At 73.0% G+C, this 56,055-nt stretch carries 52 protein-coding genes and 1 riboswitch (1 of these 53 only partly in view); of the genes, 21 read left to right on the top strand and 31 right to left on the bottom strand.

Annotated features, from left to right (window positions below; translation table 11 throughout):
- The 3 genes from moaA to ADK55_RS14125 all read right to left on the bottom strand — a co-directional run.
- Nucleotides 1-461 carry the start of a GTP 3',8-cyclase MoaA gene (gene moaA, locus ADK55_RS14135; RefSeq protein ID WP_053678629.1) on the bottom strand. The gene continues 529 nt to the left of window position 1, outside the view, so the window shows 461 of its 990 coding nt (coding positions 1-461); its start codon is at nucleotides 459-461; the stop codon falls past the left edge of the window.
- 176 nt (nucleotides 462-637) lie between these two features.
- Nucleotides 638-2,275 (bottom strand): cation acetate symporter, encoded by a 1,638-nt coding sequence (locus tag ADK55_RS14130; protein ID WP_053678626.1) that lies wholly within the window; start codon nucleotides 2,273-2,275, stop codon nucleotides 638-640.
- Entirely contained in the window at nucleotides 2,272-2,649 is a 378-nt protein-coding gene (locus ADK55_RS14125) for a DUF485 domain-containing protein (protein ID WP_053678624.1), read from the bottom strand. Before ADK55_RS14125 ends, ADK55_RS14130 begins: the two co-directional genes overlap by 4 nt.
- Before the next feature lie 258 nt (nucleotides 2,650-2,907).
- Here ADK55_RS14125 and ADK55_RS14120 point away from each other — a divergent pair, with 258 nt between their 5' ends.
- On the top strand, nucleotides 2,908-4,455 hold the full coding sequence (locus tag ADK55_RS14120; RefSeq protein ID WP_053678623.1) for a S8 family peptidase: 1,548 nt from the start codon (nucleotides 2,908-2,910) through the stop codon (nucleotides 4,453-4,455).
- 121 nt (nucleotides 4,456-4,576) lie between these two features.
- Here the strand turns inward: ADK55_RS14120 and ADK55_RS14115 are convergent, their stop codons facing one another.
- The 3 genes from ADK55_RS14115 to ADK55_RS14105 are packed head-to-tail and all read right to left on the bottom strand — an operon-like array spanning nucleotide 4,577 to nucleotide 7,343.
- A complete protein-coding gene (locus ADK55_RS14115; RefSeq protein ID WP_053678621.1) occupies nucleotides 4,577-5,620 on the bottom strand; it encodes a zinc-dependent alcohol dehydrogenase family protein in 1,044 nt (347 codons plus the stop codon).
- Between the two features lie 59 nt (nucleotides 5,621-5,679).
- Nucleotides 5,680-6,363, bottom strand: a complete 684-nt coding sequence (locus tag ADK55_RS14110; RefSeq protein WP_053678619.1) for a lysoplasmalogenase — start codon at nucleotides 6,361-6,363, stop codon at nucleotides 5,680-5,682.
- The gene (locus tag ADK55_RS14105; RefSeq protein WP_053678617.1) at nucleotides 6,360-7,343 is read right to left on the bottom strand and encodes a sterol desaturase family protein; all 984 of its coding nucleotides are present in this window, start codon (nucleotides 7,341-7,343) and stop codon (nucleotides 6,360-6,362) included. Before ADK55_RS14105 ends, ADK55_RS14110 begins: the two co-directional genes overlap by 4 nt.
- A 115-nt stretch (nucleotides 7,344-7,458) precedes the next feature.
- Here ADK55_RS14105 and ADK55_RS14100 point away from each other — a divergent pair, with 115 nt between their 5' ends.
- Nucleotides 7,459-10,551, top strand: a complete 3,093-nt coding sequence (locus ADK55_RS14100) for an NACHT domain-containing protein (protein ID WP_053678615.1) — start codon at nucleotides 7,459-7,461, stop codon at nucleotides 10,549-10,551.
- 87 nt (nucleotides 10,552-10,638) lie between these two features.
- Here ADK55_RS14100 and ADK55_RS14095 read toward each other — a convergent pair whose 3' ends face one another.
- The 4 genes from ADK55_RS14095 to ADK55_RS14080 are packed head-to-tail and all read right to left on the bottom strand — an operon-like array spanning nucleotide 10,639 to nucleotide 14,850.
- The gene (locus ADK55_RS14095; RefSeq protein WP_053678613.1) at nucleotides 10,639-11,868 is read right to left on the bottom strand and encodes an amidohydrolase family protein; all 1,230 of its coding nucleotides are present in this window, start codon (nucleotides 11,866-11,868) and stop codon (nucleotides 10,639-10,641) included.
- On the bottom strand, nucleotides 11,865-13,154 hold the full coding sequence (locus tag ADK55_RS14090) for an amidohydrolase family protein (protein ID WP_053678611.1): 1,290 nt from the start codon (nucleotides 13,152-13,154) through the stop codon (nucleotides 11,865-11,867). Before ADK55_RS14090 ends, ADK55_RS14095 begins: the two co-directional genes overlap by 4 nt.
- 12 nt (nucleotides 13,155-13,166) lie before the next feature.
- The gene (locus tag ADK55_RS14085) at nucleotides 13,167-14,051 is read right to left on the bottom strand and encodes an SDR family NAD(P)-dependent oxidoreductase (protein ID WP_053678609.1); all 885 of its coding nucleotides are present in this window, start codon (nucleotides 14,049-14,051) and stop codon (nucleotides 13,167-13,169) included.
- Nucleotide 14,052: 1 nt separating this feature from the next.
- On the bottom strand, nucleotides 14,053-14,850 hold the full coding sequence (locus tag ADK55_RS14080; RefSeq protein ID WP_053678607.1) for an acetoacetate decarboxylase family protein: 798 nt from the start codon (nucleotides 14,848-14,850) through the stop codon (nucleotides 14,053-14,055).
- Between the two features lie 123 nt (nucleotides 14,851-14,973).
- On the opposite strand from ADK55_RS14080, the gene ADK55_RS14075 reads away from it, so the two are divergent.
- From ADK55_RS14075 to ADK55_RS14055, 5 genes are all read left to right on the top strand, one after another.
- Entirely contained in the window at nucleotides 14,974-15,654 is a 681-nt protein-coding gene (locus ADK55_RS14075) for a TetR/AcrR family transcriptional regulator (RefSeq protein ID WP_053678605.1), read from the top strand.
- Between the two features lie 97 nt (nucleotides 15,655-15,751).
- Complete coding sequence (locus ADK55_RS14070; RefSeq protein WP_053678603.1) at nucleotides 15,752-16,729, top strand: DEDDh family exonuclease; 978 nt, start codon at nucleotides 15,752-15,754, stop codon at nucleotides 16,727-16,729.
- Between the two features lie 64 nt (nucleotides 16,730-16,793).
- Nucleotides 16,794-17,027: a hypothetical protein gene (locus tag ADK55_RS14065; protein WP_078998905.1), complete on the top strand. Its 234-nt coding sequence runs from the start codon at nucleotides 16,794-16,796 to the stop codon at nucleotides 17,025-17,027.
- A 149-nt stretch (nucleotides 17,028-17,176) separates the two neighbouring features.
- The gene (locus ADK55_RS14060) at nucleotides 17,177-17,965 is read left to right on the top strand and encodes an SURF1 family protein (RefSeq protein ID WP_053678599.1); all 789 of its coding nucleotides are present in this window, start codon (nucleotides 17,177-17,179) and stop codon (nucleotides 17,963-17,965) included.
- A gap of 10 nt (nucleotides 17,966-17,975) precedes the next feature.
- Nucleotides 17,976-18,731: an SDR family oxidoreductase gene (locus tag ADK55_RS14055; RefSeq protein ID WP_053678682.1), complete on the top strand. Its 756-nt coding sequence runs from the start codon at nucleotides 17,976-17,978 to the stop codon at nucleotides 18,729-18,731.
- 75 nt (nucleotides 18,732-18,806) lie between these two features.
- Here ADK55_RS14055 and amaP read toward each other — a convergent pair whose 3' ends face one another.
- The 8 genes from amaP to ADK55_RS14015 all read right to left on the bottom strand — a co-directional run bounded on the left by amaP (nucleotide 18,807) and on the right by ADK55_RS14015 (nucleotide 24,335).
- A complete protein-coding gene (amaP, locus tag ADK55_RS14050) occupies nucleotides 18,807-19,361 on the bottom strand; it encodes an alkaline shock response membrane anchor protein AmaP (RefSeq protein WP_053678597.1) in 555 nt (184 codons plus the stop codon).
- A gap of 4 nt (nucleotides 19,362-19,365) precedes the next feature.
- Nucleotides 19,366-20,007 carry a DUF6286 domain-containing protein gene (locus ADK55_RS14045; protein WP_385257398.1) on the bottom strand — a complete coding sequence of 214 codons (642 nt, stop codon included), beginning with the start codon at nucleotides 20,005-20,007 and terminating at the stop codon, nucleotides 19,366-19,368.
- Nucleotides 19,905-20,282: an Asp23/Gls24 family envelope stress response protein gene (locus ADK55_RS14040; protein WP_053678593.1), complete on the bottom strand. Its 378-nt coding sequence runs from the start codon at nucleotides 20,280-20,282 to the stop codon at nucleotides 19,905-19,907. Before ADK55_RS14040 ends, ADK55_RS14045 begins: the two co-directional genes overlap by 103 nt.
- A gap of 7 nt (nucleotides 20,283-20,289) precedes the next feature.
- The gene (locus tag ADK55_RS14035) at nucleotides 20,290-20,475 is read right to left on the bottom strand and encodes a hypothetical protein (RefSeq protein WP_053678591.1); all 186 of its coding nucleotides are present in this window, start codon (nucleotides 20,473-20,475) and stop codon (nucleotides 20,290-20,292) included.
- Nucleotides 20,476-20,489: 14 nt separating this feature from the next.
- The gene (locus ADK55_RS14030) at nucleotides 20,490-20,921 is read right to left on the bottom strand and encodes an Asp23/Gls24 family envelope stress response protein (protein ID WP_053678589.1); all 432 of its coding nucleotides are present in this window, start codon (nucleotides 20,919-20,921) and stop codon (nucleotides 20,490-20,492) included.
- A 248-nt stretch (nucleotides 20,922-21,169) separates the two neighbouring features.
- Nucleotides 21,170-21,949, bottom strand: a complete 780-nt coding sequence (locus tag ADK55_RS14025; protein WP_053678587.1) for an enoyl-CoA hydratase/isomerase family protein — start codon at nucleotides 21,947-21,949, stop codon at nucleotides 21,170-21,172.
- 176 nt (nucleotides 21,950-22,125) lie between these two features.
- Complete coding sequence (locus ADK55_RS14020; RefSeq protein ID WP_005319113.1) at nucleotides 22,126-22,347, bottom strand: helix-turn-helix domain-containing protein; 222 nt, start codon at nucleotides 22,345-22,347, stop codon at nucleotides 22,126-22,128.
- Nucleotides 22,348-22,736: 389 nt separating this feature from the next.
- On the bottom strand, nucleotides 22,737-24,335 hold the full coding sequence (locus ADK55_RS14015) for an ABC-F family ATP-binding cassette domain-containing protein (RefSeq protein ID WP_053678585.1): 1,599 nt from the start codon (nucleotides 24,333-24,335) through the stop codon (nucleotides 22,737-22,739).
- 274 nt (nucleotides 24,336-24,609) lie between these two features.
- Between ADK55_RS14015 and ADK55_RS14010 the strand changes: the two genes are divergently transcribed.
- Nucleotides 24,610-25,500, top strand: a complete 891-nt coding sequence (locus tag ADK55_RS14010; protein WP_053678583.1) for a neutral zinc metallopeptidase — start codon at nucleotides 24,610-24,612, stop codon at nucleotides 25,498-25,500.
- A 113-nt stretch (nucleotides 25,501-25,613) separates the two neighbouring features.
- Nucleotides 25,614-26,009, top strand: coding sequence for a VOC family protein (locus ADK55_RS14005; RefSeq protein ID WP_053678680.1), 396 nt, complete (start codon nucleotides 25,614-25,616; stop codon nucleotides 26,007-26,009).
- Nucleotides 26,010-26,050: 41 nt separating this feature from the next.
- On the opposite strand, the gene ADK55_RS14000 is transcribed toward ADK55_RS14005, so the two are convergent.
- Together ADK55_RS14000 and ADK55_RS13995 are read right to left on the bottom strand one after the other, a co-directional pair.
- Nucleotides 26,051-27,511, bottom strand: coding sequence for a hypothetical protein (locus ADK55_RS14000; protein ID WP_078998903.1), 1,461 nt, complete (start codon nucleotides 27,509-27,511; stop codon nucleotides 26,051-26,053).
- Nucleotides 27,512-27,628: 117 nt separating this feature from the next.
- The gene (locus ADK55_RS13995; RefSeq protein ID WP_053678581.1) at nucleotides 27,629-28,759 is read right to left on the bottom strand and encodes an alpha/beta hydrolase family protein; all 1,131 of its coding nucleotides are present in this window, start codon (nucleotides 28,757-28,759) and stop codon (nucleotides 27,629-27,631) included.
- A gap of 354 nt (nucleotides 28,760-29,113) precedes the next feature.
- Here ADK55_RS13995 and ADK55_RS13990 point away from each other — a divergent pair, with 354 nt between their 5' ends.
- The 7 genes from ADK55_RS13990 (at nucleotide 29,114) to ADK55_RS13960 (ending at nucleotide 37,729) form a co-directional block, all read left to right on the top strand.
- Nucleotides 29,114-30,403, top strand: a complete 1,290-nt coding sequence (locus ADK55_RS13990; protein ID WP_053678579.1) for an inorganic phosphate transporter — start codon at nucleotides 29,114-29,116, stop codon at nucleotides 30,401-30,403.
- A 29-nt stretch (nucleotides 30,404-30,432) separates the two neighbouring features.
- Nucleotides 30,433-30,654, top strand: a complete 222-nt coding sequence (locus ADK55_RS13985; RefSeq protein ID WP_053678577.1) for a hypothetical protein — start codon at nucleotides 30,433-30,435, stop codon at nucleotides 30,652-30,654.
- A 143-nt stretch (nucleotides 30,655-30,797) separates the two neighbouring features.
- A riboswitch (cobalamin riboswitch) is annotated at nucleotides 30,798-30,884 on the top strand.
- Nucleotides 30,885-30,942: 58 nt separating this feature from the next.
- Nucleotides 30,943-31,902 carry a cobalamin biosynthesis protein gene (locus ADK55_RS13980; protein ID WP_053678575.1) on the top strand — a complete coding sequence of 320 codons (960 nt, stop codon included), beginning with the start codon at nucleotides 30,943-30,945 and terminating at the stop codon, nucleotides 31,900-31,902.
- Nucleotides 31,899-33,458 (top strand): cobyric acid synthase, encoded by a 1,560-nt coding sequence (locus ADK55_RS13975; protein ID WP_053678573.1) that lies wholly within the window; start codon nucleotides 31,899-31,901, stop codon nucleotides 33,456-33,458. The genes ADK55_RS13980 and ADK55_RS13975 overlap by 4 nt, the downstream gene beginning before the upstream one ends.
- A gap of 94 nt (nucleotides 33,459-33,552) precedes the next feature.
- A complete protein-coding gene (locus ADK55_RS13970; protein WP_053678571.1) occupies nucleotides 33,553-35,697 on the top strand; it encodes a putative cobaltochelatase in 2,145 nt (714 codons plus the stop codon).
- Nucleotides 35,697-36,296: a cob(I)yrinic acid a,c-diamide adenosyltransferase gene (cobO, locus tag ADK55_RS13965; RefSeq protein WP_053678569.1), complete on the top strand. Its 600-nt coding sequence runs from the start codon at nucleotides 35,697-35,699 to the stop codon at nucleotides 36,294-36,296. Before ADK55_RS13970 ends, cobO begins: the two co-directional genes overlap by 1 nt.
- Nucleotides 36,290-37,729, top strand: coding sequence for a cobyrinate a,c-diamide synthase (locus ADK55_RS13960; RefSeq protein ID WP_053678567.1), 1,440 nt, complete (start codon nucleotides 36,290-36,292; stop codon nucleotides 37,727-37,729). The genes cobO and ADK55_RS13960 overlap by 7 nt, the downstream gene beginning before the upstream one ends.
- A gap of 23 nt (nucleotides 37,730-37,752) precedes the next feature.
- Here the strand turns inward: ADK55_RS13960 and ADK55_RS13955 are convergent, their stop codons facing one another.
- Nucleotides 37,753-38,496 (bottom strand): ZIP family metal transporter, encoded by a 744-nt coding sequence (locus ADK55_RS13955; protein ID WP_053678565.1) that lies wholly within the window; start codon nucleotides 38,494-38,496, stop codon nucleotides 37,753-37,755.
- Between the two features lie 109 nt (nucleotides 38,497-38,605).
- Between ADK55_RS13955 and cobC the strand changes: the two genes are divergently transcribed.
- Complete coding sequence (cobC, locus tag ADK55_RS13950; RefSeq protein WP_234350036.1) at nucleotides 38,606-40,027, top strand: Rv2231c family pyridoxal phosphate-dependent protein CobC; 1,422 nt, start codon at nucleotides 38,606-38,608, stop codon at nucleotides 40,025-40,027.
- A 139-nt stretch (nucleotides 40,028-40,166) separates the two neighbouring features.
- The gene (locus tag ADK55_RS13945) at nucleotides 40,167-41,384 is read left to right on the top strand and encodes a CapA family protein (protein ID WP_078998902.1); all 1,218 of its coding nucleotides are present in this window, start codon (nucleotides 40,167-40,169) and stop codon (nucleotides 41,382-41,384) included.
- A gap of 33 nt (nucleotides 41,385-41,417) precedes the next feature.
- Here the strand turns inward: ADK55_RS13945 and ADK55_RS13940 are convergent, their stop codons facing one another.
- Nucleotides 41,418-42,371: an SCO1860 family LAETG-anchored protein gene (locus tag ADK55_RS13940; protein ID WP_053678560.1), complete on the bottom strand. Its 954-nt coding sequence runs from the start codon at nucleotides 42,369-42,371 to the stop codon at nucleotides 41,418-41,420.
- Nucleotides 42,372-42,663: 292 nt separating this feature from the next.
- Nucleotides 42,664-43,767, bottom strand: a complete 1,104-nt coding sequence (locus tag ADK55_RS13935; RefSeq protein WP_053678558.1) for an amidohydrolase family protein — start codon at nucleotides 43,765-43,767, stop codon at nucleotides 42,664-42,666.
- 64 nt (nucleotides 43,768-43,831) lie between these two features.
- On the opposite strand from ADK55_RS13935, the gene ADK55_RS13930 reads away from it, so the two are divergent.
- On the top strand, nucleotides 43,832-44,899 hold the full coding sequence (locus tag ADK55_RS13930; RefSeq protein ID WP_053678556.1) for a pyridoxal-phosphate-dependent aminotransferase family protein: 1,068 nt from the start codon (nucleotides 43,832-43,834) through the stop codon (nucleotides 44,897-44,899).
- A 394-nt stretch (nucleotides 44,900-45,293) separates the two neighbouring features.
- Here ADK55_RS13930 and ADK55_RS13925 read toward each other — a convergent pair whose 3' ends face one another.
- From ADK55_RS13925 to ADK55_RS13890, 8 genes are all read right to left on the bottom strand, one after another.
- A complete protein-coding gene (locus ADK55_RS13925; protein WP_053678554.1) occupies nucleotides 45,294-46,352 on the bottom strand; it encodes an aminotransferase class V-fold PLP-dependent enzyme in 1,059 nt (352 codons plus the stop codon).
- A gap of 83 nt (nucleotides 46,353-46,435) precedes the next feature.
- Nucleotides 46,436-47,152 (bottom strand): DsbA family oxidoreductase, encoded by a 717-nt coding sequence (locus ADK55_RS13920; RefSeq protein ID WP_053678552.1) that lies wholly within the window; start codon nucleotides 47,150-47,152, stop codon nucleotides 46,436-46,438.
- Nucleotides 47,153-47,268: 116 nt separating this feature from the next.
- The gene (locus tag ADK55_RS13915) at nucleotides 47,269-47,799 is read right to left on the bottom strand and encodes a GNAT family N-acetyltransferase (RefSeq protein WP_053678550.1); all 531 of its coding nucleotides are present in this window, start codon (nucleotides 47,797-47,799) and stop codon (nucleotides 47,269-47,271) included.
- Between the two features lie 63 nt (nucleotides 47,800-47,862).
- Nucleotides 47,863-49,311 (bottom strand): peptidoglycan D,D-transpeptidase FtsI family protein, encoded by a 1,449-nt coding sequence (locus ADK55_RS13910; RefSeq protein WP_053678549.1) that lies wholly within the window; start codon nucleotides 49,309-49,311, stop codon nucleotides 47,863-47,865.
- 62 nt (nucleotides 49,312-49,373) lie between these two features.
- Nucleotides 49,374-50,114 (bottom strand): response regulator transcription factor, encoded by a 741-nt coding sequence (locus tag ADK55_RS13905; protein ID WP_053678547.1) that lies wholly within the window; start codon nucleotides 50,112-50,114, stop codon nucleotides 49,374-49,376.
- On the bottom strand, nucleotides 50,111-51,802 hold the full coding sequence (locus ADK55_RS39785; protein ID WP_234350035.1) for a histidine kinase: 1,692 nt from the start codon (nucleotides 51,800-51,802) through the stop codon (nucleotides 50,111-50,113). The genes ADK55_RS13905 and ADK55_RS39785 overlap by 4 nt, the downstream gene beginning before the upstream one ends.
- A gap of 155 nt (nucleotides 51,803-51,957) precedes the next feature.
- The gene (locus ADK55_RS13895; protein WP_234350034.1) at nucleotides 51,958-52,857 is read right to left on the bottom strand and encodes a hypothetical protein; all 900 of its coding nucleotides are present in this window, start codon (nucleotides 52,855-52,857) and stop codon (nucleotides 51,958-51,960) included.
- A 296-nt stretch (nucleotides 52,858-53,153) separates the two neighbouring features.
- Nucleotides 53,154-53,960, bottom strand: a complete 807-nt coding sequence (locus ADK55_RS13890) for an IclR family transcriptional regulator (RefSeq protein ID WP_053678543.1) — start codon at nucleotides 53,958-53,960, stop codon at nucleotides 53,154-53,156.
- A gap of 147 nt (nucleotides 53,961-54,107) precedes the next feature.
- Between ADK55_RS13890 and ADK55_RS13885 the strand changes: the two genes are divergently transcribed.
- Both ADK55_RS13885 and ADK55_RS13880 read left to right on the top strand, forming a co-directional pair.
- The gene (locus tag ADK55_RS13885) at nucleotides 54,108-55,652 is read left to right on the top strand and encodes an aldehyde dehydrogenase (NADP(+)) (protein ID WP_053678542.1); all 1,545 of its coding nucleotides are present in this window, start codon (nucleotides 54,108-54,110) and stop codon (nucleotides 55,650-55,652) included.
- Nucleotides 55,653-55,734: 82 nt separating this feature from the next.
- Nucleotides 55,735-55,953, top strand: coding sequence for a hypothetical protein (locus ADK55_RS13880; protein ID WP_053678540.1), 219 nt, complete (start codon nucleotides 55,735-55,737; stop codon nucleotides 55,951-55,953).
- The last annotated feature ends 102 nt before the right edge of the window (nucleotides 55,954-56,055 follow it).

The following is a 56,055-nucleotide window of genomic DNA, read 5'->3' as shown; positions in this document are numbered from 1 at the left end:
GTCAGGCCGGCGGCGCGGGCGGCGGCCATGCCCTCGATGACGTCCTTGTGCCGGTCGCGGCGGGTGAGGGTCTTGAAGACCTCGGGCCGCAGGGTGTCCAGCGAAACGTTCACTCGGTCGAGGCCGGCGGCCTTGAGCGCCTGTGCGGTCCGCTTGAGGCCGATGCCGTTGGTGGTGAGGGACATCCTGGGGCGGGGCTCCAGGGCCGCGCACTGTTCGACGATCCCGACCAGGCCGGGGCGCAGCAACGGTTCCCCTCCGGTGAAACGCACCTCGGTGATGCCGAGCCGGGTCACCGCGATCCGAATCAGCCGGACGATCTCCTCGTCGCTGAGCAGGTCGGACTTGCCGAGCCACTGCAGGCCTTCCTCGGGCATGCAGTACGTACAGCGCAGATTGCACCGGTCGGTGAGCGAGACGCGCAGGTCAGTGGCCACGCGGCCATAGGTGTCGAGAAGCACTGTGGGCCCCCTCCCCTGTCCGGTCGTAGAGGTCGCGCTGCGGTGAACGAGAGCGCATGCGCCGTATTCGAGCCTACGCGACGGCCCTCCCGTACAGGGATGCCCGAATGAACGAGACACGGCGCGGCCGCGTCGTAGGGAAGTACGACGCGGCCACGCTGAGTGTTCGGTGGATCTCAGACAGCGCCCGTTCCGGTCAGGGAGCGGACTTCCAACTCGGCGAACTTGGCGGGGTCGGCCTTCTCCTTGGACAGGACGGTTCCCAGCCATCCCAGGAAGAAGCCGAGCGGGATGGAGATGAGCCCCGGATTCTCCAGCGGGAACCAGTAGAAGTCGGCGTCCTTGAACATCGAGGTGGGCTTGCCGGAGACCACCGGGGAGAAGAGCACCAGGCCGACGGCCGAGACCAGGCCTCCGTAGATGGACCACAGCGCGCCCTGGGTGGTGAACCGCTTCCAGAAGAGGCTGTACAGGATCGTCGGCAGGTTGGCGGAGGCGGCGACCGCGAAGGCGAGGGCGACCAGGCCGGCGACGTTCAGGTCGCGGGCGAGGGCGCCGAGGCCGATGGCGACGGCTCCGATGACCACGGTGGACCAGCGGGCCGCGCGGACCTCCTCCTTCTCGGTGGCCTTGCCCTTGCGGATGACGTTCACGTAGATGTCGTGGGCGAAGGACGAGGAGGAGGCCAGGGTCAGGCCCGCGACGACGGCGAGGATGGTGGCGAAGGCGACCGCGGAGATCACGGCGAGCAGGATCGCGCCGCCGGTGGAGTCGGCGCCGCCGCCGATCTCCTGGGCGAGCAGCGGGGCGGCGGTGTTGCCGGCCTTGTTGGAGGCCAGGATGTCGGCCCGCTTGAGCAGGGCGGCGGCGCCGAAGCCGAGGGCGATGGTCATCAGGTAGAAGGCGCCGATGATGCCGATGGCCCAGTTCACGGACTTGCGGGCGGCCTGCGCCGTGGGGACGGTGTAGAAGCGGATCAGGATGTGCGGCAGGCCGGCGGTGCCCAGGACGAGGGCGAGGCCGAGGGAGATGAAGTCCAGCTTGGTCGTCGCGTCCTTGCCGTACTTGAGCCCCGGCTCAAGGAACTTGGCACCCTGCCCGCTGTTCTCGGCGGCCTTGCCCAGCAGCTCCGAGACGTTGAAGTTGAACTCGATCAGCACCATGAGGGTGATCAGCAGGGCGCCCGCGATGAGGAGCACCGCCTTGACCATCTGGACCCAGGTGGTGCCCTTCATCCCGCCGATGGTCACGTAGACGATCATCAGTACGCCGACCAGCGCGACCACGGCCACCTTGCCGCCGTCGCTGGTGATGCCCAGGAGCAGGGAGACGAGGACGCCCGCGCCGGCCATCTGGGCGAGCAGGTAGAAGATCGAGACCACGATGGTGGAGGTGCCCGCGGCGGTGCGCACGGGCCGCTGGCGCATGCGGAAGGCCAGGACGTCGCCCATCGTGTAGCGGCCGGAGTTGCGCAGCGGTTCGGCGACGAGCAGCAGCGCCACGAGCCAGGCGACGAGGAAGCCGATGGAGTAGAGGAAACCGTCGTAGCCGAAGAGCGCGATGGCCCCGGCGATGCCGAGGAAGGAGGCGGCGGACATGTAGTCGCCGGAGATCGCGAGGCCGTTCTGGAAGCCGGTGAACTGGCGTCCGCCCGCGTAGAAGTCGGCGGCGTCCTTGGTCTGACGGCCGGCCCAGACGGTGATGATCAGGGTGGCGACGACGAACAGCCCGAACAGGGTGATGATCAGCGGCCGGTGCTCGGTGGCTCCGGCGGCGAGGGCCGGGGCCGTCGCCGGGTCGAACGGCGTGGTCATTCCCCGGCCTCCATCCGCGCCTTGATGGCCGAGGCCTTGGGGTCGAGCTTCGCGGCGGCGTGCCGCGAGTACAGCCAGGCGATCAGGAAGGTGGTCGCGAACTGGCCGAGGCCGAGGACGAGGGCGACGTTGATGTTCCCGAAGAGCCTGGTCCCCATGAAGCCGCCCGCGTAGTTGGACAGCAGCACGTAGAGCAGGTACCAGGCGAGGAACGCCACGGTGAGCGGGAAGGCGAACGAGCGGTAGGAGCCGCGCAGTTCGGCGAACTCGGGGCTGTTCTGGACGCTCGTGAACTCTTCGGCGGTGGGGCCGGTCGGGTGGTGCGGCCCCGCGCCGCCGGGCGGTGGTGGTGGGGCTGCTGCTTCGAGGGTCACGGGGGGCTCTCCTTGTGACGCGGGTGCAGGGGGGACGACGGATGAAACAACATCCGTGCGAGGGGGATGGTGACGCTGATCCCCCCTGTCAACGGCACGGACGGCGTGTCGAGACGGTTCAACCCCAGTTGATTCATTGGAAACTGATTCCTCGAACTGATGGCGCAAGACCGAACGACAGCACTAGGTTCCTGTGTCATGAACCCGTCGGGCGCAACCGTGCCCGCACGGCCTTTTTCAGGATGATGTGGAGAACCCATGGCTCACCTGGGAACCGGTCACCGGCGGCGCGCACTCGCCGTTCCGGTCGGACTGGCACTCACCGCCTCGCTCGCCCTCCTTCCCTCCGTCGCGGCGTCCGCCGCCCCGCTGGGCAACACGGCGGACGCGGTGGCGACGGCCAAGCCCGACACCTCCGGCCCCAAGCTGTCGTACGTGGCGAACCTGACCGCGTACGGGACGGTGAAGCAGGCGAAGAAGGCCATCGAGAAGGCCGGCGGAACGGTGGTGACCTCGCACGAGCAGATCGGGGTCGTCGTCGCGCACTCCCAGAACCCCGACTTCGCCAAGCAACTGCGCGCCCAGCGCAGCCTGTTCGTGTCGGTCGGCGCCACCCGGACGGCCCCGCTGTCCCCGGTGCAGACCACCGAGGAGGGCGCCACCCAGCGGCTGAGCGCGGCGGACGCCGCGAAGGCGGCGGCGAAGGCCACGGCGGGCCAGGAGCCCCTGGAGTCGAACCAGTGGGACCTGCGGGCGATCAAGGCCGACGAGGCCCACAAGATCAACGACGGCAGCCGCAACGTGACGGTCGGCGTCATCGACACGGGTGTGGACGACACCCACCCGGACCTCGCCCCGAACTTCTCCAAGGGCCAGTCCGCGAACTGCGTGGGCGGTGTCCCCGACACCACCGAGGGCGCCTGGCGTCCGTACGCCGACGGCAGCGACCACGGCACCCACGTCGCGGGCACCATCGCCGCCGCGCGCAACGACATCGGCATCAGCGGTGTCGCGCCCGGCGTGAAGGTCGCCGCCATCAAGGTGAGCGAGCCCGGGACCAGCCTCTTCTACACCGAGGCCGTCGTCTGCGGCTTCATGTTCGCCGCCGAGAAGGGGATCGAGGTGACCAACAACAGCTACTACGTCGACCCGTGGAACTACACCTGCAAGTCGGACGACGACCAGAAGGCGCTGGTGGAGGCCATCGCGCGGGCGACGAAGTACGCGGAGCGCAAGGGTGTCCTGAGCGTGGCCTCGGCCGGCAACTCCGACCACGACCTGGCCGGTCCCTCGATCGAGGACACCACCAGCCCGAACGACACCACCGCCGTGCCGCGCACCATCGACCCGAAGGTCTGCCTCGACCTTCCCACCCAGCTCCCCGGCGTGGTCACCGTGACCGCCACCGGCGACCAGGGCCTTCGGTCGTACTACTCCAGCTACGGGCTGGGCGTCGCCGACGTCGCGGGCCCCGGTGGCGACAAGTGGCAGGTGCCGGCCACGCCGGACGCCAACGGCCGGGTGCTGTCGACCCTTCCGGGCGGCGGCTACGGCTACAAGCAGGGCACCTCGATGGCCGCCCCGCACGTCGCGGGCGTCGTGGCGCTGCTGAAGAGCAAGCACCCCTCCGCCACGCCGTCGCAGCTCCAGGCGCTGCTGAAGGCCCAGGCCACGAAGCAGGCCTGCCCGGACAAGATCTACGACGGCGCCGGCGCGCTGATCGACGCCACCACCTGCAAGAGCAAGTGGGGCCAGACCGGCTACTACGGCTCCGGCGTGGTGAACGCGCTCCGCGCCGTGAAGTAGGCATGGCGTAGGCGTGGCCCACGCGCGCGTGAGGTGACGCGTGGGGCGGGCCGGACACGTGAAGGGGCCGGTCGGGGTACTCCCCGACCGGCCCCTTGCGTTCCGTACCGCCCGGTGATGCCTACGGCTTGATGAGCACCTTGAGCGCGCTGCGGTCGTCCATCGCGCGGTAGCCGTCCGGGACCTCGTCCAGGGAGACCGCCCGGTCGAAGACCGGGGAGGGGTCGATCGCGCCGCTGAGCACGTCCGCGAGCAGCTCCGGGATGTACGCGCGCACCGGCGCGACGCCGCCGCGCAGGGTCAGGTTGCGGTCGAACATCACGTCGAGGTCCAGGCCGGTGCCGCTGCCGTGCGGGACGCCGACGTAGCCGATGGATCCGCCGTCGCGGGTGATGTTGACGGCCGTGCGCATGGACTGTTCGGTGCCGACGGCCTCGATGACCGCGTGCGCGCCCTCGCCGGCGGTCAGTTCGCGGACGGCCGCCTCGGCGGCCTCGCCGCGTTCGGCGACGATGTCGGTGGCGCCGAAGAGCGTGGCGATGTCCGTACGGGCGGTGTGGCGGCCCAGCGCGATGATCCGGTCGGCGCCGAGGCGCTTCGCGGCGAGGACGCCGCACAGGCCGACCGCGCCGTCACCGACGACGGCGACCGTGGAGCCCTTGCGGACGCCGGCGCCGAGCGCCGCGTGGTGGCCGGTGCCCATGACGTCGGACAGCGCCAGCAGGGCGGTCAGCAGGTGGTCGTCGGAGGCGGCGTCGGCGGGCAGCTTGACCAGGGTGCCGTCGGCGTGCGGAACGCGGACGGCCTCGCCCTGGCCGCCGTCGTGACCGACCGAGCCCCAGAAGCCGCCGTCCACGCAGGACGTGTGGAGGCCTTCGACGCAGTGCCGGCAGGTGCCGTCGGACCACATGAAGGGGGCGACGACGAGGTCGCCGGCGCGCAGGTCGGTGACGGCGGAGCCGGTCTCCTCGACGATGCCGAGGAACTCGTGGCCGATCCGCTGTCCGGGCTCTCGCGCGGCCTCGCCGCGGTAGGCCCAGAGGTCGCTGCCGCAGATGCAGGCGCGCAGTACGCGGACGACGGCGTCCTCGGGACGCCGGATCGCGGCGTCGGGCACCTCCTCCACGCGGATGTCGTGCGGGGCGTGGATGACGGTGGCGCGCATGGTGGTGCAGTCCTCCGGATCGGGGGGTGGTGTGGGCAGGACCCGCCTTGTGGGCTCCCCTACCGTACGCCTGCCTCCCGGGGGCGCACGCCGGTGGCCAGCAGGTACTGGGCCGCCAGGTAGGTGGCCATGATCCAGAAGTCGGGCCGGGGCAACTGGGGCCACTCGGCGACCCCGGTCGCGATGAGGGTGTCGGACAGCAGGAACAGCGCGCCGCCGATCCCGGCACGCACTCCGAGGGCACTGGAGCGGTAGGCCATGGCGGTGAGCAGCAGGCTGTATCCGGCGACGGGGACGCGCAGCTCGGCCGGCAGGTCGCTCCAGAGCAGCGCGACGGTGGCGACGAGGGCGAGGGCGTACGCGCCGCCGAGGAGCGGGTTGGTCGCGCGCCGGCCGAAGAGCACGAGGTAGCAGACGTGACCGAGGGCGAAGGAGCCCATGCCGACCAGGAACGCGGCATCGGCGTCGAAGAGGAGCGCCAGGTCCCCGCCCCAGCCGAACAGCAGGGCGGCGACCAGCAGTCGGGGGGCGCCGAGCGCGATCACGTGGGCGACGAGCAGCGGCATCAGCAGCGGTTTGGCGATGACGTGCCCGAGGTGCCAGTCGGCGAGGAGCGAGCCGAGGTCGACGGCCGCGGCCACGGCGAACCCGGCGAGGGCGATCCGGCCGGCGAGGGCCCGTCGTCCGCCGCCGGACGCGGTGTCCCGCGCCCAGGACGGCGTGCGGGACTCGGTGGCGCTCACGCGGCGTGCTCGGAGGCGGGGGCCTTCGACGAGGCAGGCGAGGCAGACGAGGGCTGTGGGGGCTGCGGCGCCGATGCCGGTGCCGGTTCGCCGCCCGGGGAGCCCGGGGCGGGAACGGGGGCGGTGGGCGGGGAGCCCGGGGCGGTGGCCGCGGCGGGCTGCCAGCCGGGGCCGCGGAAGACCCGGCCGGCGCGCTCGCTCCAACTTCCGGCGGCGCGTACGTCGCGGGCGATGGCGGCGTATTCGTGGGTGGCCACGCGCAGCGGGTTGTGGGTGGCGATGTTCTTGGTGAGCCCGTAGACGGGCCGGTCGGTCTCCCCGACCCAGGACCCGAACAGACGGTCCCAGATGATCAGGATGCCGCCGAAGTTGCGGTCCAGGTAGCCGCCCTGCGAGGCGTGGTGGACGCGGTGGTGGGAGGGGGTGTTGAAGACGTACTCGTAGGGCCGCGGCAGCTTCCCGATGCGCTCGGTGTGGACCCAGAACTGGTAGAGCAGGTTGATTCCGTAGCAGAACGGGATCGCCGCCGGGTGGACGCCGAGCGCCACCATGGGCAGGTAGAACCACCAGGTGGTGGCACTGGTCCAGGGCTGGCGCAGGGCGGTGGTGAGGTTGAACCGCTTGCTGCTGTGGTGGACCACGTGGCAGGCCCACAGGATGCGGATCACGTGGTGGAGGCGGTGCTGCCAGTAGTACAGGAAGTCCTGGACGAGGAGCATCAGCAGGGCGGTCCACCACAGGAACGGCACGCGCAGCGGGGTGAGTTCGTAGACGGCGGTGAAGACCGCGACGACCGGGATCTTCCAGAGCAGGTCGAAGCCGATGCTGCCCAGCCCCATGGTGATGCTCGTGGCGGCGTCCTTGGTGTCGTAGCCGGCGGCATCCTCGTCGGGATGGAGCCGGTAACTGACCACCTCGATGACGGTGAGCAGCACGAAGGCTGGTATGGACCACAGCACGACATCGGGCAGGTTCGGCATGTCCGCACCATAGAGCGGGGCTCGGGGCTGCCGCTAGAGGTTGTTACCGATCGGTATCCATCGGTGTTACCGGCGGTTCGAGCGATGATGGCGAGGTCGAGGGGAAGGCCAGGGCATGACAGGTTTCGAGACGGTTCTCTTACGGGTCGCGGGCACGGCGGCGACCACCCTGCTGAAATCCCTCCTCGCCCGGGCCCCCGGCGCCGGCCTGACCGCCCACCCCGCCCGTCCCGCCGGCCGCCTGCGCCGACCGACGGAACTGGGCGACCCCGAGATCCGCCGACTCACCCGCACCCTGGCCTCCCGCCTGGGCGAGGAGGCGGCCCGGCTGCCGGACCACGAGCGGTCGGCCGTGGTGGACTCGGTGGCCGACACCTTCGCCATGGTGGGCCGGCTGGACGCCGACGCCCTCTTCGCCGCGGACCTGCGACCGGCGGCCCTGGCGGCGGCGATCCCGCCGCCCCGCGCGGCGGGCCTGAGCGAGGCCGCGGAGTCCGTCCACCGCCGGCTCGTCGAACTGTGCTGCACGCACGTGGTGGAGTACGCGACCACCCTGCCGGGCTTCTCCGCCCGGGCGGACGTGGAACTGGTCCGCCGGATGGCCGAGTTGGCCCGGGCGGTGGACCGGCTCTCGCACACCGGCGACCGCGCGGCGCTCGCCTTCGAGGAGCGGTACGGCCGGTACATCGCCGAGGCGCACGGGCGACTCCAACTGTTCGGGCTCACCTTCAGTCAGGCCCGCCGGGAGTGGCCGCTGGACCGGGCGTACATCAGCCTGGCGGTCAGCGGCGAGCGACTCCTGGAGGAACCGGGCCGGACCACCCCTATGAGCACCGAACTGGCCCTCGGCGCCTCCGAGCGGGTGCTGCTGCGCGGTCCGGCGGGCTCGGGCAAGAGCACCCTCGTGCAGTGGCTGGCCCTGAACTCCGCCCGCCGCACCTTCGGCCCCGGACTGCGGGACTGGAACCTCCTCGTCCCCTTCGTGCTGCCGCTGCGGTCCTTCAACTCCCCCGCGGGGCTGCCGATGCCGCAGGACTGGCTGAGCGCGACCGGGGTGCCGCTGCGGGCACCGGACGGCTGGGTGGAGTCCCTCCTCTCCGCCGGGCGGGCGCTGGTCCTGGTCGACGGGGTGGACGAGGTCCCGCCCCGCCTGCGCGACCGGACGGAGACCTGGCTCCGGGCCCTGCTCATCGCCTATCCCACGGCCCGGTTCGTGATCACCACCCGCCCCTCGGCCGTCCCGGAGGACTGGCTGACCGGGCACGGCTTCTCCCCCCTGTCGCTGCTGCCCATGGAGCGGGACGGCGTCGGGGCCTTCATCACGCACTGGCACGACTCCGCCCGGGCGGAGGGCGTCTCCGGGCAGGAGCGGGAGCAGCTCGACACGTACGAGAAGTCGCTCATCCAGGCGGTGAGCACGCGCCGGGACCTCGGCCGACTGGCCACCAACCCGCTGATGTGCGCCCTGCTGTGCGCCCTGAACCGGGACCGGCGGATGCATCTGCCCCGGGCCCGCAAGGAGCTGTACGACGCCGCGCTGGACATGCTCCTGGTCCGCCGGGACACCGAGCGGGACATAGCGGGGGTCGAGGGCGTCTACCTCAGCCGGGACGAGCAGACGGTGCTGCTCCAGCGGCTGGCGTACTGGCTCATCCGCAACGGGCAGTTGGTGGCCTCCTTCGAGGAGGCGATCGAGATGGTCGGCGAGTGGCTCGACGCGATGCCGCAGGTCCGGGCGCAGGGCAGTGCGCGCAGGGTGTTCCGGCATCTGCTGATCCGCTCCGGCCTGCTCCGGGAACCGGTGCCGGATTCCGTGCAGTTCGTCCACCGCGTCTTCCAGGACTACCTGGGGGCGAAGGCGGCCGTGGAGGCGCGGGACTTCGGCGTGCTGGTGCGCAACGCGCACGAGGACACCTGGGACGACGTGATCCGGATGGCGGTCGGACACGCCAGACCCGACGAACGGGCCCACCTGCTGCGGGAGTTGCTGCGGCGGGCCGACGAGAACGAACGGGACCGCAGCCGGCTGGTGCTGCTGGCGGCGGCCTGTCTGGAGCACGCCCCCGAGCTGGACCCGGAGGTGTGGCACGAGGTGGAGACCCGTACGGCGCACCTGCTGCCGCCGCGTTCGGCCGCGCAGGCCGAGGAGCTGGCCAAGGCGGGGGAACTGGTCCTGGAACTTCTGCCGGAACCGGCCGACCTCACCGAGGACGAGGCAGCCGCGACGATCCGGACGGCCGCGCTGGTCGGCGGGGACCGGGCACTCCAGGTCATCGCGGGGTTCCGGTCGGACGACCGGTACGAGGTGGTGCACGAGCTGTCGGACTCGTGGGGGCGCTTCCCCAACGAGGCGTACGCGGACGCGGTGCTGTCCGGGGCGCCCGTACGCGAGGGCCACCTGCACCTGCGCACGGCCGAGCAGTTGGCGACCTACGAGCGGTTGCGGCACATCCACCGGGTCCACCTGACCTGGGACGGCCCGATCCCGCCGGCGATCTCGGGCCGGCGGGACCTGGAGTGGCTGGTCATGCACCGCAATCCGGGGCTGACCGACCTGTCCCCGCTGGCCGGGCATCCGACGCTGCGCCATCTGGGGGTGTTGGACTGCCCGCAGGTGACCGGGGTCGAGGTGGTGACCGAGCTGGCGGCGGACAGCCTCGCCTTCGGCTACCTGCGGGACGGACTCTCGCTGGCCCCGCTGGCCGGGGCCGCGGGGTTGCGCTCCCTGGTCATCGGGTTCGAGCCGGAGCAGCGGCGGATCGGGGACGTCCCGGCGGCGGAGACCCTGGCCGCGCTGCACATCTGGCAGGGCGCCCGCCGGATGACGCTGGACGGGATCGACCGGTGGCCCGGGGTGCGGACGCTGACGATCGCCGGGAGCGGCCAGTACCGGCAGTTGACGCGGGAGCTGCCGCTGCCGGACCTGGACGGGTTGCAGATCCGGCATGCCGCGCCGGTGGCGATCGAGGCGCTCCTGCCCTACGAGCGGCTGACCCGGCTGACCCTGATCAGGTGTGCGCTGGAGGGGACGTTGGAGCCGTTGCGCGCGTTCCGGGGGTTGCGGCGGCTGGTGCTGAGCGAGTGCCTGGGCACGGTGGACCTGTCGCCGCTCGCGGATCTGGAGGGCCTGGTCGTCGAGGTGCACCGGGGCACGAACGTGAGCGGGGCGGAACGGATCGCGCCGGAGTGGCTCGTCCGCAGGGACTGAGCCGCTCCGGCGGGACCGCCGGTTCGCCGGACCGGGCCGATTCACCGGACCAGGCCGGTCCGGCGGGATAGGCGGGATAGGCGGGATCTACCAGACCCGCACCGAGCCCCCTCGGGCGAAGGCCGGGCTGGTGGCGGCCGGGGGGATCTCCGTCAGCGGCTCGGCGATCTCCGAGACCAGCGGGCCGCACGTGGCCGCGACCGTGTCCAGCCGGGCGAGGTCGAAGCCGTAGACGCGGGCCGCGTTCCCGCCGACCATGGCGGCCACCTCCTCGCGGGGCAGGCCCGCGTAGGCGATGCGGAGGCCTTCGCGGGAGAACGGCGTGGTGCCCTCGTCGTGGGGGTAGTCGGAACCCCACATGATCTTGTCGAGGCCGATCCGGTGGCGCAGCGGGACCTCGTGGGGGCGCATGAAGCTGGCCCCCACGAAGCAGTTGTCCCGCCACACCTCGCTCGGCCCCTTGCCCATGGACCGGGCCAGACCCGCGCCGAACTTGGCCTCCGCGGTGGCCGAGGCGGCGACCAGACGGCCGTGGTAGTAGTCGAGCATCTCCATCACGCCGGGGATCCAGCCGGAGCCCTGTTCCGTCAGGACGAGCCGGAGGCCTGGGTGCCGGCGGAAGGCGCCGCCGAAGATCAGGTGCCACAGGGCGCGGTGGGAGAACCAGGTGGTCTCCACCATGAAGACCGCCCGGGCCGCCGGCTCGTCCCCCAGCGGGGGCGAGGCCGAGCCGCCGTGGTGGTTGACCGGGACCTCCAGCTCGTCGCACACCGCCCAGATGGGGTCGTAGGCGGCGGAGTACAGCTCGGGGACGCCGCTGCCCGGGGGCGCGCCCGGCAGGAGGATCCCGCCGGTCAGGCCGGCGTCGCGGGTGCGGCGGATCTCCTTCACCGCCTCGTCGACGTCGTTCAGCAGGATCTGGGTGACACCGGCGCGGCGTCCCGGGGCGTCGTCGCAGAAGTCGGCCAGCCACCGGTTGTGGGCCCGCAGGCCCGCCCAGCGCAGGGTGAACTCCTCGCGGGTGGGCGCCGGGGCCATCAGGGCGGCGGACGGGAAGAAGGGCGGGATCGTGTTCGGGAAGAGGACTTCCGCGACGATGCCGTCGGCTTCGAGTTCCGCCAGTCGGCGCCGGGAGTTCCAGTTCCGGTCGGCGGTGTCCGCGAGGAGGTCCTCGTACGGGTTCACGTACGAGGCCGCCCAGGCGTCGAACTCGTCGTGGTGGCGCTTCTCCAGGTACGGCTTGTAGTCCAGCAGGTCGGCGCCCGCGTGGCAGTCCGCCGAGACGACGGTGTAGCGGTCCTCGGCCGGCGTCGTCACGAGACCCCCAGCGTCGGGAAGTCGTGTCCGGTGAGCCAGTGCCGGCCCACCTCCCGCGAGCGGGCCCAGGAGGCACGTACGGCCGCCTGGTCGGTGGGCTGGCCGAGCTCCGCCGGGGTCGGCCCGATCCGGTGGGCGATGGGGGCGAGCCGCGCCGTGTCGAAGCCGAAGACGTCGGCGGCGGCCAGGCCCAGCATGCGGCGGGTCTCGTCGACGGGGATGTCGTGGAAGGTGTTCTTCAGCCAGGTGCGGGTGTGCGGCCAGGTCCCCTCGGGGTGCGGGAAGTCCGAGCCCCACAGGATGTTGTCGACGCCGATCTCGTAACGCTGGGCGAGTTCGCGGCGCTTGGTGTTCGTGGCGCAGATGAACACCTGGCGGTCCAGGTACTCGCTCGGCGGGCGCGTCAGCTCGGCGAAGGGCGAGAGCTTCTTGCCGCCGTGCGCGCCGAGGTAGAGGCGGTCCATGAACCACAGTTGGTTGGGCAGCCACCAGCAGCCGGACTCGGCGATGCCGAACCTCAGGCCGGGGTGGCGTTCGAAGACCCCGGACCACAGGAGGAACCACAGGGGCCGCGAGGGCCACCAGGTGACCTCGGAGACGTAGATGCCGAGGTGGTCGCCGTACTCGTGGCGGGGCGCGGCCCCCGAGTGCGTGACGACGGGCATCGCGGTCTCGGCCGCCGCCGCCCACACGGGGTCGTAGCGGCGGTCGTGGTAGGGCGCCTTGTCCACCCACATCGAGGGGATCATCAACGCGCCGAGCCCGGACTCCTTGGCCCGGTGGATCTCCGCGACCACCTCGGCGGGTTCGCCCGTGATGGGCAGCAGGGCGACGCCGCAGTGTCGTTCGGGGTTCCGGGACACGAACTCGGCGAGCCAGCGGTTGTGCGCCCGCGCACCCGCCATGCCCAGTGCGGGGTCCTGGTCGCCGGACAGGCCCAGGCCCACGCCGAAGGGGGCGGCGGTCTGGCTGTCGACGGCGTCCGCGTCGGGGAAGACGACCTCGGCGGCCACGCCGTCGCCGTCGAGTTCCTTGAGGCGTCGGCCCACGTCCCAGCCGCCCTTGAGGCCTTCCTCGTGGTCGTGGAACCACTTCTCGGCGAAGGCCTCGTTGCGCACGCCGAGGCGGGTGGCCTCCTCGCGGCGCGCGTCGCGTTGACCGAGGAACTCGTCGAACTCGCGGTGGAAGGCGCTGTCGAGGTAGGGGCGGTACTGCTCGGTGGGCAGGCCCGCGTGGCAGTCGGAGGAGATGATCAGGTACGGGTCTTCGTACGGGGTGTCGCTCACGACGGACGCTCCTCAGTCGAGGATGAAACTTTCCAGGTAGGCGGGGTTGGCGCGGTCGAGCATCGACCGTGACCGGGCGCGGATCTGCCGGTCGCTGTGCTCACTGGCCGGGAGCATCCAGAACCGGTCGGCGAGGATGCCCTCGACGACGTGCTCGGCGACCTCCTCGACCGGGGTGAACTCCACCGCGTGGCCGGCCTCGCGCATCGCCGTCTCGTACTGGTCGAGGCTGCGGTACGGGGACTTGCGCGGCCGTTCCTTCGCGTAGCGGTCGGGCCGGTTGCGGTGCGACTCCCACAGTCCGGTGCGCAGCATGTGCGGCCCGGGGAAGAGGACGGAGGCCCCGACCCGGGCGCCCTCCGCCTTGAGGTGGGCGTAGAGCGACTCGGTCATGGTGACCACCGCCGCCTTGGTGACGGCGTACACGGAGGCGGTGGGCAGCGGGGCGATGCCGCCGTCGCCGGAGGAGGTGTTGACGACGTGGCCGGGTGCGCCGCCGGCGAGCATGCGCGGGACGAAGGCCTGGATCCCGTGGAAGACGCCCCAGACGTTGACGGAGAAGGCCCACTTCCAGTCGTTGGGTTCGTGCTCCCACATGCGGCCCTCGGCGCCGGAGCCGACGCCCGCGTTGTTGCACAGGACGTGGACGGCGCCGAAGGCCTCGTACGCGGCGTCGGCGAGGGCGATGACGGAATCCCGGTCGCTGACGTCGACGGGCCGGGCGAGGACCTCCGCGCCGTCGGCCGTCAGTTCGTCGGCGGCCTTGCGCAGGGCGCCCTCCTCCACGTCGGCGAGGACCACCTTCAGCCCCTCGGCGGCGAAGCGGCGGGCCATGGCGAGGCCGATGCCGCTCGCGGCGCCGGTGACGACGGCCACCTGTCCCGGTTCGAGTCGCATCTCAGACGCTGCCTTCCGGGGGGCCGTCGAGGATCTGCATCGGGTCGTCGTAGCGCTGGTGGACGTACGGGAGCAGGGCTTGGGCGCTGACCCGCTCGACGACCCTGCCCCGCTGGTCGGTGGTCTTCTCCCCGATGGTGATCTCCACGAGACGGCGTACGGGAAGATCCGCGACCGGGTCGAACATCGATTCGCGCAACACCACGTCACCGGTGACGTGCTCCAGTTTGCGGACCTTCTCGTTGCGGGTGCAGTGCACGAGGACGGGCTCGACGTCGAAGCCCGAACCGTCCACGGCGGGCAGGAACTTGAAGTAGAAGTCGGTCTTGGTGGCGGGTGCGGGCAGGGGCAGCGCGCGGTCCACCGCCCCGCGCACCTCGACGAAGGCGATCCCGTGCCGGGCGAGGGCGGCCCGTACGACGAGCCCGTCCCGCTCGACGGTGACCTCGCCCAGCTTCTTGGGCTCCCCGAACACCTCACGGCCGCCGACCAGGGCCCGCTCGTGCGTCATCGGCATGACGAGCGGGTACCAGCCCTCGACGCCGCCGTGCCGGGCGGCCACGGCCACGGAGCCCGCGCCGAGCGGGTAGCCGGGCAGGTCGACCTTGCTGATGTTGGCTCGTACGAGGGGCCGCTCGGCGGGCTTGAGCGGTGGCGGCAGGACGGCCGCGACCACGTCCGGGTCGCTCTCCCAGACCGCCACCACCCCGGTGGACCAGATGTCCGGGAGCTTCGAGCTCTTCTCGCGCGACGCCGCGATCTCCGCCTCGGTGCGCGCTCCGTACCGTACGCGTGCCATGGGTGTACCACCCTTCGCTGGGTTTCCCGGGGGTTCTGTAACACAGTTACACCGTCGACGATGAAGGGTAAAGACCCACGCACACACCGGAAGTGACGGTCCGACAGATTGGCGGCCTCCCTCATGGCCCGAAACGCGCTGACCCGCGAGGAGGTGTTGGAGGCGGCCTCGTCGCTGGTCAAGCAGCACGGCCCGGCGGCACTCACCATGCGCAAACTCGCCGCCGAACTGGGCACGGCGGTCACCTCCATCTACTGGCACGTCGGCAACCGCGAATCGCTGCTCGACGCCCTCGTGGAGCGGACCGTCCGGGACATGGGCGCGATCCTGCCCCGCACCCCGTCCGGCGGGCCCGGCGCGGGCCGCACCCCGGCCGACCGGATCCTCTCCGTGGCCCGGACCCTGCGCCGGGAACTGCGCGAACGCCCCCACCTGATCGCGATGGTCCACGAACGAGGTCTCACCGAGCGGATGTTCCTGCCCGCCCAACAGGCCCTGGTCCACGAGGTACACGCCGCCGGACTGCGCGGGGCACGGGCCGCCGACGCGGTCCGCGCGATCCAGTTCCAGATCGTCGGCTTCCTGCTGGTCGAACGCAACCGCGAGCGCTCGCCCGTCCAATCCCCCGCCGAGAGCGAGCTCTGGGACCCCGCCGCGGCCCCCGACGACCGGGCGCTCGCCCGGGCCCTGGCCCGCCCGGCCGACCCGGAACGGCTGTTCCTGCTCTCGGTACGGGCACTCGTGAGCGCCCTCCTGTCCCCGCCGCCGCGACCCGCGCCGGCTCGAACGGCTCGCGGCGGCTGACCTCGTCGCGGCCCTCGGGTGACCTCGTCGCCGCCCCCGGTCGACGGCCCGGGTACCCCGGCGGGGCCACGGGTGTCAGTCGGGGCCGATATCCTCTGTGACCATGCTCGACGACCGTACGACCGCAGAGACGATGTGGCCGACCGCGTACCCACAGGGGTACGCGGTCGTCGACGTGGAGACCACCGGGCTCGCTCGCGACGACCGGATAGTGTCCGCGGCCGTCTACCGGCTCGACGCGCAGGGCAACGTGGAGGACCACTGGTACACGCTGGTCAACCCGCGCAGGGATCCGGGCCCGGTCTGGATCCACGGCCTCACCAGCGCCATGCTCCAGGACGCGCCGCTCTTCGAGGACATCGCCGAGGAGTTCGCGGGTCGCCTCGCGGACCGTGTGCTCGTCGCCCACAACGCCATCTTCGACTGGCAGATGATCTCCCGGGAGTACGCGCGGGCCGCCACGACGGCGCCCGTCCGCCAGCGGCTGTGCACCATCGCCCTGTCGAAGGAACTGAAACTGCCGCTGCCCAACCACAAGCTGGAGTCCCTCGCCGCGCACTTCGGCGTGGTCCAGCAACGCGCCCACCACGCGCTCGACGACGCCCGGGTGCTCGCGGAGGCCTTCCGTCCGTCGCTGCACGCCGCCGCGCGGGACAACGTACGGCTGCCCCTGCTGGAGTGCCGGCCGTTGACGGAGTGGTCGGACACGCCGGCCGCCCCCCGGGTCGGCTACCAGGGGCCGTTCGGCGCGACCAGTTGGCGGGCCTCCCGCAAGCGGCCCGCGTGCCCCTACCCCAACCCGGGTCGGTTCGAGGACGGCAAACCCCTCAAGCAGGGCATGCGGATCGCGTTCTCCGGGGACACCTCCGTGGACCGGGAGCTGCTGGAGGACCGGGCGATCGAGGCCGGCCTGCACGTCGCGACGAGTGTGTCGCGGCTCACGAGCCTGCTCGTCACCAACGACCCCGACTCCTCGACCTCGAAGACCGTCAAGGCGAAGTCCTTCGGCACCCCGGTCCTCGACGAGGCCGCCTTCACCCACCTGCTGCGGGACGTGGCTGCGGCAGACGGGTGAGCGTCACGCGACTCGCCCGGCGCCCTCCTTCCCGGTCCGCCCGTCCGGTTCCACCCTGTGGCGCATGGCACGTTGTGAGGTCTGCGGAAACGATTACGGGATGTCCTTCGAGGTGCACGCGCAGGGCGCGGTGCACGTCTTCGACTGCTTCTCCTGCGCCATTCACCGCATGGCGCCCATCTGCGAGCACTGCCGGGTCCAGATCATCGGGCAGGGCGTCGACGTCGAGGGCCAGTGGTACTGCGGGGCGCACTGCGCCCGCGCTGCCGGAAAGGCGGGCATCGTCGATCACGTCTGACTCCGCGTCGCTCCCGACCGGTCGTCCTGGAACCCATCGGCTACCGAACCCGTCGGCCGCCGAACCCGTCGTCACCCGAACCCTCCATCCGGGCCCCGGACGGCCACCCGGCCGCCGGGGTCTTCTCGGCTGGGGGTAACGTCGAGGGCGTGTACCGCTTTGTACTGACCCGGCAGTGGGTGTGCCTGACCCTCATCGCCCTCGCCCTCATCCCGGCGATGATCAAGTTGGGCTTCTGGCAGTTCCACCGCCACGAGCACCGGGTGGCGCAGAACGAGCTGATCGCGAGGAACCTGTACGGGAAGCCGGTGCCCGTCACCGAGCTCACCTCCCCCGGTCACACCGTCCCCCGGGCCGACTACTGGCGCGCGGTCACCGCGACGGGTACGTACGACGCGGAGCACGAGGTCGTGGTCCGCCGCCGGACCAACAACGACGACAAGGTCGGCTTCCACGTCATCACCCCGCTGGTGCTGCGCGACGGCCGGGTCGTCCTGGTCAACCGCGGCTGGGTGGCGGGCGGCGACGACGCGCGCGCCTACCCGCCGGTGCCGGCCGCGCCCAAGGGCGAGATCACGGTCACCGGTCGGCTGAAGGCCGACGAGACGAGCGGCGACAGCGGGATCAGGGACCGCAAGGGGCTGCCGGACCGCCAGGTGATGCTGATCAACAGCACGCAGCAGGCGGAATCCGTGGGCCGGACCGTCCTCGGCGGCTACCTGGAACTCACCGCACCGGTCCCGGCGAACGACAGCCCGGAGCCGGTGGGCGACCCCGACCACGACTCGATCGGCGCGCACATGGCGTACGCGATCCAGTGGTGGATGTTCACGGCCGGAGTGCCGGTGGGGTGGGTGATCCTGGTACGCCGGGAGAAGCGGGACCGCGCGGAGGCGGCGGCCAAGGCCTCCTCGGAATCGGTGCCCGCTTCGGCGTAGCGTGTCGGGCATGGATCTTGGACTGAAGGACCGTGTCTACGTCGTCACCGGAGCCACCCGCGGGCTGGGCTTCGCCTCCGCGCGCGAGCTGACGGCCGACGGCGCGAAAGTCGTACTGACCGGCCGCGACGCCGGGCGCGCGGCGGACGCCGCCGCCTCCCTGGGCCCGAACGCGGTGGGAGTGGCGGCGGACAACGCCGATCCCGCGGCGGCCGCCCGCCTCGTCGCCGAGGCCCGGGAACGCTTCGGGCGCCTCGACGGCATCCTGATCAGCGTCGGCGGCCCGGCCCCGGGCACGGCCGCGGACAACACCGACGAACAGTGGGCCGCCGCCTTCGAGTCGGTCTTCCTGGGCGCGGTCCGGCTCGCGCGCGCCGCGGCGGCCGAGCTGGGCGAGGGCGGCGTCATCGGGTTCGTGCTGTCGGGCTCGGTGCACGAGCCGATCCCCGGGCTGACGATCTCGAACGGACTGCGGCCGGGACTGGCCGGCTTCGCGAAGTCCCTGTCGGTGGAGTTGGGCCCGCGCGGGATCCGGGTGATCGGGCTGCTGCCGGCCCGGATCGACACGGACCGGGTACGGGAGCTGGACGCCCTGGCCGGCGACGCGGACGCCGCCAGGGTGGCGAACGAGTCGCGCATCCCGCTGCGGCGTTACGGCACCCCGGAGGAGTTCGGTCGCACGGCGGCCTTCCTGCTGTCCCCGGCGGCCTCGTACCTGACGGGCGTCATGCTGCCGATCGACGGAGGCTTCCGCCACGGCTTCTGACGCCCGCTTCCGACGACGGCTCGCGCCCCTCGGCGTGCGGCTCGGGTCGTGCGGCTCGGGCGTGCGGCTCGGGTCTCAGGTGACCCGGGCCGCCCGGTGCGAGCCGACCTTGAGCCGGGCCTCCGCGGGGAGTTCGGGCAGGCCGGCCGAGGCACGGGCGTGGGCGAGGACCGGGCCGGCGAGCCCGGCCAGGGCGTCGGCGGGGACCGCGTGCGGCTCCAGTTCCAGCGCGACCCGCAGGCTCGGTGTCTCCCGGCGCCCGCGCAGCGCGACCCGGCAGCGGGCGACCCCGTCGAGCGCCCCCGCCTCGGCGGCGACCGCCGACTCCAGCGCCCGCCCGCGCAGCAGCGCGTACGCCCCGTCCCCGGTGTCCACGAGTACGGCGTCCAGTCGTGACCTGCGCAGTTGTGCCAGCAGCCACCACAGTGCGAGCAGCACGCACAGGCCCAGGCCGGCGACCAGCGCCCACCACCAGCCGTCCGCGTCCCCGTACCGTCGCCGGACCTCCGCCGCCAGCAACGGCGCGTGCCGGCCGCCGAACGGCCAGGATCCGGTCAGCGCCGTGATCCCGACAGCCAGCAGCACGGCTCCGACGATGGCCAGCAGTACCCGGTTGACCGAGCCGAGCATCGCGTCACCCTTTCCGGTTGACCCGTACGCGGGGCCCCGGCTCGTGCACGAGGCCCAGTTCCTCGATGCCGACGGCGAGCACCGCGTCCAGGTCGGCTCGTACCTCGTCCAGTTCGCGGAAGTGCGAGGTGGCCCGTACCCCGATGCGGGACCGGCCCACCTTGACCCGCACCGAGTTCACCCCGGACACCTCCATGGCCCGGTCCCGCAGGACCAGCCCGGCCGCCTTGCGCCCCAGTCCGGCCCGCATCCCCGACTCCGAGGTGCGCATCTGCAGGATTCCGCGCAGCCCCGGGGTGATCGCCAGCACCAGCAGGACCGCCCCGATCAGCGCCAGGACCCCGGCGCCGATCAGGACCTCCGGGTCGGCGGGGGTGTAGCGCTCCAGTTGGAGGGCGAGTTCCCGGCGCCAGCCCATGCCGGGCCGGTGGGCGCGTACGGCCGCCAGGTCGTACAGGAGCACTCCGGCCGCGCCGAGCACGGCCAGCGCGGTCAGCGCGGCCGGGATCCGGCGCTCGGAACGGAACCGGCGGGCACCCGCCGTCACCGCAGCCGCCGGTCCCGCCCGGCGGTTGCCGGGCGGAGGTGCGCGGGGTGCAGGTGCTCGACCTCGACGGCCACCTCGGGCACCGTCATCGACGCGCACTGTTCGATGCGTTCGGCCACCCGGCGGCGGACGGCCGCGCTCTGGGCGGCGACGTCGGACGGGTAGGGCAGCTCCAGGCTCACCCGGACGCGTGCGATGTCGTGGTGGACGGTGACGGTGGCGTGTGGGGGCGCCGCCGCGTCCGCCTCGCCGACGAGCGCCTCGCGTGCGGCCTGCGCCGCGATCTTGGCGACGACCCGGTCCGCGATCCGGGTGGATCCCCGCTCGGCTGCGGACACCCGGGCCGGTGTGGCCCGCGGGGTGCTGGTGCTCATCGGGGCCTCACCTGCGCCGGTCGTCGCGTGGGCGGAACAGGTCACCGAGTTCGAGGTCGCCGTCGAAGAAACGGCCGACGATGAAGCCGATGGCGCCGAGGGCGGCGACCAGCAGAAAGGCACCGAAGCCGCCGAAGTAGCCGGCGAACCCCATTCCCATGCCGGCCAGCAGGCCGGCAACCGCCATGCTCATGCGGGTCCTCTCGGCTAGTGGAGCCTGGATTCCGGCTCGTCGTCTTCCTCGTCGGGCAGCTTGACGTCACTGACCGCGATGTTGACCTCGACGACCTCCAGGCCCGTCATGCGCTCGACCGCCGAGATGACGTTCTCGCGTACGGCCCGGGCCACGTCGCGGATCGACACGCCGTAGTCGACGACGATCTCCAGATCGAGAGCCGTCTGAACCTCGCCGACCTCCGCCTTGACGCCCCGGGACACGGAGGCTTTCGCCCCGCCGGGAACGCGGTCGCGGACGGCTCCGAAGGTGCGGGAGAGGCCGGTGCCGCTGCCCATCGCGTGGACGCCGACCACCTCGCGGGCGGCCAGTCCGGCGATCTTCTCGACCACCCCGTCGGCGATGCTGGTGCGGCCCCGTTCGGCCGGGTCCCGGTGGGAACCCCCTGCTGTGGATTCGGTCATCGTGTGTCCCTTCGCGCTTGCGGACTCCCGACCACGGTAAGCGCGAAGCGGCCCCGGCGCGCCGTGGACTGGGCCGATCGATCCACCCCCCGGCCGTCCGCCCGCCTCCCCCGGGGCCGACCATTGGGCGCCGACCGGGCCGGGGTGCGGCGGCGATCCCGCACACGCCGACGGGGCCCGGTCCCCCCGCGCGCACGGCGCCGGTGCGCGGGGGGTCCGGGCCCCGTCGGGGCGTGGAGGGTTCGGGGTCAGTCGGAGAGCCCCGCCAGGTCACGCAGACGACGCGCCTGGGCAGCGCGTTCCGCGGTGCGCTGGGCGTCGTACGGCCGGGCCGTGGCCTCCCGGAGCAGGGCCTTGGTCTCGATGACCGCGTCCCGCGGCGGGGCCAGGAGCGCGGTGGTCAGGTCCTTGACGGCCGCGTCGAGCTCGTCGACGGCGACCACCAGGTTCGCGAGGCCCACCCGCTCGGCCTCCTCGGCGTGCACGGAACGTCCCGTCGCGCAGATCTCCAGCGCGCGGGCGTAGCCGACGAGCGAGGTCAGCGGCTGGGTGCCGGCCAGGTCGGGCACCAGTCCCAGGCTGGTCTCGCGCATGGCGAACTGGACGTCGTCCGCCACCACGCGCAGGTCGCACGCGAGCGCGAGCTGGAAGCCGGCGCCGATCGCGTGCCCCTGCACGGCGGCGACGGAGATGATGTCGTTGCGCCGCCACCAGGTGAATGCCTCCTGGTACTCGGCGATGGTGCTGTCGAGCAGTTCGTCCGAACCGCGCGCCAGATCGAGGAAGGACGGCTCACCCTCGAAGCCTTCAGGGGTGAACGCCTGACGGTCGAGCCCTGCGGAGAAGGACTTGCCCTCGCCGCGCAGCACGACGACCCGAACGGTGCCCGGCAGCGACCGTCCGGCCTCCGTCAACGCCCGCCAGAGCGCGGGGGATTGAGCGTTTCGCTTGGCCGGATTGGTCAATGTCACCGTGGCGACCGTGTCGTCGACGGTGAGCCGTACGCCGTCCTTGTCGAGCAGAGCCATGTCGGTGCCCTCCGGTGTGTAGTCGGCCGCGAGCCCGGCCTAAGTGACTGCACAGTAACCACCCAGCCGACCACATGACCGACCGGGGGGTCACCGAAGGAACCGTCAAAGCCTCGGAACCGTTTGAGCAGATCGTCAAACGTCACGCATGGAGCTGTGGAGCGTCTCCGGCCGGATCAGGCCGAGGCCGCTTTCTTGCCGCGCGTCGCGCCACCGCGACCACGCAGCACGACTCCGGACTCACTGAGCATCCGATGTACGAATCCGTACGACCGACCGGTTTCCTCGGCCAGCGCCCGGATACTCGCACCGGAGTCATATTTCTTCTTCAGGTCTGCCGCGAGCTTGTCGCGCGCGGCGCCGGTTACCCGGCTGCCCTTCTTCAGAGTCTCGGCCACCCGTGCCTCCTCATGGGAAGTGCGCTCTGGACTTCTCATGATCACCCCTCCCACGCTTCCTGGCCACCCATTCAGCAAGGTCGGTGCGACGGCATTTCTCAAGGAGTGGACACGGCAGCAGAACGGAATCTTCTCTTCCGATGCATGACCTCCGTCACATTCCTTCACCTCTGAGGGGAATCAGCAGGTCAGGAGGTCGCTGCGGAAAAGGCGACGGCTCCGGCCGCGTACCCGAGCGGGTAGGGCCGGAGCCGTCGAACACCGTGCGAGGGGATGAGACCGCCTCACTCAGATGATGGATCACAGGTGGGCCGAATGATCCATAAGGAACTGGATCAACGAACCGGAACCCTTCGGCGGGCCTGCGAGGCGCCGATCAGGTCAGGCGATCAGGCGAGGGCGACCAGGTCCCGGTAGTCCGGACCCCACAGGTCCTCGACCCCGTCCGGCAGCAGGATGATCCGCTCCGGCTCCAGGGCCTCGACCGCGCCCTCGTCGTGCGTGACGAGGATGACGGCGCCCTTGTACGTGCGCAGCGCGCCCAGGATCTCCTCGCGGCTGGCCGGGTCCAGGTTGTTCGTGGGCTCGTCGAGGAGCAGCACGTTCGCCGAGGAGACGACCAGCGTGGCCAGGGCCAGCCGGGTCTTCTCGCCGCCGGAGAGCACGCCCGCGGGCTTGTCCACGTCGTCGCCGGAGAACAGGAACGAGCCGAGCGTCTTGCGGACGGCGACCAGGTCCAGGTCGGGCGCGGAGGAGCGCATGTTCTCCAGGACCGTGCGCTCCGGGTCCAGGGTCTCGTGCTCCTGGGCGTAGTAGCCCAGCTTGAGGCCGTGACCGGGGACGACCGTGCCGGTGTCCGGCTTCTCGGTGCCCGAGAGCAGGCGCAGCAGCGTGGTCTTGCCGGCGCCGTTGAGACCGAGGATGACCACGCGGGAACCCTTGTCGATGGCCAGGTCGACGTCGGTGAAGATCTCCAGGGACCCGTAGGACTTCGACAGGCCCTCGGCGGTGAGCGGGGTCTTGCCGCAGGGCGCCGGGTCCGGGAAGCGGAGCTTGGCGACCTTGTCGGAGACGCGTACGGCGTCGAGGCCCGCGAGCAGCCGGTCGGCGCGCTTGGCCATGTTCTGCGCGGCGACGGTCTTGGTGGCCTTGGCGCGCATCTTGTCGGCCTGCGAGTTCAGGGCCGCGGCCTTCTTCTCGGCGTTCTGGCGCTCGCGCTTGCGGCGCTTCTCGTCGGCCTCGCGCTGCTGCTGGTAGAGCTTCCAGCCCATGTTGTAGACGTCGATCTGGGAGCGGTTCGCGTCCAGGTAGAAGACCTTGTTGACGACGGTCTCGACCAGGTCGACGTCGTGGGAGATCACGATGAAGCCGCCGCGGTAGGTCTTCAGGTAGTCGCGCAGCCAGACGATGGAGTCGGCGTCGAGGTGGTTGGTGGGCTCGTCGAGGAGCAGGGTGTCGGCGTCCGAGAAGAGGATGCGGGCCAGCTCGACGCGGCGGCGCTGGCCACCGGAGAGGGTGTGGAGCGGCTGGCCGAGGACCCGGTCGGGCAGGCCGAGGGCGGCCGAGATGGTGGCGGCCTCCGCCTCGGCGGCGTACCCGCCCTTGGTCAGGAACTCGGTCTCCTGGCGCTCGTACTGCTTCATCGCCTTGTCGCGGGTGCCTCCGGAGCCGGTGGCGATGCGCTCCTCGTTCATCCGCATCTTCTTGATCAGCACGTCGAGGCCGCGCGCGGAGAGGATCCGGTCGCGGGCCAGTACGTCGAGGTCGCCGGTGCGCGGGTCCTGCGGCAGGTAGCCGACCTCACCGGATCGGGTGATCGTGCCGCCGGCGGGCTGGCCCTCGCCCGCGAGGCACTTGGTGAGGGTGGTCTTGCCCGCCCCGTTGCGGCCGACCAGACCGATGCGGTCGCCCTTGGCGACGCGGAAGGAGGCGGACTCGATGAGGATGCGGGCGCCGGCGCGCAGCTCGACGCCGGTGGCGGTGATCACGGAAATACTCCAGGGCGGTGGGGACGGCGGAAGGGGGGCAGGACGCGCGGGACTCCGACGCCGCTAATCCGCGAGGAGATTTGCCATGGAGACATTCTAACGGGGGCGCGCAACCACTTTTCGGGCCGCCCGGCATCGATCACGCCCGGCGGCGACCCCTCCCCCGTGTCCCCCGTTCGGCGCAGGGCCCACGCCGATCAGCCGGGGCGCGTATCAGGATGAAGGGGTTGATACTCGCCGCAGGGCGGACACGAGGAATCGAGGGCGGTGCGGCATGCAGTTCGACGACGACGCCAATCTGGACACGTCCGAGGTCAAGGACGTGCGGGGCAGCCGCATCCCCGGCGGGAAGGCCACGGTCGGCGGCGGCATCGTCGGTTTGATCGCACTGATCATGGGGTTGCTCTTCGGCGTGGGCCCCGAGCAGCTGGGGCTGACCGAGGGCAACCCCGAGCCGGTGGCCACCTCCTCTTCCGCGAGCCAGGTACAGCAGGCCTGCCGCACGGGGCAGGACGCGAACACCCGTGAGGACTGCCGGCTCGTCGCGGTGGTCAACAGCACCCAGGACTTCTGGAAGCAGGAGTTCCAAAGGCGCGGGGGCCGGTACAGCCCGGCCTCGACGGTGTTCTTCACCGGCCGGGTGAACACGGCGTGCGGCGCGGCCACCTCCGCGGTCGGCCCCTTCTACTGCCCCTCCGATCGGCAGGTCTACCTGGACCTCGGCTTCTTCGAGGAGCTGCGGACGAAGTTCGGCGCGAGCGGCGGCCCCTTCGCCCAGGCCTACGTCGTCGCCCACGAGTACGGGCACCACATCCAGAACCTGACCGGCACCCTCCAGCGGGCCCAGGACGGCCGGCAGGGCGCGAACAGCAACGCGGTCAAGGTCGAGCTCCAGGCGGACTGCTACGCGGGGGTGTGGGCGCACAACGCCACGCGCACCCCGGACGAGTCCACCGGGCGCCCGCTGATCACGAAGCTGACCGACGAGGACATCAAGGACGGTCTGGACGCGGCGGCGGCGGTCGGCGACGACCGGATCCAGGAGAAGTTCCAGGGGCGGGTCACCCCGGAGTCGTGGACGCACGGCAGCGCCGAGCAACGCCGGCAGTGGTTCTACCAGGGCTACCGGACGGGCGACATGGCCCAGTGCAACACCTTCCGCTGACTGTCGGTGGCGCCTGCCATGCTGTGTCGTGGGTCACATGCCGTCGGTGACAGGCCGTTGGTCACGGACCCGTCCAGGCACGCAGGCGCACTGCACGAGAGGGAGTGATCGTCATGGCAGGTGTTCCGTCCGTCTACCCGACTCTGCTCTACCGCGACGCCAAGACCGCGATCCAACTGCTGACGGAGGCGTTCGGGTTCACGCGGGTCGCGGTGTACGAGGGAGAGGACGGGGCCGTGATGCACGCGGAACTGTCCTACGGCAACGGCGCGGTGATGCTCGGCAGCAAGGGCCGCGGCGGACAGTTCGACAAGGTCATGGCGGAAGCCGGGCCGACCGGGGTGTACGTGGTCGTCGACGACGTGGACGCCCACCACCGCAGAGCGGTGGAGCACGGGGTGGAGATCCTGATGGAGCCCACGGACCAGGACTACGGATCGCGCGACTACATGGCGCGCGACGCCGAGGGCAACGTCTGGAGCTTCGGGACGTACGCGCCGCAGATCTGACCCTGCGGCGCGTCCTTCGGCGCGTCTTTGTCGTACGCGGGCTACGCCCCGCCGGTGTGCACCTGGAAGGCGGCCCGCCGGACCGCCTTGGCCAGGGCGGGGTCGGGGTGGGCCGCGGCCAGCGCGACCAGGACCTGCACGGTGCGCGGGTGGCCGACGGCACGGACCTCGTCCAGCAGCCGCGGGACCGTCGTGCGGACCGCCGAGTCGAGGTGGCGGGCCAGCAGTTCGGCCTCGCCGTGGTCGGCGATGGCCGCCGCCGTGTCCACCCAGAGCCAGGTCGACTCCTCGGCCGTGAGCACGTCCTGCGCCTCGTCCGGGTCCACCCCGTCGTGCTCGGCGAGCCAGAGCAGGGCGTACGGGCGCAGCGCGGGTTCCCGTACGGCGGCGCGCACGTCGGGCTCGGCGGGGGCGCCGACCACGCGCAGGGCCTCGAAGGCGAGTCCGCGCGTCAGGGCGTCCTCGCCGCGGGCGGCCTGGAGGAGTTCACCGACGGCGTGGCCGACGGGCCGGGCGGCGAGCCAGGCCCGGTACTCGGCGCGGGCGGGCCCGGGGGTGAGGCGGGCGCAGCCGTGCAGCATCGCGGCGGCGGACTGCTCGATGTTCCCGGCGGGGCTCTGCGCGGCGACGCAGATCTGTTCCAGCTTGACCCAGACGGCCCAGCTGCCCAGGGGCGTGAGGGCGGCCTGTGCGGGGCCGAGGGTGACGGCGTCCACGGCGGCGAGGCCGCCGAGCGCCCAGCGCAGCAGCCGGGCGAGCGGAACGGGCTGCGCGGGGGCGCCCTGCGCGGGGAGGACCGCCTGCGCGGTGACCGCGCCGGCCGTCGCCGCGTCCGGGTCGCCGTTCACGCAGGTCCCGTAGGGCACTTCGCAGCGCTCGTCGCGCAGTTCGGTGACGCGTTGGCCGAGCAGGTCCAACAGGTCCGGGACGGTCACCGGGCCGGCGGACAGCTGGAGCAGCGAGAGCAGTTGGGGCATGGCCTCGACCACTTCCGCGACGACGGCGGGGGCGATGTCGGCGGGGGCCGGGTGCACGAGGGACCAGGCGTCGAAGAGGGCGACCCAACCGCGCAGTACGGCCGTGTCGTCGCGGTCCCAGGCGCGCAGCCGCCAGCCCGGCCGGGCGTCGCCGCCGTGCACCTCGACGAGACCGGAGAGTCTGGAGCGGTCCCAGCCGACCCGGATCTGGCCGTGGGTCAGGTTCAGTTCCGCCGCGGCCCGTTCGACGTCGGCGGTCGACAGCCCCGCCGCCGGTGCGGGCCGGCCGCCGTCGCCCGCCCCGAGGTGCAGCTCGGCCCAGCGGGCCAACCGCACCGCGTCGGCGAGGGAGGCCCGGGCCCTGTTCGCCAGGTCGGCCGTGGCGGGTGTGCCCGCCGGAGGCCGGGGGGCGGGTCGGGTCCTTCGGTCGGTCACCGCCTTGCGGGCCGCGGCCACGGAACGCGGGGAGACGAGTCGGAGTCTGGAGTCGCGAGCCAACTGCTCATCAGGCTTTCGGGACGTCACGGAAGCAGTCTCGCCCGTCACTGGCCGAAAGCCCAAACGGAAGCGGTCGTTACCGCCGGCCACCGGGGGGATGGAACGGAACAAACCGCCCTCCGTGCCCCGTCCGGCACCCGCCCGTCACATGAGCGGGGTGAGGAAGCGGCGCAACGCCTCCTCGTAGCCGGCGGGGTCGGCGTTCCACATCGCGCCGTGCGGGGCGTCGGGAACGGTGCGCAGGGTGACGAGGTCGGGTCGGGCGGCGGCGAGCCTGCGGGACGGCTCCCACGGGGCGAGCCTGTCGTCCGGGCCGTGGAAGATCAGGACGGGGACGCGGAGCGCGTCGGGGTCCGTTCCCGGGGCGCGTCGGTCGGCCCGCAGTCCGGCGCGGCCCTCGGCGGCCCGGACGGCGAGCGGGATCAGCGGCGCGGGGGTGCGGCGGGCGGCGGCCAGGCCCCGCAGGGTGGCGTGCCAGTCGAGCACCGGGGAGTCGAGCACCACCCCCGAGATCCGACCGGCCAGCGCCGACCGCTCGACGACGCGCAGGGCCATGGCGGCCCCGGTGGACCAGCCGTGCAGGATCACGCGGCGGGCGCCGTAGCGGAGGGCGTAGCGGATGGCCGCGTCCAGGTCCCGCCATTCGGATTCGCCGAGGTGGCCGAGGCCGTCCGGGGAGGCGGGGGCGCCGAGGTCGCCGCGGTAGGCGAGGTCGAGGACGGGGAAGTGGTGGCGGTGCAGGAAGGGCATGACCACCATCGGGTGTTCCCGGGTGGCGCCGAGGCCGTGCACGGTGATCACCCAGGTGTCCCGGGCCGCGGGGACGAACCAGGCGGGCAGCGGGCCGAGCTCGCCGGGGACGTCCACGTCCGCGTGGTCGAGCCCGAGGGCGGTGCGCGGGTTGCCCAGGTGCACCTGGGGGGTGAGGGTGACCCGGGTTCCGGGTTCGAGGCTGCCGTGGGTGACGGCGACCAGCCGCCGGACGACGGTGTCCGGGGCGTGCGCGACGTCGGCGACGACGGGGCCGACCACCGCGTGCACGCCGGGCGCGTCCAGTCCGTAGGTGCCGGGGCGCAGGGAGGCGAGCGAGCGGGTCAGCGTGATCCGGTCGGCGGTGGTGGAGTGGACGCTGAGGCGGGGGCCGCCGGGGAGCGGGCGGCCGGGTTCGGGTCGCAGGGCCGCGTCGGCGGCGTACCGACCGGCGGCGACGGCGGCAGCGCCGGCACCGATCAGGGTCGTGGTGACGGCCGCTGCCGTCGTCGTGGCGGTTCGCACCGCTCCAGTCTCGGCGCGGGAGGGCGGAGGGGCCACCGGAGGGGATGCCCCCCGCTTCGTCGGCCGGGCAACCGGAACCGGGACCGGAACGTGGCCGGCGGGACGGGTGCGGGAGTGATGTAGGTCACTTCGGGGTCCGCCCGGGGGGTGTCCGACCGGCCGAAGCGCCCGCGCGTGACGGCGTGTTCACCCCACCCTGACGTGCATTAATCGATATATCTACGAAGGAATCGGGAAATACGGCCCGATCGAGCCTCGGCTTGATCCACCACCCGGCCCCATCCAGTTCATCTTCCGTTCACTCAGGTTGCCTACGGTCGCCGAACCACTGACGTCAAACAGAAGCCTGGGTAAATGGAGCACATAACGCTTCTCCTCGGGATCGTGGTCATCACCGCTCTCGTGTTCGACTTCACGAACGGTTTCCACGACACGGCCAACGCGATGGCCACCACCATCTCGACCGGCGCCCTCAAGCCCAAGACGGCGGTCGCCATGTCCGCCGTGCTGAACCTGGTCGGCGCCTTCCTGTCGGTGGAGGTCGCCAAGACGATCTCCAGCGGACTCGTCAACGAGAGCGGCATCCAGCCCGAAGTGATCTTCGCGGCGCTCGTCGGCGCGATCCTCTGGAACCTGGTGACCTGGCTGGTCGGCCTGCCCTCCAGCTCCTCGCACGCCCTCATGGGCGGCCTGATCGGTGCGGCCGTCGCCTCCGCCGGTCTCGACGCCGTCAACGGCGGCGTGATCGTCACCAAGGTGCTGCTGCCCGCCATCGCCGCGCCGCTGGTCGCCGGTGTCGCCGCGATGCTGGCCACGAAGCTCTCGTACAAGGTCGGCAGGAACCTCGGCGAGAAGACCTCGGCCAAGGGCTTCCGGGCCGGTCAGATCACCTCCGCGGGCCTCGTCTCGCTGGCGCACGGCACCAACGACGCGCAGAAGACGATGGGCATCATCACCCTGGCGCTCGTCGCCGGGAACGCCCTGCCCGCCGGGTCCAACCCGCCGGTCTGGGTCATCGTCTCCGCCGGTCTCGCCATCGCGATGGGCACCTACCTGGGCGGCTGGCGCATCATCCGCACCATGGGCAGCGGCCTGACCGACCTGCACCCGCAGCAGGGCTTCGCCGCCCAGACCTCGGCCGCCAGCGTCATCCTGGCCTCCTCGAACCTCGGCTTCTCCCTCTCCACCACCCACTCGTGCTCCGGCGCGGTCATGGGCGCGGGGCTGGGTCGCAAGGGCGGTGTGGTCCGCTGGTCCACCGCCACCCGGATGTTCATCGCCTGGGGCCTGACCCTGCCGGCCGCCGCCCTCGTCGCCGCCGGCGCCGAGCTGGTCATGCGCACCGGTGACATCGGCGTCGCCGCCGTCGCGGTCTTCCTCGTCGCGTCCTGCTTCGCCATCTGGGTCATCTCGCGCCGTCAGGTCGTCGACCACCACAACGTCACCGCCGCGGAGCCCGCCGGCTCCGAGGTCGCGACCGAGGAGCCCGGCGTGGTCACCACGGCCATCGCGGCCGTCACCGTCCCGCCGACCCCGGCCGCCGCGGCCGTGATCGCCGCGGACGACGACCTCCGGGCCACCATTCCGGCCGCCGCCGCTCCCGCGGCCCCGACGACCCCGTCGGCTCCGGCCGCCGCGGTCTGACCCCCGAGAACGACAGAGGATTCCGCAGTATGAAGATCGACTGGGCAGCACTCGGCTCCGTCTTCGGGGTCAGCCTCTCCGCCACCGTCGCCCTCGTGGCCCTCTTCACCCTGGGTCTGGTCGGCCTGTCCAAGCACGAGGCCGCCACCGAGCAGGGTGGGGCCGCGACCCTGGCCCGCAGCGGCGCCTACGCGTGTTTCGCGCTCTGCGCGGCGGCCGTGACCTTCGGGATCTACCTGATCGTCAGCTGACGTCGCACGTCCGAAAGCTCCCTCCGGGTCCGTCCCGGGGGGAGCTTTCGCATGCCGTCGCCCCACACTCACCGCAGGTCAACAGCAAGTTGACGGGCGTTCCTGGGCCGTGGTGGACTGCCCGAGCCAATACGGCGGCATGGAGAGGAAGTCCGGTGCGAATCCGGCGCGGTCCCGCCACTGTCACCGGGGAGCGCACACCGCCCGTGCGCCCCGGGAGCCAGGAACTCTCGCCGCCGGACACGTCGAACCAGGGCGCGGACCCTGAGTGAGGACATACCTGCCACCATGCGTGCCGATCGCGTTTTCGCGTACGGCGTCACGGCGGGCCTGATCGGCGACCGGATCCTCGGGGATCCGCGCCGCGGGCACCCCGTGGCCGCCTTCGGAAGAGCCGCCGCCTCCGTCGAACGCGCCCTGTGGCGCGACGACCGCGCCCGCGGCGTCGTGCACGCCCTGGTGTGCGTGGGGGGCGCTGCCGTGCTCGGCGCGCTGGGTTCACGCGCCGTGCGCTCCCGGCCCGCGGCCGCCCGTGTCGCCCTCACCGCCGTCGCCACCTGGGCCGTCGTCGGCGGCACCTCCCTCGGACGGGAGGCCCGTGCCATCGGCGGGGCGCTCCGCGCCGGGGACACCGAGGTGGCCCGTGAACGACTGCCGCACCTGTGCGGGCGCGATCCGCAGGCCCTGGACGATCAGCAGATGGCCCGCGCGGTCGTGGAGTCCGTCGCCGAGAACACCTCCGACGCGGTGGTCGGGGCCCTGGTCTGGGGAGCCGTCGCCGGCGTGCCCGGACTGCTGGCCTTCCGCGCCGTGAACACCCTGGACGCGATGGTGGGCCACAAATCGCCCCGCCACCTGCGCTACGGCTGGGCCTCCGCCCGGCTCGACGACCTGGCCGGCTGGCCGGGAGCCCGGTTGACGGCGCTGGCCGCGGTACTGGCCGGCCCCGACCGGCGGGGAGCCGTGCGGGCCTGTCGCGCCGACGCCGCCGCGCACCCGAGCCCGAACGCGGGCCCGGTGGAGGCCTCCTTCGCCGGCGCGCTGGGCGTACGGCTGGGCGGCAGCCTCGCGTACGGGGGCCGGGTCGAGCACCGGGCCGTGCTGAACGGCGCCGCGGGCCGGCCGGTGGAGGTCGCGGACATCGAACGTGCCGTACGACTGTCGCGTCGGGTGACGTGGGTGGCGCTGGCCACGTGTGTGGCACTGCGGTGTGCGGTGTCGCGTCGGTTCGGGAAGGGAAGCGCGTGACGGGCACCAGGCGGGGTGGCGGTCTGTTGGTCGCCGGGACGACCTCGGACGCGGGCAAGAGCGTGGTCACGGCGGGCATCTGTCGCTGGCTGACCCGCCGGGGCGTCAAGGTCGCGCCGTTCAAGGCCCAGAACATGTCGTTGAACTCCTTCGTCACGCGGGAGGGCGCCGAGATCGGGCGGGCCCAGGCCATGCAGGCCCAGGCCGCCCGCGTGGAGCCGACGGCGCTGATGAACCCGGTGCTGCTCAAGCCCGGCGGCGACCAGAGCAGCCAGGTGGTGCTGCTGGGCAAGCCGGTGGGCGAGATGAGCGCGCGCGGGTTCTTCGGGGAGCCCGGGGGGTCGTCGACCGGGAAGGGGCTGCACGGGGGCGGTCGGGAACGGCTCCTCGGGGTCGTCACGGACTGTCTGGAGCAGCTCCGGGGCACGTATGACGCCGTGATCTGCGAGGGGGCGGGCAGTCCGGCCGAGATCAACCTGCGCCGGACCGACATCGTGAACATGGGCATCGCGCGGGCCGCGCGCTTCCCCGTGGTCGTGGTCGGCGACATCGACCGGGGCGGGGTCTTCGCGTCGTTCTTCGGGACCACGGCGCTGCTGTCGCCCGAGGACCAGTCGCTGATCGCGGGCTACCTGGTGAACAAGTTCCGGGGCGACGTGTCGTTGCTGGAGCCGGGCATGGAGATGCTGCGCGGGCTGACCGGTCGGGCCACGTACGGGGTGCTGCCGTTCCGGCACGGGCTGGGCATCGACGAGGAGGACGGCCTGCGGGTCTCGCTGCGGGGCTCGGTGCGCGAGTCCGCGGTGGCCCCTCCGGTGGGCGCGGACGTGCTGCGCGTCGCGGTGTGCGCGGTCCCGCTGATGTCGAACTTCACGGACGTCGACGCGCTCGCGGCGGAGCCGGGGGTGGTGGTCCGGTTCGTGGACCGGGCCGAGGAGCTGGTCGACGCCGACCTGGTCGTCGTACCGGGCACCCGCGGCACGGTGAAGGCGTTGGCGTGGCTGCGGGAGCGCGGTCTCGCCGACGCGCTGGCCGCGCGGGCGGCCGAGGGCCGGCCGGTCCTGGGGATCTGCGGCGGGTTCCAGGTGCTCGGCGAGCACATCGAGGACGAGGTGGAGTCCCGGGCGGGCGCCGTCGACGGTCTCGGCCTGCTGCCGGTGCGGGTCCGCTTCGCGCGGGAGAAGACCCTGGCGCGGCCCGTGGGCTCGGCGCTGGGCGAGGAGGTCTCGGGGTACGAGATCCACCACGGGGTGGCCGAGGTGCTGGGCGGGACCCCGTTCCTGGACGGCTGCCGGGTCGGCGAGGTGTGGGGAACGCACTGGCACGGCTCGCTGGAGTCGGACGGCTTCCGCCGGGCGTTCCTGCGGGAGGTGGCGGCCGCGGCCGGGCGGCGTTTCGTCCCGGCGCCGGACACCTCGTTCGGCGCGCTGCGCGAGGAACAGCTCGACCTGCTGGGCGACCTGATCGAGGAACACGCCGACACCGACGCGCTGCTGCGGCTGATCGAGGGCGGGGCCCCGGCGGGCCTTCCCTTCCTGCCGCCGGGCGCCCCGTGAGGGGCGCGGGCTCCGGTCGGGCCGCACATCCGACGGGCCGCCGGCACGGCGGCACCGACGTCCATCGCAAGCCACTCGAAGGAGTGACCGTCTCATGAGCAGCGCCCACTTTCCGTTCTCGGCCGTGGTCGGGCAGGACGACCTGCGGTTGGCCCTGCTCCTCAACGCCGTGAGCCCGGCGGTCGGCGGCGTGCTCGTGCGCGGCGAGAAGGGGACCGCGAAGTCCACCGCCGTGCGCGCGCTGTCCGCGCTGCTGCCGCGGGTGGACGTCGTACCCGGCTGCCGGTTCTCGTGCGCGCCCGCCGCGCCCGACCCGGACTGCCCCGACGGACCCCACGAGCCGGGTCCCGGCGGGGACCGCCCGGCCCGGATGGTCGAGTTGCCCGTCGGCGCCTCCGAGGACCGTCTGGTCGGCTCCCTCGACATCGAACGGGCCCTGTCCGAGGGCGTGAAGGCCTTCGAGCCCGGCCTGTTGGCCGACGCGCACCGGGGAATCCTGTACGTCGACGAGGTGAACCTGCTCCACGACCACCTGGTGGACGTGCTGCTCGACGCCGCCGCCATGGGCGCCTCGTACGTCGAGCGCGAGGGCGTCTCCGTACGGCACGCGGCCCGGTTCCTGCTCGTCGGGACGATGAACCCGGAGGAGGGCGAGCTGCGCCCGCAGCTCCTGGACCGGTTCGGGCTGACCGTCGAGGTCGCCGCGTCGCGCGAGCCGGCGCAGCGCGTCGAGGTGGTGCGGCGCCGGCTGGCCTACGAGGACGACCCCGCCGGTTTCGCGAGCCGCTGGGCCGGTGACGAGCACGACGTGCGTGCCCGGGTGGTGGCCGCGCGGGCCCTGCTGCCGCAGGTCGTGCTCGGTGACACCTCGCTGTTGCGGATCGCCGCCACCTGCGCCGGTTTCGAGGTCGACGGCATGCGCGCCGACATCGTGATGGCCCGTACGGCGACGGCCCTGGCGGCCTGGGCCGGCCGGACCGACGTGCTCAAGGAGGACGTGCGGCAGGCCGCGCTGCTGGCGCTCCCCCACCGCCGCCGGCGGGCCCCGTTCGACGCGCCCGGACTCGACGAGGACAAGCTGGACCGGATCCTGGACGAGTTCCCCGACGACGAACCGGAACCCGAACCGGAGCCCGAGGGCCCGGACGACCGCGGCCCCGGGGACGAGGGCCCGGACGACGGCGGGCCGGACGGGGGCGGCGGCGCGCCACAGGGCGAGGGCCCCGAGGCGCCCGACTCCCCCGAGGCGCCGGAGACCCCCGACACCGGACAGACCTCGGACGCCGGGGAGGGCCCCGACGCGTCGGATGCCGGCGAGGGCCCGCAGTCCCCGGATCCGCGGGGCGGCGCCCCGGAGCAGGCCGCCGTACGGGCCTCCGAACCGTTCCGCACCAAGATGTTGAGCGTGCCCGGGCTCGGCGAGGGCGCGGCCGGCCGCCGCTCGCGTGCCCGGACGGCGCACGGCCGGACCACCGGCTCCCAGCGCCCCCGGGGTCAGCTGACGAAGCTGCACCTGGCCGCGACCGTGCACGCCGCCGCCCCGCACCAGAAGGCGCGCGGGCGCAGCGGGCGCGGACTGGTGGTGCGCAAGGACGACCTGCGGCAGGCCACCCGGGAGGGCCGCGAGGGCAACCTGGTGCTCTTCGTCGTGGACGCGTCCGGTTCGATGGCGGCCCGGCAGCGCATGAGCGCGGTCAAGGGTGCCGTGTTGTCGCTGCTGCTGGACGCCTACCAGCGCCGGGACAAGGTCGGTCTGATCACCTTCCGGGGTGCGGGCGCCGAGCTGGCGTTGCCGCCGACGTCCTCGGTGGACGCGGCCGCCGCGCGGCTGGAGCAGTTGCCGACCGGTGGCCGCACGCCGCTGGCCTCCGGTCTGTTGAAGGCGCGCGAGGTGCTGCGGATCGAGCGGCTGCGGGACCCTTCGCGGCGGCCGCTGCTGGTGGTCGTCACCGACGGGCGGGCCACGTCGGCCGGCGGTCTGGGCGGGGACCCGCGCGAGTTGGCCGGTCGCGGGGCGCGGCTGCTGGCCGCCGAGGGGGTCACCTCGGTCGTCGTGGACTGCGAGAGCGGGCCGGTCCGGCTGGGCCTGGCCGGGGTGTTGGCCGCCGATCTGGGCGGCCCGGCGGTCAGCCTCGACGGGCTGCGGGCCGACAGCCTGGCGGGGCTCGTGAAGAACGTTCGTACATCGGTGGAATCCGCCCGGTCGCCCCAGGGCGCCGGCAACAGGAGGGCCGCGTAATGCCGCAGGGACAGCCGTCCGTCGTTCCGGACGACGGACTCACGACGCGCCAGCGTCGCAACCGCCCGCTCGTCTTCGTCCACACCGGCCCCGGCAAGGGCAAGTCGACGGCGGCCTTCGGGTTGGCGCTGCGCGCCTGGAACCAGGGCTGGCCGATCGGGGTGTTCCAGTTCGTCAAGTCGGCGAAGTGGAAGGTCGGCGAGGAGAACGCGCTGAAGGTGCTCGGCGCCTCGGGCGAGGGCGGTTCCGTCGTCTGGCACAAGATGGGCGAGGGCTGGTCCTGGGTCCAGCGTGACGCGCAGCTCGACAACGAGCAGGCGGCCAAGGAAGGTTGGGAGCAGGTCAAGCGGGATCTGGCCGCCGAGACGCACCGGCTGTACGTGCTCGACGAGTTCGCGTACCCGATGCACTGGGGCTGGATCGACGTGGACGAGGTGATCGAGGTGTTGCGCAACCGGCCCGGCACCCAGCACGTGGTGATCACGGGTCGCAACGCGCCGGAGAAGCTGGTGGAGTTCGCGGACCTGGTCACCGAGATGACCAAGGTCAAGCACCCGATGGACGCCGGCCAGAAGGGCCAGAAGGGCATCGAGTGGTGACGTCGCTCCCCATACCGCGCCTGGTGATCGCCGCGCCGTCCTCCGGCAGCGGCAAGACCACCGTCGCGACGGGTCTGATGGCGGCCTTCTCGGAACGCGGCCTCGCCGTGTCCCCGCACAAGGCCGGGCCCGACTACATCGACCCGGGCTACCACGCGCTGGCCACCGGCCGGCCGGGGCGGAACCTGGACGCCTTCATGTGCGGGCCGGAGCTGGTCGCGCCGCTGTTCGCGCACGGGGCGGCCGGGTGCGACCTCGCCCTGATCGAGGGCGTGATGGGCCTGTACGACGGGGCGGCGGGGCGCGGTGAGCTGGCCTCGACCGCGCAGGTCGCCAAGCTGCTGCGGGCTCCGGTGGTGCTGGTCGTGGACGCCTCCTCGCAGTCGCGGTCGGTGGCGGCGCTGGTGCACGGCTTCGCCTCGTTCGACCCGCAGGTGCGCCTCGGCGGCGTGATCCTCAACAAGGTCGGTTCCGATCGGCACGAGGTCATGCTCCGGGAGGCCCTGGAGGAGGCCGGGATGCCGGTTCTGGGGGTCCTGCGACGGGCTCCGCAGGTCGCGGCGCCCTCGCGGCACCTGGGGCTGGTACCGGTGGCCGAGCGCCGGGCCGACGCGGTGTCCTCGGTCGGGGCGCTCGCCGACCAGGTCCGGGCGGGCTGTGACCTGGACGCGCTGATGGCCCTGGCCCGGACCGCGCCGCCGCTGGACGGCGAGGCGTGGGACGCCGGCGCGGCGGTCGCGTCGGTGTCGGGCCCGGCGGTGGGCGGCGCGCTCGCGGACGGCCTCGCGGGGGCCGGGCGGGGCGGACGGCCGCTGGTCGCCGTGGCCGGCGGGGCCGCGTTCACGTTCTCGTACGCCGAGCACGCGGAGTTGCTCACCGCCGCCGGCGCCGAGGTCGTCACCTTCGATCCGCTGCGGGACGAGCGGCTGCCCGACGGGACCGCCGGGCTGGTGATCGGCGGCGGGTTCCCCGAGGTGTACGCGCCCGAGCTGTCCGCCAACGAGCCGCTGCGCGGGGCCGTCGCCGCGTTCGCCGCGGCCGGCGGGCCGGTGGCGGCCGAGTGCGCCGGGCTGCTGTACCTGGCGTCCTCGTTGGACGGCAAGCCGATGTGCGGGGTGCTCGACGCGGACGCCCGGATGTCGGAGCGGCTGACGCTGGGCTACCGCGAGGCGGTGGCGGTGTCCGACAGTTCGCTCGCCGTGGCGGGGACCAGGCTGCGCGGGCACGAGTTCCACCGCACGGTGATCGAGCCCGGCGCCGGCGCCTCACCCGCGTGGGGGTTCACGCATCCCGAGCGCCGCGTCGAGGGTTTCGTGCGGGGCGGGGTGCACGCCAGCTATCTGCACACGCACTGGGCGGCGGCCCCGGCCGTCGCGCGGCGGTTCGCCGAGTCCGCCGGTCGCTTCGCGGAAGCGGCGGCGCCGGCCCGGTGACCTCGGTCCGCGAGGCGGTGGTCTCAGTCCGCGAGGCCGACCACGAGCCAGATGCCGGCCACCCCGCCCACCGTGCACATCAGCGTGGACAGGGCGGGGTGCTTGTGGTGCGCCTCGGGAAGGATCTCGGCGGCGGCCAGGTACAGCAAGGCACCGCCGAAGAAGCCCAGGTACGCTCCGAGCGGTTCCTCCGGAAGGGTGAACAGCAGAGTGGACGCGGCGCCCACGACGGGCGCGACCGCGTCGGCGAACAGCATCATGAGCGCCTTGCGGCGGTCGTTCCCGTAGAGCCGGGTCAGGGTGTACGTGTTGAATCCGTCGGCGAAGTCGTGGGTGATGACGGCCAGCGCCACGGCGACGCCCATACCGCCGCCGACCTGGAAGGCCGCGCCGAGGGCCACTCCGTCGGCGAGGCTGTGGCCGACCATCGCGGCGGCGGCGGTGAGACCGACCTCGGGGACCCGGCCGCCGTGCTCGGCGTCGTCCAGGTCCGCGGCGCCGTGCGCGTGCTGACGCACGGCCAGCAGTCGTTCCACCACGTGCGCGACGAGGAAGCCGGTCACGAAGAGCAGCAGGGCGAGCGGGACGCCGAAGACTTCCCGGCCCGCCGCGTGCATCGCCTCCGGGAGCAGGTCCAGGCCCACGACGCCGAGCATCAGCCCGCCGGCCAGGCCCAGCACGAGGTGGCGGCGGTCGGTGACGCGTTGCGCCGTCCATCCGCCCGCCAGCGTCATCAGGAACGCGCCCAACGCCACGATCACCGCCATGCGCCCCTGGATACCGGGCGGGGGCGACTCGCGCACTTCCGCTCGCGGGTGGCGGGCATCAGCGTGTTGACGAATGTGATGTCGAGAGTGACGACGGAGGGAGGACCCCGTGGGTGAGTACGTGACGCCGCTGGTGGTGGGGGTGGGCGGACGCGCGGGGGTCTCCGTGGCGGAGGTCTGCGCCCTGGTCGAGGAGACGCTGCGGGGCGCGGGGCTGGCCACCGGGTCGGTGACGGCGCTGGCCACGGTGGAGTCGAAGACGGCGGAGGCGGGTCTCGCCGGGGCGGCGGAACGTTTCGGCGTACCGCTCGTCGGCTACTCCGCCGAGCGGCTGGCCGCCATCGTGGTGCCGCATCCCTCGGACGCGGTCCGCGACGCGGCCGGTACCTCCTCGGTGGCCGAGGCCGCCGCCCTCGCGGGGGGCGGGGAACTCCTGGTGCCCAAGCGCAGGTCGATGGCCGCGACCTGTGCGGTGGCCACCGCACAGGCTCACGACCTGCGCCACCACGGGGACGCCGAGGTGTTGGACGCGGGTGACGCGCTGGTGGACCTGGCCGTGAACGTACGGACGGACACGCCCCCGCAGTGGCTCAGGCAGCGGATCGCCGACAGTCTCGGGGACCTCGCCGCGTACCCGGACGGCCGGGCGGCCCGCGCGGCCGTCGCGGACCGGCACGGGTTGCCGATGGAGCGCGTCCTGCTGACGGCGGGCGCGGCGGAGGCCTTCGTGCTGATCGCACGGGCCCTGGGCGCCGAACGGCCCGTCGTGGTGCATCCGCAGTTCACCGAGCCCGAGGCGGCCCTGCGGGACGCCGGGCACCGGGTGGAACGGGTGGTGCTGAGCGCGGAGGACGGATTCCGGCTGGACCCGGCCGAGGTGCCCGAGGACGCCGATCTGGTGATCGTGGGGAACCCGACCAACCCGACGTCGGTCCTGCACCCGGCGGCGGACCTGGTGGCGCTGGCCCGGCCGGGCCGGATCCTGGTGGTCGACGAGGCGTTCATGGACGCGGTCCCGGGTGAGCGGGAGGCGCTGGCCGGACGGATGGACGTGCCGGGGCTGGTGGTGCTGCGGAGCCTGACCAAGACCTGGGGGCTGGCGGGACTGCGCATCGGCTACGTACTGGCGGAGCCCTCGGTGATCGCGAAGCTCGCGGCGGCGCAACCGCTCTGGCCGGTGTCCACTCCGGCGCTGGTGGCGGCGGAGGCCTGCGTGGCCCCGGCGGCGCTCGCCGAGGCGGAGGAGGCCGCGCGGCGGATCGCGGTGGACCGGGCGCACCTGTTGGCCGGGCTCGCGGAGTTCGACGAGGTCACGGTGGCGGGGGTGGCGCAGGGGCCGTTCGTCCTGATCAAGGTGGCGGGGGCGGCGGAGGTACGCACCCGGCTGCGCGCCCTGGGCTTCGCGGTGCGGCGGGGCGACACCTTCCCGGGGCTGGACCCCTCGTGGCTGCGGCTGGCGGTGCGGGACCGCGCCACGACGGGCCGTCTCCTCCAGGCCCTGGACCACGCGCTGGCCCTGACCACGCGCTGAGCCCGCACTGGCCCTGACCACGCGCTGACCGGGGCAGGGGCGGGGCCGCAGCCTTGGCGGGCGGGGCGGCCGTGGCGCGGGGGCGCGGGGTGAGCGAGGATCAGACCGTCAGTCGTGCGTGAAACCGGGGGGTTCGAGAATGAGGGCAGTCGCCAGGATGGGCGCCGCCGCGGCCGCGTTGGCAGTCGTGGGCGGCGCGGTCTATGCCGTGCCGCACCTGATGGGCGGGGGCGGCGGCGCGAAGCCTGCCACGGAACAACGGCTGGGCGCGAGGCCCACCACCGCGGCGGCGCCGGCCGGGAAGCCGTTCACCCTGGTGGCGACCGGCGACATCATCCCGTACCCGTCGATCATCCAGCGGGCGGCCGACGACGCCGAGGGCACCGGCCGGGCCCACGACTTCCGGAAGATCCTCGCGGGGGTCAAACCCCTGATATCGGCCGCCGACCTGGCGATATGCCACCACGAGATACCCTACGGGCGCCCCGGCGGCCCCTACACGGGTTACCCCGCCTTCAAGGCGCCCCACGAGTTGGCCGACGGCCTCAAGGACGCCGGGTACGACAGCTGCTCGACCGGCTCCAACCACACGCTCGACGACGGCTACGACGGTCTCGTCCGCACCCTCGACCACCTGGATCGGGTCGGCATCAAGCACGTCGGATCGGGCCGCAGCGCCGAGGAGGCGAAGGCCCCCGCGGTCGTCGGGGCGGGCGGCGCGCAGATCGCCCAGTTGGACTACACGTACGGGACGAACGGCATCCCGATCCCGGCCGGCAAGCCCTGGTCGGTCAACCTGATCGACCAGGGCCGGATCATCGCCGACGCCCGCGCCGCACGGGCGGCGGGCGCGAACGTCGTCGTCCTGAGCGTCCACTGGGGCACGGAGTGGCAGACGGCACCCGACCAGCAGCAACGGGAACTGGCGCAGGCCCTGACCGCGTCGCGCGGCGCCGACGGCCTCCCCGACATCGATCTGATCCTCGGCACGCACAACCACGTCCCACAGCCCTACGAGAAGATCAACGGCACCTGGGTGGTCTTCGGCATGGGCGACCAGGTGGCCAGCTTCTACGAGGCCGAGAAGGCGCGCGGCAACATGTCCTCGATCCCCCGCTTCACCTTCTCCCCGGCGGCCGACCGGCCGGGGCGCTGGGAGGTGGTGAAGGCCGAGTACCTGACGCAGTACTCGGACATGACCCCGCCGTTCCGGGTCGTCTGCACCTCCTGCGCCGCCGGCGACACCGCCCTGTCCGCGGCCGACCGGAACCGGTACGCCGCTGTCGACCGGCAGATCACCGCGGCCGTGGCCTCGCGCGGCGCGCATGCCCAGGGGCTGGAGCACGCCACCCGCTGACCCCGGCCGCGGTCGCCCGCCGGCGCCTTTTCGCTACGGGGTCATCCGGCCGCGCCGGGTCACGACGAGCGCGCCCGCGCCGATGCCGAGCAGGAGCAGCGCACCGCCGGCCACCCAGGGGGTCACCGAAGCCGCCCCGGTCTCGGCGAGGTCGCTCGCGCCGGCGGGGGTGGTGGCGGGCGCGGAGGCGGTGACGTTGGAGCCGGTGATGACGTTCGTCCCGGTCTGGGGCTTGACGTCGGGCCCGGCGGGGGCGGAGGCGCTCGGCGCCGGGCCGGACGGGGACTCGCAGCGCGCTTCCGCCAGCACGATGTCGCCCGCGACCTGCGCGACGTTCAGGTCCAGCGGGTTCACCGACACCTTCAGCCGGAGCGCGGCGGCGGCGGCCGTGGTGGAGGTGGTCTCCGTGGCGGACAGCTCCAGGCTCACCAGGCCGACCTTCGGCACCTCCACCTTGGTGGGGCCGCCGGCGGTGAGGGTGACCTTCTTGCCGAGGACGGAGACGTTGCCCAGGACGTTCGCGCGGGCCACCGGCTTCTTCCCGGCCTCGCACACCGCCTTGGAGGTGACCTTCTCGACCTGGATGAGGGAGAGCAGGGGAAGGCCGGGGACGTGGACCTTGGCCTTGGCCAGGTTGACCTCGGCCTCGGCGCGCTTCTTGTCGGCGGTCGCCTTGGAGGTGGCGACCTCGGCCCGCAGCACGTTCACCGGCTTGCCCTTGTCGACCCCGTCGAGGGCCACGGAGAGCACGGTCTTCTCGGCGGCGGCAGGGGCGTTGACCTCGTTGAGCGTGGTCTTCAGGGGAACGTGCACGCTCTTGTTGAGCAGGCCCACGTCCAGTCCGGCCCGCAGGACGACGGCTCCGGCCCTGCCCTCGCTCCCGGCGCCGCCGCCCCCCGTGGCGAAGGCGGGCGGCGCGGTGAGCAGGGCCACCGCCCCCGTCGCGAGCAGGACGGCCGCGGGCATGCGGAAGGTGTTGCTGTTCAAGATGGTGGAACCCCCGGGGAGATGGGTGCCGTCGCGCCGCCAATGGGGGACATTGCGCGCGCCGACGGCCTCGACCCTCGGAATCTTTACGCACTGTGAGTGAACGGGCGGCAACCTGACGTGAGTTCACCCCAACGGGTGGTTTCCACGCATGCTTTCGATTCTTTGCACCCCAGAAGGCCTCAGGGAGAACGAAAGTTCCCTCCCGCGGCGTCCGAAAGCCCCGATCAGGCATCCATAACGACGACCGGGCCCGCGACGTCACGCCCGGTCAACCGCCACAAGGCAGGGCTCAGGCCCGGACCCTGCCGTCGACCACGACCCGCAGCGGCCGTGCCAACGCCCGCACGTCCGCGCGCGGGTCGGACGCGTAGACCACGAGGTCCGCCGGCGCCCCCTCGACCAGACCGGGCCTGCCGAGCCACTCCCGGGCCGCCCAGGCCGTCGCCGACAGGGCCTCCAGCGGCGGGATTCCGGCCTTCACCAGCTCGGCCACCTCGGCGGCGACCAGACCGTGCGGCAGGGAACCCCCCGCGTCCGTGCCCACGTACACCGGGACCCCGGCGTCGTAGGCGGCCCGGACGGTGTCGTAGCGGCGCTCGTGGAGCCTTCGCATGTGCGCCGACCAGCGCGGGAACTTGGCGTCGCCGCCCGCCGCCAGCTTCGGGAACGTCGCGATGTTCACGAGGGTCGGCACGATCGCCACCCCGCGTTCCGCGAACAGCGGGATGGTGTCCTCGGTCAGACCCGTGGCGTGCTCGACGCAGTCGATGCCCGCCTCGACGAGATCGCGCAACGAGTCCTCCGCGAAACAGTGCGCGGTGACCCGGGCGCCGAGTCGGTGGGCCTCCGCGATGGCCGCCTCGACCTCGACGCGCGGCCAACAGGCCGTCAGGTCACCGGCGTCGCGGTCGATCCAGTCCCCGACGAGCTTCACCCAGCCGTCGCCGCGCAGCGCCTCGCGGCCCACGTACTCGACGAGGTCGGCCGGCTCGATCTCGTGGGCGTAGTTGCGGATGTAGCGGCGTGTGCGGGCGATGTGCCGGCCCGCCCGGATGATCTTCGGGAGGTCCTCGCGGTCGTCGATCCAGCGGGTGTCGGAAGGGGATCCGGCGTCACGGATCAGGAGGGTCCCGGCGTCCCGGTCCGTGAGTGCCTGCGCCTCGGCCGTGGCGGCGTCCACGGGCCCGTGCGCGTCGAGCCCCACGTGGCAGTGCGCGTCGACCAGACCCGGCAGCGCCCAGCCGGATACCTCGGTGACGTCGCGGGCGCCGCGCGGGCGCTCGTACGAGATCCGGCCGCCGACGACCCACAGTTCGTCGCGTACGTCGTCGGGCCCCACGAGGACCCGTCCCCTCACGTGCAGCACATCGCCCGGACCGCTCACATCGCTCATGTCGGCACCCTACGCGGGTGCTCGGTAGGCTCGACCGGTAACCCCGGACGAGGAGAGCACCGCCGTGAACCACCCCCTGCTGGACCTTCCGCCGCTCACCGCCGCGCGCTTCGCGTCGATCGAGCGGGGTGTCGCGGAACTCCTCGACACCCGACAGGACGTGGTGATCACCCAGGGCGAGGCGCTGCTGCCGTTGGAGGGCTGCATCCGCTCGGGGGCCAGGCCCGGTTCGACGGCGCTGAACATCGTGACCGGGCCGTACGGCACCACCTTCGGCAACTGGCTGCGCGACTGCGGGGCAAGCGTGGTGGACCTGGCCGTGCCGTACGACACCGCGGTGACCGCCGAGCAGGTCGCCGAGGCGCTCCAGGCGCACCCGGAGATCGACTTCGTCTCGCTGGTGCACGCCGAGGCGGCCACCGGGAACACCAACCCGATCGCGGCGATCGGTGAGGTGGTACGGGCCCACGGCGCGCTGTTCATGCTGGACGCGGTGGCCTCGGTGGGCGCGGAGCCCCTGCTCCCGGACGCGTGGGGCGTGGACCTGTGCGTGATCGGCGCGCAGAAGGCGATGGGCGGCCCGGCCGGCGTCTCGATGGTGTCGGTGTCGGAGCGGGCGTGGGCCCGGTTCGCGCAGAACCCGGCCGCGCCCCGCCGTTCGTACCTGTCGCTGCTGGACTGGAAGGACCGCTGGATCGACGGCGGTCGCACGGCGCTGCCGCACGCGCCGGCGCAGTTGGAGATGCTCGCGTTGGAGGCCTGCCTGGAGCGGATCTCGACCGAGGGCCTGGCCGCGGTCGAGGCCCGGCACGCGGCGGCGGCGCGGGCCACCCGCGCCGGCGCGGCGGCGCTGGGTGTGGCCCCGTACGTCGCGGTGGCCGCCCAGGCCGCGCCGGTGGCGACCACCCTGCGGGTTCCCGGGGCGTCGGCGGTGGTGGCCAAGGCGCTGTCGGTGGACCCGTCGGCCCCGCTCGTGGCGGGCGGCGGGGCGCTGGCCGAGGAGATGCTCCGGGTCAACCACTACGGTCCGGCGGCCGACCTGGCCGTGGTGCGGGGCACGTTGACGGCCCTGGCCGCGGCGCTGTCCGCCGACCCGGCCGAGGCGGTGGCGGCGGCGTCCGCGGCCTGGTGAGGCTTGGCGGGGCGGGGCGGTTGCGGTTGCGCGCGGGGGGCCGGTTCAGCGCGGGGCGGTGCGGTTGCGTGTGGGGGGCCGGTTCAGCGCGGGACCGTTGCGCGGAGCGGCCCCGGCTGCGCCGGGCTTTCGGGGCTCCGCCCCGGACCCCGCGCCTCAAACGCCGGCGGGGCTGGGATTGCCGGGCCCTGAAGGCAGGTGTGGGCGGGGCTGGGATTGCCGGGCCCTGGGGGCAGGTGTGGGCCGGGCTGGGATCGCCGGGGCCCCGTGGGCAGATGTGGGCCGGGCTGGGATTGCCGGGCCCCGGGGGCAGGTGTGGGCGGGGCTGGGATTGCCGGGCCCTGAAGGCAGGTGGGGGCCGGGGTCGGGGCCGACGGGTGGTGACGCTTGGGGGTCAGCCGGCGAGCACGTCCAGCAGTCTGTCGACGTCCGCCTCGGTGTTGTACAGGTGGAACGAGGCCCGCAGGGAACCGGCGCGGGCCGCCACGGCGATGCCGGCCGACTGGAGCGCGGGCTGCCGGTCGGCCAGGCCCGGCACCGACACGATGGGCGACTCGCCCGGTACGGGCTCGTGGCCGATGCGGGCGAGGCCGGTCCGGTAGCGGGCGGCCAGCGCGGTGTCGTGGGCGTGCACGGCGGCGACGCCGATCCGCTCCAGCAGCTCCAGTGAGGGTGCGGCGGCGTGGTAGGCGAGGAAGGCCGGGGACTCGTCGAAGCGGCGTGCCCCGTCGGCCGGTCGGGACATCGGCCCGTAGGTGGCGTCCGCCGGCGCCCCGGCGGCGGCCCAGCCCGCGTGCAGGGGGGTGAGGTCCTCCTGGGCCTCCGGCGAGACGGTCAGGTACGAGACCCCGCGCGAGCCGAGCAGCCACTTGAAGCCGGCGGTGACCGTGTAGGCGTACGGCGACGCGTCGAAGGGCATCCACCCCGCGGCCTGGGTGGCGTCCACCAGGACCCGTGCGCGGTGCGCGGCCGCGGCGGCGCGCACCGCCGCGAGATCGGCCGTGCGGCCGTCGGAGGACTGCACGGCGCTCAACGCGACCAGTGCGGTGTCCGGACCGACGGCCTCGGCCATCGCCTCCAGCGGGGCGAAACGGACCTTGAGATCGGCGCGCACCACGAACGGGTTGATCACCGAGGCGAAGTCGCCCTCGGGGCACAGCACTTCAGCACCGGCCGGAAGGGAGGCCGAGACGAGGCCGACGTGGCCGGCAACGGTCGAGCCGACGGCCACCCGGCCGGACGGCACCCCCACCAGTCGCGCGAAGGAGTCCCGTGCCCGGTTCACCCGGTCGAAGTCGCCGGAACCGGCGGGGAGTCCGGCCCCGGCCGCCTCGGCCAGGGCTCGCACCTCCGCGACCGCGGAACGCGGGAGGACACAACAGGTGGCGGTGTTCAGGTAGGTGGTGGTGTGCGCGAACTCGGCCCGGACGGCCTCGGAAAGCGGAAGGTCCATGGAGTCACTGTGGGCCGGAAACGCCCCACAGTCCATCACCGGGTTCCGGACACCCACCCGAAGATCCCGTTATGCGGGTTTGATCACGCCTTCGGTACGGCGCAGGCCCCGTCGGGTTCGCAGACCTCCGCGTCGGAGGCCGCGGCCACCGGTGCGAGGGTCTCGCGTCCGGCCCAGGCCTGCTCCAGCGCCTGGGTGAACACCTCGGCCGGCTGGCCGCCGGAGATTCCGTAGCGACGGTCGAAGACGAAGAACGGCACGGCGTTGGCCCCCAGTTCGGCGGCCTCGCGCTCGTCGGCCCGTACCGCCTCGGCGTAGGCCGACGCGTCGGCGAGGACCGTACGGGCCTCCGCCTCGTCCAGTCCGGCCTCGACGGCCAGCGCGACCAGCACCTCGGCGTCGAAGACGCTGCGCTCCTCGGCGAAGTTGGCGCGGTAGGCGAGGTCGAGCAGCTCTTCCTGGCGGCCGCGGGCGGCGGCCAGGTGCAGCAGGCGGTGGATGTCGAAGGTGTTGCCGTGGTCGCGCCCCTCGACCCGGTAGGTGAGCCCTTCCGCGCGTGCGCTCGCCGCGACGTGCTCCTCCATGCCGCGCGCCTCGTCGAGGGTGCGTCCGTACTTCTTGGCCAGCATCTCCACGACGGGTGCCACGACGCCCTTGGCTCCGTTGGGGTCGAGCTCGAAGGACCGGAAGACGACCTCCACCTCGTCTCGGTGCGCGAACTCGGCCAGCCCCTTCGTGAAACGGGCCTTGCCGATGTAGCACCAGGGGCAGGCGATGTCGCTCCAGATCTCGACGCGCATGTTCCTTCTTCTCTCCGTGATCGTGAACACGGCCGGTATCCCTGTTCGGGGACGCGGCCCGCGACCGCGCCCTTCGCGGCACGGCGGTTTCGGGTTCAACCAACCGGGGGGTCGTCTCATTCCCCGGACAACGGGCCCGCGCCGGCCGCCTTCGACCGAGGCTCCGCGCCGTCGGCGACCCGTAGCCAGAGCGTGAGGTGGGACCCGGAGCGGTCGGCGGCGGGATCCGGGCGCCAACCGCGCGAGGCGTAGAAGGCCTGGGCGCGCAGGTTGTGCTCGAAGACCTCCAGCCGTACCCGATCGACGCCCGCCCGACGCCAGACGTCCAGGCAGGCGGCGTGCAGGGCCGCCCCGGTGCCTCGCCGCCAGTGGTCCGGGTCGACGTGCAGTTGGGTGAGCGTGGCCTGCCCCTCGGCGGTGCGGAACGCGGCGACCCCCGTGAGCACCCCGCCCTGCTCCGCGCAGAACACCCCGCCCTCGGCGCCGGCCCGGGCGACCGCCCGCGACCAGCCCTCGCGGGTCCGCGCGAACCCCGCGTCCCCGCCGTGCACCGCCTCGGGGACCCGACCGCGGTAGTAGGTGGAGCGGGCCCGGGTGTGGAGGGCGGCGATGGCGTCGAGATCGGCGGGGAGCGCGGTCCGGATCATGGGAAGGGAAACGCGCCGGGAACCGTGTCGGTTCCCGGCGCGTCGGCTACGCGTTCGAGGCGGCTACTTCTTCAGCCACGCCGACATCATCTTCTGCGCGATCGGCGCGGCCAGCCGGCCGCCGCCGATCTCGGAACGGTCCGTGTCCGAGTTCTCGATGACGACCGCCACGGCGATCTGCCGGTCACCGGCCTTTCCGTACGAGGTGAACCACGCGAGCGGCGACTGGCTGTTGTTCACGCCGCGCTGCGCGGTACCCGTCTTGCCGCCCACCTCGGCGCCCGCGACCTGGGCGGGCTTGCCGCCGCCCTCGGTGGCGACCGTCCGCATGGCGTCCTGGAGCATGGAGGCCGTCTTGGCGCTCATGACCTCGTCGGTCTTCGGGTCCTTCAGGCTCTCCAGCACGTTGCCGTTGGCGTCCGTGACCTCGGAGACCATGTGGGGTCCGACGAGCTTGCCGCCGTTCTCGATCGCGGCGGTCACCATCGCCATCTGGAGCGGGGTGGCCTGCACGTCGAACTGGCCGATACCCGTCTGCGCGACCTGGTCGACCGACATCTTCTTCGAGGGGTACTTGCTCGGCGGGTTCGTCCGCACCGGGGTGTCGATCTGCGCGTTGAAGCCGAGCTTCTCGGCCATCTTCAGCATCCTGTCCTGGCCCAGCTTGTGCGCGAACTCCGCGAACACGTTGTTGCAGGACAGCCTCAGGGCGGTGCGCGACGAGACGTTGTTGCACATCTCGTCGGGGACCTCGCTCTTGAGCTTGGTCGTGGTGCCGGGAATCGTGTAGTTGCCCGGGACGGAGGTGTTCTGGTCGATGCTCGTGACCAGCCCGTTCTCGATGGCCGCCGCGAGGGTGACCAGCTTGAAGGTGGATCCGGGAGCCTGCGGCTTGCGCAGTGCCCCGTTCTCCATGGCCTTGCCGTTGTCGGCGGACAGTTCCGCCCAGGCCTTGGTGTCGTTGGCTCCGGAGATGCGGCCGGGGTCGAACGACGGATTGTTGACGACGGCGAGGATCTCGCCGGACGCCGGGTCGATGGCCACGGCGGAGCCCTGCTTGCCCTGGAGCGCGTCGTAGGCGGCCTTCTGGACGCCCTTGTCGATGGTGGTCAGGACGTTGCCCGGGGCGGCCCGCTTGTTCGTGAGCGTGTCCATCATCGTCTTGAGACGGTTGTCGGAGCCGTTGAGGATGTTCTTGTAGACACCCTCCAACATCGACGTGCCGAACGCCTGGGAGCTGAACCCGGTGACCGGCGCGTAGAGCGGACCGTCGGTGTACGTGCGCTTGTACCCGAAGTCCTTGCCGCCCGTCTTCACGGAACCGGTGATCGACTCCCCGCCCACGATGATGTTGCCCAACGGGTTCTCGTACTGCCCGATGAGGTTCCGTCGGTTGTTCTTGTCGTCTGCGAGGGCCTGGCCTTGGTATGCCTGCACCCAGGTGACGCGGACCAGCAGGGCCAACACCAGAAGCAGACAGAAGACCGACGCACGCCTGATCGTTTTGTTCATCCTCAAGAAGGACGTGTCAACGGCTCCGAGCGTTCCACTCCGGCCCGATTGTGGCGGGGTTCTCAGTGTTTCTTCATGAGGAAGCCTCCCTCGTAGGCCGCGATGACCGCCTGTGTACGGTCCCGGGACCCGGTCTTCGCGAGGACGGCGGTCACGTGCGTCTTGATCGTCTGCGGCCCGACGCCGAGCTGCTCGCTGATCTCGTGGTTGGAGAGTCCGGTGGCGATCAGGCGCAGTACGTCGGCCTCCCGATCGGTGAGCCGGGCCACCCACGGGGCCACGCCGAACGGGCCGGCGGCCGAGTACGGGGCGCCGGGATGCGGGGGTCCTGACCGCGCGGTGCCGGACTGCGGGGGTCCGGACCGCGCGGCCGGTGCGTACGCGGCGGCCAGCGATCGGACGGCCGCCGGGAAGAGCAGCGAGTCACCGCGGCCGACGAGCCGGACCGCCCCGATCAGCTCGTCGGGGTCGGCCCGCTTCAGCAGGAAACCGGCCGCGCCGGCGCGCAGCGCCTCGTAGACGTAGGAGTCGTTCTCGAAGGTGGTGACGACCACGATCCGGGGCGGGGCGGCCATGGTGGCGAGGATCCGCTCCGTGGCCCGGATGCCGTCGATCTCGGGCATCCGGACGTCCATCAGCACCACGTCGGGCGCCAGCGACCGGACCAGCGATACGACCTCGGCCCCGGAGCCGGCCTCCCCGACCACCTCCAAGTCCGGTTCGGCCTCCAGGATGACCCGAAGGGCCGTACGGACCATCCGCTCGTCATCGGCGATCACGACGCGCAGTGCGGGCCGGGTCATCTCCCGCCCCCGCCCAGCGGCAGAACGGCCCGCAACCGCCACAGGCCGTCGTGCGGGCCGGCCTCGACGGCCCCGCCGAGCAGGGCGGCCCGCTCACCGATCCCGCGCAGGCCCCGCCCCCCGGCGGTCCGGCGATCACGCTCCCCGGCCCCGGGTGAGGCGAGTGGATTGGTCATGGTGATCTCCAGTTCACGCTGCCGAGCCCGATGCCCGTGCGGTTGCCGATACGGGGGCGGGGGCGGCTGCGGGTGCGGGTCCGGGTGCGGGTGCGGGTGCGGGCCCGGGTCCGGGTGCGGGTGCGGGTGCGGGCCCGGGTCCGGGTGCGGGTCCGGGTGCGGGTCCGGGTGCGGGTGCGGGCCCGGGTCCGGGTCCTGATCGCCGTCGCGGTCCCGGTTCCCGATCCGGTCGCTGTCCCGGTCGCCGTTCCCGATGCCGTCGCCGATCCCGACGCCGTCGCCGTTGTCGTCCCGGTCTCGGTCCCGGACCCGGTTCCCGACCCGGTCGCCGTCGCGGTCGCCGTTCCCGTCCCGGTCTCGGTACTGGTCCCGGTCCCGCTCCCGGTTCCCGGCCCGGCCGCGGTCCCGGTCAGCGCCGCCGCGGCCGGCTCCGGTGCGCTCGCCCAAGCCGTCGCCGTCATCGGTGTCGCGCAGCACGATGCGCAGTTCCACGGCCCCGCCCCCGTGGCGCAGGGCGTTGCTCAGGCCTTCCTGGACGATCCGGTAGGCCTCGCGGGAGGTGATCGCCGGAAGCCGGGCCCAGTCACCGGCTCGGCCGGGGTCCAGGTGGGCGGTGATCGGGGTACCGGCGGCTCGGGAGCGGGCCAGCAGCCCGTCGAGGTCGCCGGCGAGGGTGGGAGCCGGTTCCGTACCCGGCCTGGACGGCCCATCCGGGCCGCCTTCGCCCTCCCCCTCGCGCAGGAGACCGAGCACCGCGTCCAGCTCGCCGACCGTCCGGCGGGTGGTCTCCTCGATGGCGGTCAGCGCCTCGCGGACGAAGGCGGGGTCGCGATCCAGGACCCGCCGTGCCGCACTCGCCTGGAGGGTGACGGCGCTCAGCGCGTGCCCGACCGCGTCGTGCAGCTCCCGGGCGAGCCGGTTGCGCACCGCCAGGTCGGCGGCCCTCTCCTCGGCCGCCGCCAGCCGGTCCGCCGGGGCGGGGCCGAGCAGGACCGGCGCCAGTCGGGCCAACAGCGCGCCGGCGCCGGCGACGCACCACCCGATCCCGACGAGCAGGGCCACCCCGAACAGTGGGGTCGTGTAGGGGCGGGCCTCGCCGTCGAGCCAGAACAGCCCGAGGTCGGAGTGCCGCACCGAGCCCGTGAACGGTGCCACGATGAGGAACACCGCCAGCGGCGGCAACGCCAGGCACATACCGCTGACCAGCGCGCCCACCCCCAGGTGCGCGGTCCACCAGGCCGAGCCGCGCACCCGAGCCGACCAGGACCGGGCCGGGCCCTCCGCCAGCCCCTCCCCCGGCACCCCGCACAAGGCGCGCACCGCGGCGACCGACATGGGCCGGACCAGCCCGAACGTCCCGGTCGCGGCGGCGAGGGGCAGGGCCGCCCCGTAGGCGGCCAGGGCCAGCGGGAGGGAGGTGAGGGCGTTGCGCCCGCCCGCGACCACCCCGACCACCACCTGGGTCAGCAGGAAGTACGGCATCAACAGGGCTCCGCCGAGTATTTGGTGCACCCAGCGCAACCGTGCCCGCGCCCCGAACCACCGGCCCCACGGCCCCCACCGACGCACCGGACCCCACCACCCCACAGAACCCGACCGAACCGCCGGGCGAGAGCGAACCGCCGGACCCGACCGGCTCGTCCGCACGCGTGCCATCGCCGGTCGTTTCAGGCCGCGCGGCGGCTGGCGAGGAACCGCGTGACAACCGTGGTGGCGAGCAGTCCGATGATCATCTGGGCAGCGTAGAGCAGAAGGGTCGCGGCGGTGGGCCGTTCGTTCGGCCCGGACCCCGCGCCCAGCAGGGCGAGGGAGAGCCACACGCCCCAACTCAGCGTCGCCGACGAGCCGATCCAGGCGAGGGCCAACGGCCCTCGCGCCCGTCTGTTCCCACCCCGGGCCAACCACACCGAACCCACACCTGCGGCCAGGGCACAGATCGCGTGGACGACGGACACCACTCCCGCATCCGAGGAGTACCGCGCGATCTGCGTCGGGTTCTGTCCGGCCATGCCGCCGAAGCCCCAGTACCCGTACACGGCGGACACCGCCAGGGCCATGACCGCCGCGGCTCCCGCCACCACCCCCGTGGATGGCGGGAGCCGCTCGCCCAGGCGCCCCTGCCACCGCCGGCCCCAGCGCTGCCGCGCGTAGGGCACGAACAGCCCGGCCAGGGACACGGCCTGGACCATGAACCCCAGGTAGACGACGTTGAATACCCAGGGGTCGAGGAAGGGCTCCCGCGCCGCGCGCTCGGCCGCGTCCGAGCCCGCTCCCAGCGCTGCCATGAGCAGTTGGCCGGGGAACCCGAGGGTGATCGGCGTGAGCAGCCCGGTGGCGATGAAGACCGGGACGGTCAACAGGCCGGCAGGCACCCGTAGGCCCCGGGGACGGGTGAGGACCAGGGCGAGCAGCACCACACCCGAGTCCATGACCAGGGAGAGGGCGTTCAGCAAGGGAAGGGACAACCCCGGGTCCAGCAGGACACTGCCGTCGGGTATGCCCAGGTGACTCCCGCCCAGCCAGGCGGCCTTGAGGGTCAGATACGGCACGGTGGCGGCAATGGCCACGGCGCGCAGGATCCGCCGCCCGGCCCCCAACGCGGGTGCGGGTGCGGGTGCGGGTGCGGGTGCGGGTGACGACGGTCGTGGGTCGGAGGTCGCCGGTTTCGGGTGAACTGTTGGTCCGGTCATGCCTCAACGGTCCCGTGCGCCGCCCCGCCGCACCTCCCCCTCATTGGGGAACCGCCTCCCCCACGCGGGGGAGGAGGCATCGATTCCGCCGCCCGACCCCGGCCCCGACCCTCCAACCCCCCGCCCCCCGACCCGCCCGTCCCGCGTCACATCCCCGACCCACCCGTCCCGCGTCACATCCGCCGCGTCACCACCGACAGCCGGTCCCGTGCCTCGAACAACGCCGCCTTGATCAGGTGCTCGTGCCCGTCCGTCAGCCGGGCCACCGGCACCGAGCAGCTCACCGCGTCCCGCGCCGGCGTCCGGTACGGCACCGCCACGCCGAAGCACCGCAGCCCCAGCGTGCTCTCCTCCCGGTCCACGGCGTACCCCTGTTCCCGTACCAGCGCCAGCTCGTCCACGAGTCGGTCGCGGTCGGTGATGGTGTGCTCGGTGACCGCCTCCAGCCGTCGCGGCAGCAGCCGGCGCACCTCGTCGTCGGTGTGTGTGGCCAGCAGTGCCTTGCCGAGCGCCGTGGAGTGGGCCGGCAGCCGCCGTCCGACCCGGGTGAACGGCCGCAGGTGGTGCCGGGACTGTCGGGTGGCGAGGTAGACCACGCTCGTCCCGTCCATCCGGGCCAGGTGGATGGTCTCCGTCGTGTCGTCGGAGAGCCGGTCCAGGGTGGGCCGGGCCGCCGCCACCACCTCGTCGCCGTCAATGTACGAACTGCCGACGAGGAGGGCCCGTACGCCTATGCCGTACCGCGTCCCGGTCGCGTCCGTCTCCACCCAGCCCAGGTTCACCAGGGTGCGCAGCAGCATGTAGAGACTGGACTTCGGCAGGGAGAGATCGTGCTGGATGTCGGCGAGGCTGTGCAGCCCCGGCCGCGCCGCGAAGTGCTCCAGCAACAGCACCGTGCGAACCGCCGACTTGACGGCCGCGTGAGCGCCCGAACCCCCCGGCTCCGCACCCCCCGCCCCGGCGGACTCAGCTGTGGTCATTCGGCTTCGTGCCCCTCTTGTCTCTTGTCAACCCGGAAGACGCGGAAATAGAGTCCACGATGGATGTGATCATTCATCCATCGGAACGGCGTTCAGAGTACTGAACGCCGCCGCGCGGGTCAGGGTAGATCCAGGAGGCAGTGCGCCATGGCAGCAACACCAGTCTGGAGTGTGGACCCCCGCACCGGGAAGCAGCGCGAGCAGGTTGCGGTGGAGGCCACACCCGGGGAGGTGGACGAGGCCGTCCGCGCGGCCCACGCCGCCCGTTCCGCCCTGACCGACCGCACCGCGCGGGTCGCGTTCCTGCGCGCCGCGGCCGATCTGCTCGACGAGTCCGCCGCCCACGTCATCGAGGCGGCCGACGCGGAGACCGCGCTGGGCCCGGGCCGCCTCACCGGCGAACTCGCCCGTACCACCGGCCAACTGCGTGCCTTCGCCGACGCCGTGGACGAGGGCGCGTACCTCGACGTGCGCATCGACCACGCCGACCCGGCGCTGAGCCCGCCGCGCCCCGACCTGCGTCGCTACAAGGTGCCGCTGGGCGTGGTCGCCGTCTACGCCGCCTCCAACTTCCCCCTCGCCTTCTCCGTACCCGGCGGGGACACCGCGAGCGCGCTGGCCGCGGGCTGCCCGGTCGTGGTCAAGGCCCATCCCGACCATCCGGCCACCTCCGAGTTGTGTGCCTCCCTGCTGCGCCGGGCGGCGGTCGCGACCGGGCTTCCCGCGGAGGTCGTCGCGGTGGTCCACGGCTTCGAAGCCGGGCTGGAACTGGTGCGTCACCCGCTCGTCGCCGCCGCCGGGTTCACCGGTTCCATCCGGGGCGGTCGGGCCCTGTTCGACGCGGCCGCCGCGCGGCCCGTCCCCATCCCCTTCCACGGCGAACTCGGCTCCCTCAACCCCGTCGTGGTCACCCCGGCGGCGGCCACCGAGCGCGCCGAGGAGATCGGCGCCGGACTCGCCGCTTCCGTCACCCTCGGGGTCGGCCAGTTCTGCGTGAAGCCCGGGCTGGTGCTGGTCCCCTCGGGCGGGGACGGCGACCGGCTGGCCGCCGCCCTCACCAAGGCGCTCGGCGAGACCGAACCCGGCGTGCTGCTGGACCACCGGATGCGGGAGAACTTCGTCGCCGGGGTCGGCGAACGGGCCGCCCTGCCCGGCGTCACCGCACCCGTGACCCCCGGTTCCGGCGGGGAACACACCGTCGGCGCGGGCTACCTGACGGTCGACGCCGCGAGCCTTCTGGCGGGCGGCGCCCACGACGTGCTGTTGGAGGAGTGCTTCGGCCCGGTGACCGTCGTGGTCCGGTACGCGGATCAGCACGAGGCGGCCGGGGTACTGGGACTCCTCGGCGGAAACCTGAGCGCTACCCTCCAGCTGTCCGACGCCGAGACCGCGGGCGCGCCCGGACCGGCCGGCGCACTGATCGAGCAGGTCACCGGCCTGGCGGGACGGATCGTCGTCAACGGCTGGCCGACCGGTGTCGCGGTGGCGCCGGCCCAGCACCACGGCGGCCCGTACCCGGCGGCGACCTCGCACTCCACGTCGGTCGGCGGCACCGCCGTCGAGCGCTGGCTGCGGCCGGTGGCCTACCAGTCGGTGCCGGACGCCCTGCTGCCGGCGGAGCTGCGGGAGGCCAACCCGCTGGGTCTGCCCCGCCGGGTCACCGGGGAGCGGGTCAGCGCGCAGGAGCTCTGAGCCCCCGAACCGCCTCCCCACCTCCCGTCCCCGCCGCATAATCCGTTGCCCGGCGGTCCCTCGGCCCGGCAGGCTGCGCGTCATGCCGAAACCGCACGGGTTCACGTACGAGAGACAGGGCGACTCCGTCGTCATCACGCACCGGGGCCGGGCCGCGGGCACCCTGCGGGGCGGCCGCGCCGAGAAGTTCCTGGCGGAAGTGGAGTCGGGCGACGCGCAGCTGGTGATGGCGCGCTGGACGGGCGCCTACAAGTTCGGCAACGAACGCACCGCCAGGAACCACCCCCGCAACCAACGCTGATCCCCCACCGGGCCGCCGGCCCCGCAGACCGGACCGCCCGGCGGACCCGCACGACCGGCACGCCCCGGCTCGGCCGACCCGACCCCGGCCCCCGCCCCGGCC

The sequence above is a fragment of the Streptomyces sp. WM4235 genome (genome assembly GCF_001279725.1).
GTDB lineage: Bacteria > Actinomycetota > Actinomycetes > Streptomycetales > Streptomycetaceae > Streptomyces.
This window is presented reverse-complemented; position numbering and strand designations above follow the sequence as displayed.

Excerpts from the sequence above, each read along its gene's own strand:
- ADK55_RS14130 (WP_053678626.1), bottom strand. The coding sequence starts at position 2,275 with ATGACCACGCCGTTCGACCCGGCGACGGCCCCGGCCCTCGCCGCCGGA.
- ADK55_RS14120 (WP_053678623.1), top strand. The coding sequence starts at position 2,908 with ATGGCTCACCTGGGAACCGGTCACCGGCGGCGCGCACTCGCCGTTCCG.
- ADK55_RS14115 (WP_053678621.1), bottom strand. The coding sequence starts at position 5,620 with ATGCGCGCCACCGTCATCCACGCCCCGCACGACATCCGCGTGGAGGAG.
- ADK55_RS14105 (WP_053678617.1), bottom strand. The coding sequence starts at position 7,343 with ATGCCGAACCTGCCCGATGTCGTGCTGTGGTCCATACCAGCCTTCGTG.
- ADK55_RS14100 (WP_053678615.1), top strand. The coding sequence starts at position 7,459 with ATGACAGGTTTCGAGACGGTTCTCTTACGGGTCGCGGGCACGGCGGCG.
- ADK55_RS14085 (WP_053678609.1), bottom strand. The coding sequence starts at position 14,051 with ATGCGACTCGAACCGGGACAGGTGGCCGTCGTCACCGGCGCCGCGAGC.
- ADK55_RS14080 (WP_053678607.1), bottom strand. The coding sequence starts at position 14,850 with ATGGCACGCGTACGGTACGGAGCGCGCACCGAGGCGGAGATCGCGGCG.
- ADK55_RS14075 (WP_053678605.1), top strand. The coding sequence starts at position 14,974 with ATGGCCCGAAACGCGCTGACCCGCGAGGAGGTGTTGGAGGCGGCCTCG.
- ADK55_RS14065 (WP_078998905.1), top strand. The coding sequence starts at position 16,794 with ATGGCACGTTGTGAGGTCTGCGGAAACGATTACGGGATGTCCTTCGAG.
- ADK55_RS14055 (WP_053678682.1), top strand. The coding sequence starts at position 17,976 with ATGGATCTTGGACTGAAGGACCGTGTCTACGTCGTCACCGGAGCCACC.
- amaP (WP_053678597.1), bottom strand. The coding sequence starts at position 19,361 with ATGCTCGGCTCGGTCAACCGGGTACTGCTGGCCATCGTCGGAGCCGTG.
- ADK55_RS14040 (WP_053678593.1), bottom strand. The coding sequence starts at position 20,282 with ATGAGCACCAGCACCCCGCGGGCCACACCGGCCCGGGTGTCCGCAGCC.
- ADK55_RS14035 (WP_053678591.1), bottom strand. The coding sequence starts at position 20,475 with ATGAGCATGGCGGTTGCCGGCCTGCTGGCCGGCATGGGAATGGGGTTC.
- ADK55_RS14030 (WP_053678589.1), bottom strand. The coding sequence starts at position 20,921 with ATGACCGAATCCACAGCAGGGGGTTCCCACCGGGACCCGGCCGAACGG.
- ADK55_RS14025 (WP_053678587.1), bottom strand. The coding sequence starts at position 21,949 with ATGGCTCTGCTCGACAAGGACGGCGTACGGCTCACCGTCGACGACACG.
- ADK55_RS14010 (WP_053678583.1), top strand. The coding sequence starts at position 24,610 with ATGCAGTTCGACGACGACGCCAATCTGGACACGTCCGAGGTCAAGGAC.
- ADK55_RS14005 (WP_053678680.1), top strand. The coding sequence starts at position 25,614 with ATGGCAGGTGTTCCGTCCGTCTACCCGACTCTGCTCTACCGCGACGCC.
- ADK55_RS13990 (WP_053678579.1), top strand. The coding sequence starts at position 29,114 with ATGGAGCACATAACGCTTCTCCTCGGGATCGTGGTCATCACCGCTCTC.
- ADK55_RS13985 (WP_053678577.1), top strand. The coding sequence starts at position 30,433 with ATGAAGATCGACTGGGCAGCACTCGGCTCCGTCTTCGGGGTCAGCCTC.
- ADK55_RS13980 (WP_053678575.1), top strand. The coding sequence starts at position 30,943 with ATGCGTGCCGATCGCGTTTTCGCGTACGGCGTCACGGCGGGCCTGATC.
- ADK55_RS13970 (WP_053678571.1), top strand. The coding sequence starts at position 33,553 with ATGAGCAGCGCCCACTTTCCGTTCTCGGCCGTGGTCGGGCAGGACGAC.
- cobO (WP_053678569.1), top strand. The coding sequence starts at position 35,697 with ATGCCGCAGGGACAGCCGTCCGTCGTTCCGGACGACGGACTCACGACG.
- ADK55_RS13955 (WP_053678565.1), bottom strand. The coding sequence starts at position 38,496 with ATGGCGGTGATCGTGGCGTTGGGCGCGTTCCTGATGACGCTGGCGGGC.
- ADK55_RS13945 (WP_078998902.1), top strand. The coding sequence starts at position 40,167 with ATGAGGGCAGTCGCCAGGATGGGCGCCGCCGCGGCCGCGTTGGCAGTC.
- ADK55_RS13935 (WP_053678558.1), bottom strand. The coding sequence starts at position 43,767 with ATGAGCGATGTGAGCGGTCCGGGCGATGTGCTGCACGTGAGGGGACGG.
- ADK55_RS13925 (WP_053678554.1), bottom strand. The coding sequence starts at position 46,352 with ATGGACCTTCCGCTTTCCGAGGCCGTCCGGGCCGAGTTCGCGCACACC.
- ADK55_RS13920 (WP_053678552.1), bottom strand. The coding sequence starts at position 47,152 with ATGCGCGTCGAGATCTGGAGCGACATCGCCTGCCCCTGGTGCTACATC.
- ADK55_RS13915 (WP_053678550.1), bottom strand. The coding sequence starts at position 47,799 with ATGATCCGGACCGCGCTCCCCGCCGATCTCGACGCCATCGCCGCCCTC.
- ADK55_RS13910 (WP_053678549.1), bottom strand. The coding sequence starts at position 49,311 with ATGAACAAAACGATCAGGCGTGCGTCGGTCTTCTGTCTGCTTCTGGTG.
- ADK55_RS13905 (WP_053678547.1), bottom strand. The coding sequence starts at position 50,114 with ATGACCCGGCCCGCACTGCGCGTCGTGATCGCCGATGACGAGCGGATG.
- ADK55_RS13890 (WP_053678543.1), bottom strand. The coding sequence starts at position 53,960 with ATGACCACAGCTGAGTCCGCCGGGGCGGGGGGTGCGGAGCCGGGGGGT.
- ADK55_RS13885 (WP_053678542.1), top strand. The coding sequence starts at position 54,108 with ATGGCAGCAACACCAGTCTGGAGTGTGGACCCCCGCACCGGGAAGCAG.
- ADK55_RS13880 (WP_053678540.1), top strand. The coding sequence starts at position 55,735 with ATGCCGAAACCGCACGGGTTCACGTACGAGAGACAGGGCGACTCCGTC.